Raw genomic sequence first — 57017 nt, 5'->3', positions numbered from 1 at the left:
GAATGTGGCGGGCCAGTGCCTCGATCGCCGCCTCGCGTTCCACCGCGCTCGCCTCGCTGACGACGACCAGGGTAGAAAAACCGAGGGAGTCGACGCCGACGAAGCCGGATCGGAACGCCGCCCGCTCCTTGCCGGCCAGCGCGGCAAGATCGGTATCGAAGAACAGGAACGAGCCGGTCACCGCCCACTCGCCGGACTCGGCGGCGTGCGCGAAGACGAAGGTGTCGGAAGGGTCGAGCCGCAGGGTGCGCGGTAGCTTGGCCGCAGTCACAGCCGCACCGTGCCGGTGGCCGGATCGCGCCAGGACGGGGTGACAAGGCTTGGCAGCAACAGCAGGGTCTCGACGCGGCCGTCGGCATGGATGAGCCGGGCATCCCCGTCCGGTTCGATCGTCGCGCGCGCTCCCGGCGGCAGTGCGAGGCGGGCGAGGTAGCGCCCGGTCGAGCGGGCGGCCCCGTCCTCGCTCCAGATCTCGAACGCCTTGGTGAGATGGCGGGCAAAGCTCTCCACGAGCGGCTCGCGCAGGTCCATGGGGAACCCTTCGTCCTCCAGCGAGGTGGACTCGGGCGTGAGGCCGGGATCGCCCGCATCCCGCTTCGAGGCGATCAGCATCGCCGAGAACACGAGCCAATCCGGCGTGTCGGCCTCGCCGCAGCCCTCCGGCCAGTGCAGGGCGCCGCCGCCGAGGCGGGCTCCGTTGAAGGTCAAGGTGTCGGGCCACACGAAGGTCACCGGGATCTCCGGCGGCCCGAAGGTGCCGACCGCGTCGGCCAGAGCCTGCATCCCGACGAAGAAAGCCCGCCGCGCCGTGGCGAGCGGCTCATCCGGTTCCAGCACCACGGCGAACGCGATCACGTCGTCGCGCTCCTCCATGAGAAGCGTGCCAGCGTTCGCCTCGCCGGTTCCGGCCAGCCGGCAGGCCTGTCCGGCCGCGCCGGCCGCGACGAGCCCGGTGAAGGCCGGCGGCAGAACGAGGGGAGCGGGGCGCAGGCCCGGTGGTTCGGTGTCGAGAGGGAAGGTCATGAGCCGTGTCGGGCGCAGGCGCCTGCGCCCGCATGTCCGTTCGTCGTTTTAGAATGATGCGAGTATATGGAAGCCGGGCCCCCGCGCGAAGGGCCCTCCCGCTCTCCCAATCGTCTCAGGTTCCATCGTGTCCGATCGTCTCGTGTTCGCCTGTTCCTGCGAGAAGACGATGCCGCTCGATGTCGCGGCCCTCGAAAAGGGCTGCGGCGGCCGGGTGCGCACCGCCGACCAGCTCTGCGGCCGCGAACTCGACCGCTACCGCGAAGCCCTCGCGACCGGTGTGCCGATCACCGTCTCCTGCACGCTGCAGGCGCCGCTCTTCGAGGAGGTCGCGGCCGAGCTGGAGGCGGAGGAGCGCGTCACCTTCGCCAAGATCCGCGAGACGGCTGGCTGGTCGTCGCAGGCCGACAAGTCAGGGCCGAAGATGGCCGCACTGCTCGCTGCCGCGGCCGAGGCGGTCCCTGTGGCCGGCACGGTGCCGCTGGAGAGCCGGGGCGTCGCCCTGATCTACGGGCGCGACGAGGCCGCGATCGAGGCCGGGCGGCGGTTGGCCGAGCATCTCGACGTCACCGTGCTCCTGAGCCGGCCCGGCGAGGTCGCGCCGCTCCACCGCAACGAGTTTCCGGTGCTCCGCGGCACGGTGCGCGGGGCGACCGGCCATCTCGGCGCGTTCGAGCTTCGCATCGACGACTACGCCCTGCCGGCGCCGTCCTCGCGCACGCATCTCGTGTTCGGCACGGGTCGCGACGGGGCGGTCTCGTCCTGCGACCTGATCCTCGATCTCACCGGCGGTACGCCGCTCTTTCCCGCGCACGAGCTGCGCAGCGGCTACCTGCGCGCCGACCCGCGCGATCCGGCGGCGGTCGAGCGCGCGGTGATGGCGGCCTCCCACCTCGTCGGCGAGTTCGACAAGACCCGCTTCATCGATTTCCGCGGCGAACTCTGCGCCCATTCCCGCTCGCGCATCACCGGCTGCACCCGCTGCCTCGATGTCTGCCCGACCGGGGCGATCGCGCCGGCCGGCGACACGGTGGCGATAGACCCCTATGTCTGCGCCGGCTGCGGAAGCTGCGCCGCGGTCTGTCCCACGGGCGCGGCGAACTACGCCCTGCCGCCCGCCGACGCGCTGATGCGGCGCCTGCGCACTCTGATGCGCGCCTACCGGGCCGCGGGGGGGGCGGATGCGGTGGTGCTGTTCCACGACGGCGACCACGGCGAGCCGCTGATCGATGCACTGGGACGCTACGGCGAGGGCCTGCCGGCCCATGTCTTGCCGGTGCGGGTCAACGAGGTGACACAGTTCGGCCCCGAGGTTGTTGCGGCCCTGTTCGCCTACGGCGCGGCCGGTGTGCGTGTGCTCGTGCGTGCGCGCCCGAAGCACGACCTCGACAGCCTGCACCGCAGCGTGGCGCTCGGCCGGACGCTCGCCGACGTCCTCGGCTACGGCGCCGGCACGGAGGCGCCGACGGTGGCCCTGATCGAGACCGACGACCCCGACGCGCTTGGCATAGCGCTCCGGTCGGCGACGCCCGGCCGCGCCACGGCGACGCCGGCCGGCTTCGTGCCCGTCGGCGGCAAGCGCGAGATGCTGCGCCTCGCCTTCCGCGAGATGCACGCCGCCGCGCCCACGCCGGTGGCCGCCGTGCCGCTGGCGGCCGGAGCGCCGTTCGGCGGACTGAACGTCCGCACGGAGGATTGCACCCTCTGCCTCTCCTGCGTCGGCGCCTGCCCGACCCATGCCCTGTCCGACAGCGCCGAGCGGCCGCTGCTCGCCTTCGAGGAGAGCCTGTGCGTGCAGTGCGGCCTGTGCGCGGCCACCTGCCCGGAGGACGTCATCAGCCTGAAGCCGCAGATCGATTTCGAGGCTTGGAGCCAGCCGCGCCGGATCGTGAAGGAGGAGGAGCCGTTCTGCTGCATCACCTGCGCCAAGCCGTTCGGCACCCGCTCCACCATCGAGCGGGTGATCGGCAAGCTGCGGGAGCGGCACTGGATGTTCTCGGGCGAGGCCGGCGAGCAGCGCATCCGCTCGTTGATGATGTGCGACGATTGCCGCGTCGAGGCGGCGCTCAACCAGGGTTTCGACCCCCACGCCGTTCCGCCGGCCAAGCCGCGCACCACCGAGGATTACCTGCGCGAACGAGAGGCCGCGGAGCGGCTGCAGAGCTGACCACAAAAAACGACCCGCCGTCTCGTTGAGGGCAGGTCGGGTCAGGGGTCGTTTGTCGCAGGAGAACAGTTCGACAAACCTCGGCGCGGTGCCCGGTTCCGCGAGGTGTGCCGGAACACTTGGGGAATCGCCGGAAAATGTAACCGGCGACCGCCCGCTTCACCGCCTCGGTCGCCGTGGTATAGGGCGGCCCCCATCCGCCATTCCCGAGCCCCGATGTCACCGATCGTCTCGATCGCGAACCTGTCGAAGGTCTACGCGTCGGGGTTGCACGCTCTGCGCGAAGTCAACCTCGATATCGCCAAAGGCGAGATCTTCGCGCTTCTGGGGCCGAACGGCGCCGGCAAGTCGACCCTCATCAACATCGTCTGCGGCATCGTCACGCCGGGTAGCGGCCAGATCCGCGTCGGCGGCCACGACATCCTCAGCGACTACCGTGCCGCGCGCCGGATGATTGGGCTCGTGCCGCAGGAGCTCACCACCGACGCCTTCGAGAAGGTGTGGGACACGGTGAGCTTCAGCCGCGGCCTGTTCGGGCTCGCCAGGGACCCGGCCCATATCGAGCGGGTGCTGAGGGACCTCTCCCTCTACGACAAGCGCGAGAGCCGCATCATGCAGCTCTCTGGAGGCATGAAGCGCCGGGTGCTGATCGCCAAGGCGCTCGCCCACGAGCCCCAGGTGCTGTTCCTCGACGAGCCGACGGCGGGCGTCGATGTCGAGCTGCGTCAGGACATGTGGCGCCTCGTGCGCCGTCTGCGCGAGCAGGGCGTCACGGTGATCCTCACCACCCACTATATCGAGGAGGCCGAGGAGATGGCCGACCGGGTGGGCGTGATCCGCAAGGGCGAGATCATCCTCGTTGAGGACAAGGTCGAGCTGATGCGCAAGCTCGGCAAGAAGCAGCTCATCCTGCACCTGCGCGAGCCGGTCGCGGCCTTGCCGGAGAACCTTGCGCGTCACGACCTCCACCTCGGCGAGGGCGGGCGCACGCTCGTCTACACCTACGACACGCGGCGCGAGCGCACCGGCATCACCGGCCTGCTCGGCGAGTTGGCCGATGCCGGCATCGCCTTCACCGATCTCGATACCAGCCAGAGTTCGCTCGAAGACATCTTCGTCGATCTCGTCCGCGAGCGCGCATGAAGGCCGTGTCCATGCTGAACGTCCCGGCGATCCGTGCCATCTACCGCTTCGAGATGGCCCGGTTCTGGCGCACGGCCCTCCAAAGTATCGTCGCGCCGGTGATCTCCACCTCGCTCTATTTCGTGGTCTTCGGCGCCGCGATCGGCTCGCGCATGCAGACGGTGGACGGCGTGCCCTACGGCGCCTTCATCGTGCCGGGGCTGATGATGCTCTCACTCCTGACGCAGAGCGTGTCGAACGCCTCGTTCGGCATCTACTTCCCGCGCTTCGCCGGCACGATCTACGAGATCCTGTCAGCGCCGATCTCGCCCTTGGAGGTCGTGCTCGGCTTTGTCGGTGCGGCGGCGACGAAAGCGATCATCATCGGCCTCACCATTCTCGCCACTGCCGCCCTGTTCGTGCCGTTGCACATCGAGCACCCTTTCTGGATGGTGTTCTTCCTGCTTTTGACGGCGGTCACCTTCAGCCTGTTCGGCTTCGTCATCGGACTGTGGGCGGACGGGTTCGAGAAGCTGCAACTGGTGCCGCTCCTCATCGTCACGCCGCTGACATTCCTTGGTGGCAGCTTCTACTCCATCGACATGCTGCCGCCATTCTGGCGGACGGTCAGCCTATTCAACCCGGTCGTCTACCTCGTCAGCGGCTTCCGCTGGGCCTTCTTCGGCAAGGGCGATGTGGCGGTCGGGATCAGCATCGCGGCGACCTTGGCCTTCCTCGTGCTGTGCCTCGGGCTCGTGACCTACATCTTCCGCACGGGATATCGGCTGAAGAGCTGACGGGACGACAGGGGAGGGCAGGTGGCGCGGGATCCCTACATCGTCAGGACCGAGACTCTTCTGTCGGCCTTCCCCCCGGGACACGAGCCGCCCCGGCTACTCCGCGATTTCGCCGATTGGCTCGACGGGCGGCCCTGGGGCAGCTTCGGCTGCTTCCGGCTGCAGGGGACGCTCACCGACGAGGCGCCGATCGTCGACGGCAGCGCCCTGCGCCGGGAATTCTCGCTGTTCCTCTACCTGCCCGACGGCTCGCTCGTCGGTTTCTGGCACCCGGACGGCGTGCCGACGCCGTCGAGCCCCGTCGTCGGTCTCGGCTCCGAAGGGGATGCGGCGGTCCTCGCGGGCTCACTCGAAGGCTTCCTCGCCAAACTCGCCCGCGACGCCTTCTCGGGTACCGCTTGGAGCGATCTCGCCGCCGAGGAAGACGAAGACGAGAAAGAAGACGAGGAGGACTTGGCGCGGGCCGCGGATGGCGACGCGCGCGATGCCTTTGCGAAATGGCTCGCGGGGCGAATCGGACCGGAGCGCCTGGACGCTCTGGCCGGCGAGATCTGCGATTCGACGGCGTTCGCGGCGCGGATGGATGCCTGGATGCACGAGCGTGAGGCCTACTGGGCCGGGCATTCGATCCTGACCGAGATCGGGCGCGCCTTGGCCGCCCACCGCCCGCCTGGCAAGACGCCCTGGGACAGGACGCAGCTCAGGGCCGCCATCGTTGGGACGCTGTGCGAGGTGCAGGTCTACCGCGCCGGGCCGCAGCCGGTCCCAGAGATTGCACAGGTGGAGCCGCTGCTACGTGCCCTGCGGGACGAGCAGCACCGAGCCGATCCCGATCTCGGCCTCTGGTTCGAGGCGCATCTGGCGCTCGATGCGAAGGGCTGCATCCTGCCCTGCTTCGATTATCAGACCCGCCCGATCCTCGGCGGCGCGCCGGCGCCCGTCGAGCAGGCACGGTCGGATCTCTCACGGGCACCGCGCCCGGCGCGATGGGTGCCGGACTGGCTCGCCGATCCGCGCGCGTGAACCTCCCCCGCTCGGATCAGAGCGGCCGCACGGCGTCGAGCGTCAACTGCCGCGCTGCCGCCCCGCATCCGAGCACGCGAAGCGCGACCGGTCGGCCGACCGTCAGGATCGTTTCGAGAGCGTGCTTGACCGAAGAGTTGGTGGCCGCGTCGAGGTTGCGGTAGCCGTCCTCGACGTTGATGAACGTCCGCTGGCCGGTTTTCTCCTCGACGATGACGCTTTGGAGATAGAGGCCGTCGCGGCCGAACTCCCGCTTCACGACACGGCCCGTCATCTTGGCCGGGAGGCAGCCTTCGTCCGTGGACAGGTTGCTCAGGCCGACGACTTTTCCCGCGGCATGGCTGAGTTTGGGTGCTGCCAGGGCGACGCCTCCGAGCACAAGCAGCAGAATCGCGAGGGCAATCAGGACGGTGGCGAACGCATCCGCCACGACCGAGCGGAGAACGCCGTCCGCGGCACTGTGTGACGTTTGACCCGGCATGGCACAATCCCCAAGCGTGCCAGCACCTTATGAGCGAGGCGGAGGCCGGGAACAGTCCGTCAAACGATCTACCACCGATAGGTCATAAGGATCGACCGGTAGCGAGGTCACGGCCGTCGCGCGAAGCCGCTTGAGCCGAGCGCAAGCCTGAGCTCGCGGAGGCGGGGCCAGAGACGGAGGCCAGCAAGAAACCGGGATCATCGCCTTTCGGGCGATGGCCCTGCGGCTACGGCCGCTGTGCGAGGAACTCCAGCACGCCCGTGCGGTGCTGCCGATCGCCGACGGCGGTCGAATGGTCGCGGTTCGGCAGTTCCAGCGCGCGGGCGTTCGGCATCAGCTTCGCCAGTTCCGGCCCGGAGCCCGCCACGGTGTCGAGGGTGCCGACGGTAACCAGGGTCGGGGTGTCGATCGCCGAGAGTTCGGCCCGCGACAGGGTCTGGCGCGAGCAGCGGATGCAGGCGGCGAGCGCCCGCAGGTCGCTCTTGGTCTGCTCCGCGAAGGTGCGGAAGGTCGCTGCGGTCGGGTTCGGCGCGGGCGTGCCGGGGGGCGCTTCCAGCGCCTCGGCGATGCCCTGCGGCAGCCCGTGCCCGTCCACGAGATGGAAGCCCATGCCGCCGAGAAGCAGCGAGCGGACCTCGTCGGGATAATCGAGCGCCATGTGCGCGCCGATGCGCGCGCCCATGGAATAGCCCATCACGTCCGCCCGTTCGATACCGAGGTGGCGCAGCAGCCGCACCGCGTCGCCCGCCATCCGGTCGGAGGTGTAGGCGGTGGGTTCGTAGAGCTTCTCGCTCTGGCCGTGGCCGCGATTGTCATGGGCGATGACCCGGTAGCCGGCCTCGGTCAGATACCGGACCCAGAGCGTATTGACCCAGTTCACCGCATGATTCGAGGCGAAGCCATGAATCAGCAGGATCGGGTCGCCGCCGCCAGGCGCCCCGTCCTTGGCCGGCACGTCGATATAGGCGATCTGCACGCCGTCGGAATCGAAGCTCTGCATCCGCGTGTCTTCGGGCGCCGCGGCGCCGATGTCAAAGGCCGCGTGAAGGCTCCTTGCGACATCCCGCAGGATTTGGCGCCGTGCCACCCGGTCTCGCCGGACACCGCCCGACTTGCCGCCGCCACAACGGGCTGGCATCACCCCGGCACGATGACCGACTCCTCGCCCTACGGCACCTACGCCCCCACCGGCCTTGTCGCGCGGATCGCCGAGCGCACCCAGCGGCTCCCCGAGCAGTCCTGGCGCGCCCGCCGCCTGGCGATGTTCCTGCGGCGCCTCGCGATCTCGATGCTGCGTGGGCGCCCGCTCGACGTCGAGCGCTACGGTGCGCGGATGCGGTTGCACCCCTACAACAACAACTGCGAGAAGAAGGTGCTTTTCACCCCGCAGTTCTTCGACCCACAGGAGCGTGCGCTGCTCAAGCAGCGCCTGAGTGACGACGCGGTGTTCCTCGACATCGGCGCCAATATCGGCGCCTACGCGCTGTTCGTGGCGGCCTTCACGGGCCCGCGCGCCCGCATCCTCGCGGTGGAGCCGCAGCCCGATGTGTTCGACCGGCTGACCTTCAACATCGGCCAGAACCCGTTCGGCACGGTCAAAGCCATCGCCTGCGCGGTCGCCGACAAGGGCGGCGAGCTGACCCTGTTCATCGATCCGCGCAACCGCGGCGAATCGAGCGTGAAGATCGTCGGCACCCACAAGAACGCGACCGTGCGCGTGCCCGCCGTCACGCTGGTGGATCTCTGCCGCTCGGAGCGGATCGAGCGCATCGACGCGATCAAGCTCGACGTCGAAGGCGCGGAGGATCTGATCCTGGAGCCGTTCCTGCGCGACGCGCCGGCCTCGCTGCTGCCGTCGCTGCTCATCATCGAGAACGGCGCCGACCAGTGGCAGATCGACCTGCCGAGCCTGCTCCACAAATACGGCTACCGCCAGATCGCCCGCACCCGCCTGAACCTCATGTTCGAGCGGGCGGATTCTTCGCGCCCGGCGTGAGGATCGGCACGGGCGCCTCAATCGCAACGCTCTCCGGCCCGATCGCGCAGGTATAGGCATAGGCCTCGACGCCCGCCGCCAGCGCCGCTCGAAGCGCGCGGTCGAAAGCCGGATCGATGTCGCGGGCGACGTCGAAGGCTGCCGCCCGCATCTGGATCACTACGATCAGCATCGCCCGGCCGCCCGAGGCGACGACGCCGGCCAATTCCTCCATGTGGCGGGCCGAGCGAGCGGCCTTGCAATCGGGAAATTCGGCGAGCCCCGCCTGCCGCATCAGGTGGCAGTTCTTTACCTCGACATGGCAGGGCGGCAGGCCACCGCCGCTCGCGAGGAAATCGACGCGGCTCGCCTTGCCGTAGGCGACCTCCGGCCGGAGCGTCTCGTAGCCCGCCAGCGGCGCGAGCCGACCCTCGCGAAACGCCTCCGCGACGAGAGCGTTCGGCCGTGCCGTGTTGATACCGACCCATTGCGGCCCGCCGGGCAGCTCCGCCTCCACCAGCTCCCACGAGAACCCGAGCTTTCGCGCCGGATTGGTCGAGGGAGAGAGCAGCACGCGGAACCCTTCCGCGTTGAGCCCGAGCATCGCGCCGGGATTGGCACAATGCGCCGTCACCTGCGTGCCGTCTGCGAGCGTCACGTCGGCGAGGAAGCGCTTGTAACGCCGCACGAGGCGCCCTTCGAGCAAGGGAGTGGGGAAACGCATCGTAACCTGGAGAAGCGGAAGGAGTTTTCGCTTTCGCGCATCCGCGCCCTAGCTTCCACCCGTTTCCCCGCCCCCGAGGCTCCATGTCCCAGAGTTCCGACCCCCAGACTTCCCACACACAAGGTTCCGAGGTGACGGCCGCCATCCTCATCATCGGCGACGAGATCCTCTCGGGACGCACCAAGGACAAGAACATCGGCACCATCGCCGACATGCTGACCGAGATCGGCGTGGACCTGCGCGAGGTGCGCATCGTGCCGGACGTGAAGGCGGAGATCGTGGCCGCGGTGAACGCCCTGCGGGCGCGCTACACCTATCTCTTTACTTCGGGCGGCATCGGCCCGACCCACGACGACATCACCGCCGACAGCGTGGCGGCAGCCTTCGGCGTCAGTATCGATGTCGATCCGCGCGCCCGCGCCATGCTGCTGGAGCGGCACCGGCCGGAGGATCTCAACGAGGCCCGCCTGCGCATGGCCCGCATCCCCGACGGGGCCGACCTGATCGCCAACCCGGTCTCGAAGGCACCGGGCTTTCGCATCGGCAACGTCTTCGTCATGGCCGGCGTGCCGCAGATCATGGCGGCGATGCTCGACGAGATCCGCCCGACGCTGACGGGCAACGCGCCGGTCCTCTCCGAGACGATCGAGGCGGGCGCGATCCCCGAGGGCAACTTCGCCGGCGGCCTTTCCGAGATCGCCGCAGCGCATGGAAGCCTATCGATCGGTTCCTATCCCTCGATGACGCCGGACGGGTTTCGCAACCGCATCGTCGTGCGCGGTCGCGACGCGGCGGCGGTCGCGGCGGCGCGGGCGGCGATCGAGAAATTGCTGGAGGAACTCCAGGGTTAAGCAGTTCTTTGCCGGTATCGCCCTCGGTCTCCTGAAATAAATTTCTGGACGCTGGGAGCGGGCAAGCGCTGCCATACGTTTGCCTGCGACGAGATGACCGCCGAGGGCTGCATGTCCCACGATTCCCGCAGGCCCGGCGAAGACAAGTCGCAGAAGGCGCAGACCCGAGAGAGGGACGACGCCCAAGTCGAGAAGGCTCATCGCCCGGACGCGCTGATCCTGCACGAGATCATCCGGCGTGAGGGCGAAGAGGAGATGCGGCGCACCGCGCTGGCGCTCTCGCTCTCGGGGTTCTCTGCCGGGCTCACCATGGGATTTTCGCTCATCGTCCCCGGCGTCCTGAAGGGCCATCTGCCGCACGAGCCCTGGGCCGACCTCGTCGTGAGTATGGGCTACTCGATCGGCTTTCTCATCGTCGTGCTCGGGCGCCAGCAACTCTTCACCGAAAACACCGTGACGCCGATCCTGCCGCTCCTCACCGAACGCACCTTCGGCGCCTTCCTGCGGGTGGTTCGTTTGTGGAGCATCGTGCTCGTGGCCAACATCCTGGCGACCATCGTTATCGCCTCGGTGCTGGCCCACACCGATGCCTTTAAGCCGGAGGTGCGGGAGGCCTTCGCCGAGATTAGCCGCCACACCATCAAGGACCCGTTCTGGACCACCGTGATCAAGGCAGTGTTCGCGGGCTGGCTGATCGCGCTGATGGTGTGGATCCTGCCGGCCACGGGGTCGGCGGCGCCTTTCATCATCATCCTGATGACGTGGCTCGTTTCGATGTGTGGGCTTGCCCACATCGTCGCCGGCTCGGTCGATGCCTACTACCTCGTCGCCACCGGCGAGATCGATTTCGCAAAGTATGTGACCGGCTTCTTCGTGCCGACCCTGCTCGGCAACGTGGTCGGCGGGGTGACTCTGGTCTCGGTGCTCAACTTCGGGCAGGTCGCGCCGGATATGGAGGGACAGGATCGCGTCGGCGTCTGAGGGCCTATCTTTCCGGCTCCGCGATCATTGGGCCGACGACCGCTTGCCGACCGACAGTGTTCCATCGTCCATGAAGGAGAAAACGACGCCGTGCTCGCGCAGGGCCGCGACCGCGCACTGACGGGCCCGGCCGGACACGTTGACATCCTCTTCCTCGAGTCGGCGGATGGTGGAGAAGGAAAGCTTGGCGGCGGCGGCGAGCTGCTGCATCGACCAGCCGAGCAGGGCGCGCGCCGCCCGCAAGTGCGGGCCCTGAATGAAGTGCTCAAGGCTGTCGCGCAGGGCGCCGGGCACCGCTCCGCCGAAGTGGAGCGGCGCGACGTAGTTCATCCAGCCCTCAATGCCGCCGTCACCACTTCGAATCGGCACCATGACCATGCGGTAGGGCACGGTCTCGCCGCTCGCCAGGATCAGGCGCGGCTGGACGTTGACGACCTGCCGAGTGAGATACAGTTCGCGGCCATGGTCGCGCCATCGCGTGCGCTCCTCCTTCAGGACCGGGAGTGTCGGCTCATCGAGAAGGGCCTGTTTCGACTTGCCGACGAGTTCGAGCCATTCGGGCGAGAAGTCGGTATAGGGGTAGACGGGCGTGATGGAGGTGAAGCTCCCCGTCTGCTCGAACACGGTTCGCCGGCGCCGCCGCTCCGCGGCCTGCGCCCGTGCCAGCATCTCACGGTCGCTCACGTCGATCAGCACGCCCATCGCCTGGATCGGGCGCCCATCCGGTGCCAGGATCACCTCGCCGCGGCTCATCACGGTGCGCAGCGTCCCGTCCGGGCGAATGACGCGGAAGGTCTGCTGCGTCATCTGCCCGGTCTGCAGCAGGTCGGCCGTCGAGGTGACGTTGTCCCGGTCCTCGGGGTGAACGAGAGCCAGCATCAGGCCGTACTCCGCCCGTGCCGTTCCAGGTTCGAGCCCGAGGATCCGGAACAGACCCGGCGACCAGACATGCTCGTCGCCCGCGAAGGTCCAGGACCAAGTGCCCGTCAGGCCGAAGCCTTCGACCATCCGCAGGATGTTGTCAGGTTGAAGCGTCCGCGCGATGTCGATCATGTTTCGCTGCAGAGAGGCAACGCGGCCAGGAGCGAGTAGTCTTACGATTTTTCGTTTGCATTGTTTGCAGGGTGAAGTTCTGAGATTGTGATTTCCAGAAATTTTGGCGTCGGCTTTGGATCGTTTGTAACCCGATTGGGAATGGGAAGGGTTCATCGCTCGAAAAGCGTGGGTTCTGTCCATCCTCTGGAGAGATCGCCCTGCGGAGTGTGTGATACGGCTTCCGGTCGATCGCCCCGGCCTGCGTCTCACGCCGTCATCGCGCGTCTCCAGCCGACGCAATTCCAGGGCGCGACCTTTCCGGATCATGCGGAGTCCTCGATTGCCACGGCTTCGCCTTGCAAGGACTGAATGGATCAACTCGAAGCCGTATCGGAGGCGCCAGCACGACGGCTCGGACATTGAGTTGAGACGAGCCGAGGTCTGCGAGGCGATCGCCGGCCGGTGAGGCTCGCTTAAGATCGATCGTTTCAGATGATCGCCGAGCAATAGACCACCGCTATCACCGCGTTCGGACCTTCGCAGAGGTCGGCCGATTGCAGCTCGCCCCTATCGCAGCATGAACCGATCGGCCTTCGGTGGTTCGCGTCCGGTCTCGCCGAGTGCGTCGAGGATTGCCGCGTCGGCGGCGTGCAGCAGGGCATCGAGGGGCAGGTCGTTGGCGTCGGTGCCGAACGGCTCCTCCAACTCGTCGCCGAGCGCGTCGAGGCCGAAGAAGGCGTAGGCCACGAGCGCGGCGATGATCGGCGTCGACCAGCCGAGCGAACCGGCGAGCCCGAACGGCAGCAGCAGGCAGTAGAGCCAGGCGGTGCGGTAGAGCAGCAGCGTGTAGGCGAAGGGCAGGGGCGTGCCGTGGATGCGCTCACAGGTGGCCTGGATCGCGGACAGGTTGGCGATCTTGTGTTCGAGGCTGGCGAACAGGATGTCGCTCAGGGCGCCGGTCTTTGTCGCCAGGGCAAGATCGCGCGTCAGACCCGTGAGCGCCGCGTCGGCCCCGCTCGGCCGCCGCTCGAGCCCGGCGAGATCCTCCGGCGGCAGCCAGGGCGCGAGCGCCTGCGTTTCGTCGAGTCCGCGCAGGCGGGCGTGGAGCGCGTGGGCGAAGCCGGCGGCCCGTCGCAGGGAGCGGCGGCGCAGGGCCTCGTGCTCGGGCTCCGGCAGCAGGGCCGGCAGGAGCCGCGCGAGGCCGCGCATCTCGACGATCAGGCCGCCCCAGGCCCGACGGGCCTCCCACCAGCGGTCGTAGCAGGCACCATTGCGAAAACTCAGGAAGATCGAGAGCGCAAGGCCGACCAGGGTGAAGGGACCGATGCCCGCGGTGACGGGAAACCACTCGGCGTGCCGCTGCTCGATCGCGACGACGAGGAAGGAGAGCGCGGCGATCACGATCACCTGCGGCGCGACCTTGGGTAGGATCGAGCCGCGCAGGGCGAACAGGATCGTCAGCAGGCCGGGACGAGGACGGACGATCATGGCAACGGCGTCAGCGGGCGCAGGTCTCGACCAACCGGCGCATGAAGGCCTCGCCGCGGGCGAGTTCGTCGAGGGTGATGAACTCGTCCGGCTGGTGCGCCTGATCGATCGAGCCGGGGCCGCACACCACCGTCGGGAGAACCGCGCGCTGGAAGCGCCCGGCCTCGGTGGCGTAGGGCACGGTGATGGTGGCGTTGCGACCGGCAAGCCGCAGGGCCAGCCGCTCGGCTTCCGATCCTGGATCGGGCGCGAGCCCCGGCACCGACACCTCCTCAACCGTCTCGATGTGCCCGTAATCGCCGTATCGGTTGAGACGTTCCCGCATGACCCGCTCGCAGGCTGCGGCGAACAGGGTGGGGATCTCGGCCATGTCGAGATCGGGCAGGCCGCGAAATTCCCACAGGAAAGTGCAGAGCTTCGGCAGGATGTTGCGCGCGGTCCCGCCCTCGATCACGCCGACATGGACCGTGGTGTTCGGCGGATCGAACCGGCCGGAGGCGTCTCCGCGGACGACCATGGCGTCGGCGATGCGGTTCAACTCGGCAATCAGGTCGGCAGCAGCCATCACCGCGTTGGCGCCGAGCCCCGGCTTGGCCGAATGCGCGGCGTGGCCGTGCACGGTGGTGTTGTAGGTCACGACGCTCTTATGCGCGTCGGCGACCTGCATCCCGGTCGGCTCGCCGACGATCACCGCACCCGGCCGGGGCAAGTCGGCGCCGAAGCGGGCGATGGTGTCGCTCACCCCCAGGCAGGTGGTCTCCTCGTCGTAGGAGAGCAGGATGTGAATCGGTCGTGTCAGCTCGGCTTCCAACGCCGCGGGCACCAGGGCCAGCGCCAGGGCGTCGAACCCCTTCATATCGACGGCGCCCCGGCCGTAGGCGCGGCCTTCGGCGACGCGCAAGGCGAACGGATCGGAGGTCCAGGCCTGTCCCGTCACCGGAACCACGTCGGTATGGCCGGAGAGCACGATGCCGCCGTCCCGCATCGGTCCGAGGGTGGCGAACAGGGCGGCCTTGTCGCCGGTCGCGTTCGGCACCCGGACATGGGGCACGCCCCAGCCGTCGAGATAGCCGGCCACGAAATCGATCAGCGCGAGGTTCGATTTCGAACTCTCGGTGTCGAACGCGACGAGCCGCTCCAGAAGCTCCAGCGGCGAGAATCGGGTGCCGCGTGACGGCGCCGTCAATGGACGACGCGGCGCATGTGCGGCGAGTCCAGCGAGAAGGCCGGGATCTCCGCCTCGAAGCTCTCGCCGCCCATCGTCGACATCGTGTAGCTGCCGGCCATCAGGCCGTCGGGCGTGGTGAGCGGGCAGCCGCTGGTGTAGCTGAACGACTCGCCCGGCTCGAGCACAGGCTGCTTGCCGACGACGCCCGCCCCGCGCACCTCCTGACAGGCGCCGCGCCCGTCGATGATCCGCCAATGGCGCGAGCGGAGCTGGACCTGCTCGCTGCCATTGTTCACGATCTCGACCGTGTAGGCGAAGAAGTAGCGGCTCTCTCCCGGCGAGGACTCCTCCTCGACGAAGCGGGGCTCCACCGTCACCGTGATGCCGCGCGTCTCGGCCTTGTACATCGGGTGAAAGCATCTCCGTGGACGGCACGCAGGCCGGATCGCGACATCTGCGACGCGCCGTGGTACGTGGCGCCAGAAACCTCGTCAATCACGGTATCCTACGGTGGGCGGAGGCCGGAGACCACGTGCCGAACGCGTCGCACCGGGGAGAATTCGAGGGAGCCGCGGCACCCGCGCGGGCTGATCGCCCGGCGAGCGCAGTGGGTCCGGCACTCGGCACCGTTCTGACCCTCGCGCTCGCCCTCGTCTTCGCGTGGTGGGACCCGGCGCAGAACCGGTGGCCGGCGCTCGCGCTGGTGGTGGCGCTCGGTCTCGACGCTGTGGCGCGGATCGTGGCCCGGCTGGTTCGTCAGCGCACGGGCGTCGAGACCGAGTTCCGAGGCCTGCGCTCGCCGATGCTGGTGCTCGGCAACGCGATGGGGATCGGCGCTGCGGTGGTAGCCGTCGCGGCGGGCTTTCGCCCCGACCTGTTCCCGCTGCTCGCGAGCGCGCTGGCCGGCCTCGTCGCAATGGGGGCCTGCGCCCGGCTGGCGCTGGCGCGGATGGTGATCGCGATCGAGGCGGCGGAGCGCGCGGCCGCCGAGGCCAAGAAAGCCGAGGCGACCAAAAGAGGCGAGGGGACGGGACGATGAGCGGAGACGTGCCGGCAGCATCCGGCATCCTGCCGGCGCAGGCCATCACGGCGCTGACGGAGGCCGGGGCGATCCGCCCTGCGACCGCCTACGCCACCGACCAGATCCAGCCGGCGAGCCTCGACCTGCGGCTCGGCACGCGCGCCTACCGCGTGCGCACGAGTTTTCTGCCCGGCGGCGGGCGGACGGTGGCGGCCTGCGTCGAGGCCTTCGCGCTGCACGAGATCGACCTGACCCAGGGCGCCGTGCTGGAGACGGGCTGCGTCTACATCGCCGAATTGCAGGAGGCCCTGGCGCTGCCTCGCGACCTCAGCGCCAGCGCCAACCCGAAGAGCTCGACCGGGCGCATCGATGTGTTCACCCGCGTCATCACCGATCGCGCCAGCGCCTTCGATCAGATCGAGGCGGGCTATGCCGGCCAGCTCTACGCCGAGATCTCGCCGCGTACCTTCCCCGTCCGGGTGCGCACCGGCTCGCGTCTCTCGCAGATCCGCTTTCGCCGGGGCGATCCGCGCCTGCGGGAGGCCGAACTCGCCGCGCTCCATGCCAGCGACCCGTTGATCGATGCGGCGACGCCCTCACTCCAGGGTGGCGTGCCGGTCTCGGTCGATCTCGCAGGCTTCGACGGGCTGATCGGCTACCGGGCCAAGCGCCATACCGGCCTGATCGACGTGGACCGCCCGCGCGGCCACCGCACCCGCGACTTCTGGGAGCCGCTGCCGGCCGACGGCAGCCGCACGCTAATCCTCGATCCCGGACAGTTCTACATTCTGGCGTCAAAAGAGGCGGTGCGGGTGCCGGCCGATCATGCGGCGGAGATGGTGCCGTTCGATCCCCTCGTCGGCGAGTTCCGCGTTCATTATGCCGGCTTCTTCGATCCCGGCTTCGGTCTCAGCGAGGCGGGCGGCGCCGGTGCCCGCGCCGTCTTGGAGGTGCGTTCCCGTGACGTGCCGTTCCTTCTGGAGGACGGTCAGATCGTCGGGCGCCTCGTCTACGAGCGCATGCTGGAGCGGCCCGCGACCCTCTACGGTGCGGGGGCGGGCTCGAACTACCAGGCGCAGGGCCTCAAGCTCTCGAAGCACTTCGCCAACGAGCCCGAGCCGCCGCCAGCGGGTTGAGCCGGCTTTCGTTCGTACGGCGCGGTCCCGCGGGTTTGAGCCACATCAAAGCCGATGGCGGTGCCACATCCTAGCCCTGCGACCGAGAAGGGGTGGGACGGGCCGCCCCTGTGAAGCGGGGTCGGCGCGGATGCGGGAGGAGTTGAAGGCACTCTACGGAGACGAGCGGCTTCCCCGCTACACGAGCTATCCGGCCAGCCCGCATTTTACCGGCGCCGTCGACTCGGCGACTTATGCCGGGTGGTTGCAGGCGCTTCCGGCGGACAAGACCGCCTCGCTCTATCTGCACGTGCCGTTCTGCCGCTCGATGTGCTGGTATTGCGGGTGCCACACGCACATCACCCGCCACGACGCGCCGATTGCCGATTACCTCGCGACACTGCGGCGCGAGGTAGATTGGGTGGCCGGGCATCTCCACCATCGGCCGCTGGTGCGTCACGTCCATTTCGGCGGCGGCACACCGACCCTCATGGCGCCGGACGCGTTCCGCGCTCTCGTCGCGTTCCTGCGTGACCGGTTCCCCTTCGCTGCCGATGCGGAGATCGCCGTCGAGATCGATCCGCGCACCCTGGCGCCCGCGATGATGGGCGCGCTCGGTGCAGCCGGCGTCACGCGGGCGAGCCTCGGCGTTCAGAGCTTCGACCCGATCGTGCAGGAGGCCATCGGACGCCGCCAGGACCTTCCCGTGACGGAAGCCGCCGTCACCGGGCTGAGAGCGGCCGGGATCCGCGGGATCAATCTCGACCTGATCTACGGCCTGCCGCATCAGAGCGTCGAATCCTGCATCGAGACGGTGCGGCAATGCTTGGCACTCCGGCCCGACCGCCTCGCGGTGTTCGGCTATGCCCATGTGCCGAGCTTCAAGAAGCATCAACGCCGGATCGACGAGGCCATGCTGCCGGACGGCGCCGCCCGGCGGGCCCAGGCGGAGGTGATCGCCGAGACGCTGTCGCGGGCCGGTTACCGGAGGATCGGCCTCGATCACTATGCCCGTCCGGATGACGCGATGGCGGTCGCTCGCGTCGAGGGCGAATTGCGGCGCAATTTCCAGGGCTACACGACGGATGCCAGCGACGTCCTGATCGGCTTCGGCGCCTCGGCCATCGGGCGGCTGCCGCAGGGCTACGTGCAGAACGACCCGGTGCTTCGCAGCTACGGCGAACGCATCGACCGCGGCGATCTCGCCACGCTCAAGGGCTGCGCGCTGACGCGGGACGACCGGCTGCGGGCGACGCTGATCGAGCGGATCATGTGCGATTTCGCCGTCGATGTCGGGCAGGTCTGCCGCTGGCATGGCCACGACCCCGACGCTCTTCTCGCCTCCCTTCCCCGATTGCGCATTCTCGTGGAGCACGGTGTGGTCAGGCTCGAGGGCCATACGCTGAGCATTCCGGAGGATGCCAAGCCCTTCGTTCGCAACGTCGCGGCGCTCTTCGACGCGCATCTCGGGACATCCGCCGCCCTGCACAGCCGCGCCGCGTGATCGGGCCGCCGAAGACGCCGTCCCGGCCGGTCCCGGAAATGTCGTGCCCTGCAGCGCCCCCTGTCGCTCGCAATGACGGCGGGAGGCGAGACCTGTGGCGATCAAACGGAAACGGTGTACCTTCCGGGCGTCGCGTCACGGCCTATGCCAGCCGGCCGAGCCCCTCAGCTCAGAACGGGCGCTTCGGCGAAGGAATAGGGCGCCGACTCATCGGACGCGATGATTGTGCCTCAGCGGCCCGACCGTCTGATGAACTGCGATTTCCCGGCCGCCTGTCCCGTCTCCGAGATCAGCACATCCAATGACCGGCGGACGATTTCGATCGGCTCCACGCCCTTCTCGATCGCCTCACGCTCGACCTCGGCCCGTTCCATCGGACCCAAGCCTTCGAAGATCGCGCGGGCGACAGCCGGTGACGCGTCCTTGTGGTGCTCGCTCATCCAAGCCTCAAATTGCGAATCGGGATGCAAGGGAAGGCGCGATCAATCTCAATCCATCACGCCGCAAGCAAGCACCTCGTCGGCACCATGCTGATTGACTTGTGATGAAGAGAATGGGTGGCGGAGACGGAGGGATTCGAACCCTCGATACCCTTATTAGGGGTATGCTCATTTAGCAAACGAGTGCCTTCAGCCTCTCGGCCACGTCTCCCCGCCGCTTGGCTGTAGAAGCTCCGGGGCGGCGGGTCAACCCGGTCGGCGCGGGGTTGTGACGCGGCGCTCGTAATGCTTGGCCACGCGTAGATGGCGGGAGATCGCGTAGTTCATCGCCGTGAGGAAACCGTAGGCGCCGCGGACGAAGTGGCGGCGCCCGAGATAGGCCTTCAGGAAGTTGCCCGGCAGCTCCACGTAGAGGCGCCAAGCCGGAATCGTAACGCCGCGCGCATCGAGATCGTCGGCCTGCTGGTCGGAGTAGCGGTTGAGCTTGTCGAGCTGGTCGCCGAGCGAGCGCACCGAGAAATGGTGGATGCGTCCCTTGATCTGCCCGACGGTGACGCCCGGGCCCAACACCACCCGGTCATGAACCGGCGAGGTGGAGTAGGTGCTCAAGTCCCGACGGTAGAGCCGCACCGGGGTCAGCACGTAGGCCCAGGGGTGAGGACGCGTCTCGCCGGGGAAGATCTCGGCGATGGCGATGCTCCAGGCAGCGTGCGTCGGCTCCCCGTTGGCGAAAACGGCCCGGATCCGCTCGGCGAGGTCGGGCGGCACCACCTCGTCGGCATCGAGGTTGAGCACCCAGTCGTGCCGGCACTGCCCTTCGGCGAAGCGCTTCTGCCGGCCGTAGCCCGGCCAGTCGTTGTGCATCACCCGGGCGCCGAGCGAGGCCGCGAGCGCCTGTGTCCCGTCGGTCGAGCCGGAATCGACCACGACGATGTCGTCAGCGAGGTCCCGCACCGCCGCGAGGGTGGCGCCGATGCGGTCGGCCTCGTTCTTGACGATGATGAAGACGGAAATCGGGAGCGGGGCCATGGGTCTCGTCGCGCGCGGCACCCCCGCTCTACCGGCCGGATTCCACGCGAACAAGCACGAGGCTCGGTCCTCGCCATGTCGCGCCTCCCTTCAGCGAATTGGCCCCCACTTCGCCGGAAAGCCCTCTATCCGGCGGCCTCCGCAAGGCGCTTGCGCTGGACCTTGCCGTTGGCGGTGCGCGGCAATGCGTCGAGGAAGCGGATGGCGCGGGGCGCCTTGTAGGCGGCCAGGCGCTCGCCGCACCACGCTATCATGGCCTCTTCGTCGGGCTCGGCGCCGGGGCGGAGAACCACGAAGGCGGCGATCACCCGCAGGTCGGGGCGCACGGCCAGCTCCGTCACGCCGACTTCGGCGATGTCGGGATGGCCGGCGAGCACGCCCTCCACTTCCACGGGCGAAACGCGGTAGCCCATGGCGTTCATCAGGTCGTCGTTGCGGCCGTGGAACCAGAGGTAGCCGTCCGCATCGAAGCTCGCGAGGTCGCCGCCGGCGAACCACTCACCGCGCAGGACCGCCGCCTCTTCCTCCGGCCGCTGCCAGTAGCCGAGCATCAGGCCCGGATCGGAGCGGTGGATCGCCAGAAGGCCGGTCTCCCCCGCCGGGAGCGGCTCGGGTGGGCCCTCGGCCGGCAGGATCGCGACGCGGCGCCCCGGCTGCGGCCGGCCGGGCGAGCCGGGACGCACGGGGATGGTCGGGCCGCTCGACACGTAGGTCGAGATCTCGCTCATGCCGAGGGCCTCGTAGAGGGGCTTGCCCGTGGCCGTCGTCCAGGCGTCGTGAAGGTCGGAAGAGAGCGCCTCGCCCGCGGTGACGCCGTGGCGCAGGCGCGAGAGATCGTGCGCGGCGAGGTCGGCGTATTTGAGGATCTGGCGGTAGACGCTCGGCACCGCCGCGAAGATCGTCGCGCCCTGCTCGGCGATGAGGCGGGGCCAGATCCCGCGGTCGCGCGGGCCGTTGTAGAGCACCGTCGTCGCGCCGCAGGCCCAAGGGTCGGTGATTCCGACGCCGAGCGTGTAGGTCCAGTTCATGGTGCCGGCATGCAGCATCACGTCGGCTTCGCTGAGGCCGAGCCAGTGGGCATGCATCGGCCGGCGGCCCCAGATGGCGCGGTGGGCGTGGAGAACGCCCTTCGGGCGGCTCGTGGTGCCGGAGGTGTAGACAAGCGTCGCCGGATCGTCTGCGGCGGTGTCGGCATAGTCGGAGAGCGGTTCGCCCGCCTTCATCGCCGCGATCTTTTCCAAGTCGAGCCGGAAGCAGCCCGCGGGACCACCGGCGTCGATTTCGGACAAGCCCTCGCCTGTCACCACGACGGCGACGGCGGCATTCTCCATCAGGAAGGCGGCCTCGTCTGCCGTCAGTTGCGGCGAGGAGGGCAGGGCGACGAGGCCGGCGGCGAGCGCGCCGAAATAGACGAGCACGTAGTCGGTTTCGTTGCCCATGCGGATCATCACCCGGTCGCCGGCCTTCAGCCCGAGTCCGAGCAGACCTGCCGCGATGCCGCGCACGGCGCGATCAGCTTGCGCATAGGTGAGGTGGCTGACGGCGCCGCCGTCGCCGACCATGACGAGGGCGGTCTTGTCGCCGCGCAGCCGGGCATTCTCCGCGAGGCAGTAGCGGGCCGCGTTGAAACGGGGCGGGGAGCGGCGGTCGTCGCTGGTCGGCACGGCGGGAGTGTTCCGTTACTCTTAGTCTTTGCCCTGGTGTCCGATCCCCGCCCCCGGCGGTCAAGCGGTGTCCGGTCGCCCTATCCCCGCAGCGGGCGGATCGTGCCGGAAAGGCCGGTGCTTGCCCCGTCCCGGAGTTCGAGCCAGAGGAAGCGCCCCGGATCGACGGGCCCCGGCAGGGCGAGGCGGCCGGGGGGAACCGGCTTGAAGCCGAAGCGGGCATAGTAGGGCGCGTCGCCCACCAGAACGACGAGGCCGTGTCCGGCGGCGCGGGCAGCGTCGAGACTCGCCTGCATCAGGCGCGTGCCGATGCCGCGATCGGAAAAGCTCGGATCGACGGTGAGCGGACCGAGCACGAGGAGCGATCCGCCCTCGGCCTCGGCCGGGCCGATCCGCACCGAGCCGACGAGATAGGTGCCCACCAGTGCCGTTAGGCAGAGTTCGGGCAGCGGCGCGGCGCCCTCGCGCAGGCGGTAGGCGGTGCGGGCGAATCGGCCGGGGCCGAAGGCGCGGGCGTGCAGGCGCTCGATGGCGAGGGCGTCGTCCGGATGTTCGGGGCGGATGACGAGGGGAAGGGCGGTCACGGCTGGCGTCCGGCGGCGGGTTCGCGCCGATAGCAGCCGGCTCCACAACCGGCAAACCGAGGCCGCGTTAGGCGCCGCGCGACGAGAAGTCGATGCGCGGATCGATCCAGGTGTAGGTGAGGTCGGACAGGAGGTTCACCGCCAGACCGAGCAGGGAGAAGATGTAGAGCGTGGCGAACACCACCGGATAATCGCGGCCGACGATGGAGGAGAAGGACAGGAGTCCGAGCCCGTCGAGCGAGAAGATTGTCTCGATCAGCAGCGAGCCGGTGAAGAAGGCGGTGATGAAGGCGCCGGGAAAGCCCGCGATGACGATCAGCATCGCGTTGCGGAAGACGTGGCCGTAAAGAACGCGCCGCTCGCTCACGCCCTTCATCCGGGCGGTGACCACGTATTGCTTGCGGATCTCGTCGAGAAACGAGTTCTTTGTGAGCAGCGTCGAGGTGGCGAAGGCGCCGAGCACCAGGGCCGAGAGCGGCAGCACGAGGTGCCAGGCATAGTCCAGGGCCTTGCCCCAGAGGCTCAGGGACTCGAAATTCTCGGAGGTGAGGCCGCGCAAGGGGAAGATCTGCAGGAACGAGCCGCCCGCGAACAGGATCACCAGCAGGATGCCGAACAGGAAGCTCGGGATCGCGTAGCCGACGATGACGACGGCCGAGGTCCAGACATCGAAGCGCGAACCGTCGGCGACCGCCTTGCGGATGCCGAGCGGGATCGAGATTGCGTAGGAGATCAGCGTCATCCACAGGCCGAGCGAGATCGAGACCGGGAGCTTCTCCTTGATCAGGTCCAGCACCGAGACGTCGCGAAAATAGCTGCGGCCGAAATCGAAGCGGAGGTAGTCCCACAGCATCTTGCCGAAGCGCTCGTAGGCCGGCTTGTCGAAGCCGAACTGCGCTTCGAGCTTTTTGATGAAGGCCGGATCGAGCCCTTGCGCGCCGCGATACTTCGACGTGTCGCCGCCGCCCCCGCTCCGGGCCGCTCCGCCACCGAGGTCACCCTGCCCGCCGGTGATGCGCGAGAGCGAGCCCTCCTGCTGGCCCTGGAGCTGCGCCAGCACCCGTTCCACCGGGCCGCCGGGGGCAAACTGGATGATGGCGAAGGTGATGAGCATGATCCCGAAGATCGTCGGGATCATCAGCGCGATGCGGCGCAGGATATAGGCGAGCATGGACAGTCCTCAGCCCCGGCCGATCCGCCGCGCCTTCTGTTCGTCGTACCACCACAGGGCCGGCACGCCGAGCCCATAGGTCGGCAGCTTCGCCGGGCGGCCGAACATGTCCCACAGGGCAAGGCGATACTCTGGCGAGTACCACATCGAAATCCAGTAGCGGCCGGTCCGCAGCACCCGGTCGAGGGCGCGGCAGGCCACGGTGAGGCTCGCGCGCGAATCCGCATTGGCGATGCTGTCGAGCAGGGCGTCGATCACCGGATCGCTGATGCCGGCCAGATTGTTGGAGCCAGGAATCGCCGCGGCACGTGAGCCGTAGGCCTCGCGCAGCTCCGGGCCTGGAGTTGCGTCACCCGAGGCGGCGCGGGCCGTGATATCGAAGTCGAAGTCGCGCACCCGCGCTTGGTACTGCGCGGCGTCTACCACCCGCTGGCGGGCCTTGATGCCGATCAGCCCGAGATTGCGGATGAAGGGCTGCACGATCGGCTCCCACACGGAGTCGGAATCGAGGAACTCGAACTCGATCGGCTTGCCGCCCGGCAGCCGCAAGGCCCCACCCTCACGGGTGCAGCCGGCCTCCTTGAGCAGAGCCACCGCGCGGGCGAGCAGCGCCCGGTCCTGGCCGGATCCGTCCGGAACCGGGGGCATCCAGGCCTCGCCGAAGACCTCGGCCGGCACCTGCCCGCTGAACGGTTCGAGCAGCGCCAGCTCCTCCGGGGAGGGCTTGCCCGTGGCCATCAGGTCGGTCTTCTGGAAGAAGGAGACGGTGCGTTCGTAGGCGCCGAACATTGCCGTACGGTTTGTCCAGGGGAAGTCGAAGCACAGGCCGATCGCCTCGCGCACGCGGGGATCCTTGAACACCTCGCGGCGGGTGTTGAAGAACCAGCCTTGGATGGCGGCGGGCGAGGTGTCGGGCAGGGTCTCGCGCTTGACGCGGCCCTCGCGCGCGGCCGGGAAATCGTAGCCGGTCGCCCAGATCCGCGAGGTGAATTCCTGGCGATAGGTGTAGGCGCCGCCCTTGAACGCTTCGAAGGCGACCTGCCGATCGCGGAAATACTCGTAGCGGATCTGGTCGAAATTGTTCTGCCCGACCATGACGGGCAGATCCGCCGCCCAGTAATCGCTCACGCGCTCCAGCTCGATGAAGCGGCCGATATCGATGCGCCCAACCTGATAGGCGCCGGAGCCGAGCAGCGGCTGAAGCGTCTGAGCCTCGAAGTCGCGCCCCTCAAAGAATTTGGCCGAGAAGATCGGAAGACCGGCGACGATCAGCGGCAGATCGCGGCTGCGGCCGGAGGCGAAGCGGACCACCAGGGTCTCGTTGCCTTCCGCCGTCGCCTCGGCGACGTCGCGAATGACCTGCGCAATCGTCGGGTGGCCCTTCTCCTTGAGGATGGTGAGGGAGAAGGCGGCGTCCCGCGCGGTCAGCGGCGAGCCGTCGTGGAAGCGCGCCTGGGGACGCAGGGCGAAGCGGTAGGTCAGGCCATCGGCGCTGGTCTCGACCGAGCGGGCGACGAGCCCGTACAGCGCGTCCGGCTCGTCGAGCGCGCGCACCATCAGGCTGTCGAAGGTCAGGTTGATGCCGGCCGCGCCAGTGCCGCGGAAGACGTAGGGATTGAGCGTGTCGAAGGTGTCGAACGCCTGATTGCCGAAGGTCTGGACGATCTGGGTCGAGAAGCGCCCGCCGCGCGGGGCCATCGGGTTCACGTAGTCGAAGTTCGAGAAATCGGGCGCGTATTTCAGCTCGCCGAAGCTCGACAATCCATGGATCTCGCCGTGCGCCTTGCCGGGAACGGGGCGGCTCCCTTCAGCGCGGGGCGAGCGCGGCAGGGTGCTCGCAAGAGCGAGCGCCCCCGTCCCGAGGACGATGCTCCGACGGGTCGCGTCCGCGCTCACCGCGGGGCACCCGTCTTGGCGGCGAGCGCCTCGTCGTACCACCACGTGGTCGGGAAGCCCGAGGAGCCGTATTTCGGCAGCACGGCCGGACGGCCGAAGCGGTTCCAGCGCAGTGTCCGCGTCACGGCAGACGACCATTGCGGCACCACGAAGTTGTGGGCCAGCAGCGTCCGGTCGAGGGCATGCGTCGCGGCGACCAGGGTCTCGCGGTCCTGGGCGAAGATCACCTTCTCGATCAGCGCGTCGATGCCGGCATCCTTGATCCCGGCGATGTTGCGCGAGCCCGGCTTGTCGGCGGCGGCCGAGCCCCAGAATTCACGCTGCTCGTTGCCGGGTGAGAGCGATTCCGGCCAGTTCGAGGTGGTGATGTCGAAGTCGAAGCTGCGCAGGCGGTTCTGGTACTGCGCCTGATCGATCACCCGGATCGAGGACTCGATGCCGATCAGTTTGAGCTGTGCGGCGTAGGGCAGGATCACCCGCTCGAACACGTTCTGGAATTCGAGGAACTCGACGGTCAGCGGCTCGCCGGTGGCCTTCGCCACCATCTTGCCGCCCTTTAGCTCGTAGCCGGCCTCGCGCAACAGGCCGACCGCCTTGCGAAGATTGCCGCGCACGGCCTCCGGCGTATCGTTGACGGGGTTGGTGTAGGTCTCGGTGAAGACGCTGCCCGGAAGCTTGTCCTTGACGCTTTCCAGGATCACCTTCTCAAGTCCGTCGGGCAGGCCGGACGAGGCCAGTTCCGAGCCGTAGAAGTAGGAATCGATCCGGCTGTAGAGGCCGTAGAAGAGCTGCCGGTTCATCTCCTCGAAGTTCAGGGCGAGGTTGAAGGCGCGGCGCACCCGCTCGTCCTTGAACTTGTCCCGGCGCAGGTTGAACACGAAGGCCTGCATGATGCCGGTGCCGCGGCCGGGGAACTCCTCCTTGATCAGGCGCCCTTCTTTCACCGCGGGGAAGTCATCGTAGGCGGTGGCCCAGTTGCGGGCGATGTTTTCGCTGCGGAAGTCGTAGAGGTCGCCCTTCAACGCCTCCAGCAGCACCGATCCATCGCGGAAATACTCGAAGCGGACCGTGCCGAAATTGTTGCGGCCGCGATTCACCGGCAGGTCTTTGCCCCAGTAATCGGCCACGCGCTCGTAGACGGCGGAGCGGCCGGCATCGATCTTGGCGAGCCGGTAGGAGCCAGAACCCAGCGGAATTTCGAGCGTCGTCTCGGTGGCGTTGCGCGGCTTGCCGTTCTTGTCGGTGCCGGTCCACCAATGCTTGGGCAGTACCTGCATCTGGCCGAGCACCTGCGGCAGCTCGCGATTGCCGGCCTCGCTGAAGCGGAAGACGACCTCGCGCTCAGCGCCCGGCTCGGCCTTGGCCACGGTGTGGTAGTAGGCGGCGTAGAACGGGCTGTTGGCCTTCAGCGTGTCGAAGGACCAGATCACGTCCTCGACGGTCACCGGCTTGCCGTCGTGCCAGCGCGCATTCGCCCGTAGGCGGTACGTCACCGACTGGCCGTCCTCGGCGATCCGCACGCCCTCGGCCAGCAGGCCGTAGGAGGAGAACGGCTCGTCACCGGAATCCTCCATCAGCGTGTCGTAGATCTGGGTGATCCCGCCTTCGAGATCACCCTTCAAGCCGTTGACGATGAAATTGAGGTTGTCGAAGCCGCCCTGGGCTCCGAGCCGGACCAGGCCGCCGACCGGTGCCTTCGGATCGGCATAGTCGAAATGCTGGAAGTCCGGGCCGTATTTCGGCTCGCCGAGCAGGGTCAGCGCGTGGCGCCAACTGCCCGGTGCCTCCTGCGCCGAGACCTTCGAGGCGGATTCGGCGGGCTCCTGGGCCGAGGCGGGGCCTCGCAGCCCGAGGAGAACGAGCGCTCCGGCGAGGAAGCTGCGGCGAGCGATCACGGCGTTTTCTGTCACGTTGGCGCGGTCTCCCGGTCCCGTGAGAGGACGGTCGGGCGCCGTTCTAGGACGAGGCCGGGGCCGGCGCCAACCCGCCGTGAGCGCGCAGAGGCGGTCGCCGGGGAATGGGACATGAAAAAGGCCGGGCTTTCGCGGCCCGGCCTTGGGAAGATGGATCTGTCCCCGTCGCCTTACGGCTTGGGCGTGTCGGGATCGGCCTTGGCCGGCGGCTCGGTGGCCGGCGTGCTCTCTGAGCCGGGCGCGGCCTTGGTCGGGATATCGCCCGAGGGCTTGGCCTCCGGGGCCTGCGTCGGGGCAACCTCGTTGCGCTGCGGCTGGACCCCCGGTGCCGGGACCGGACGGGCGGTGTCCTTGCCGTCACCGGATTGGGTGTCGCCCTTCGGCGCGTTGGTCTGCGGCGCCTTCTCCTTGTCGCCCGTGGCGCTCTCGACCGGCCGCTCCCCGGCCTTCTTGTCCTCGGCCTTGCCCTCTGCAGGCTTGGCGGCTTCCGCCTTCTTCTCACCCTCCGGCGCGGCCTCGGCCTTCTTCGCGGCGGCCGGCAGCGGCTTCGGGCTGTCTGAGAGCGTGCGCAGATAGGCGATGACGTTGGCGCGCTCGGCCGGCGAGCTGATGCCGGCAAACGCCATCTTGGTGCCCTTCGCGTACCCCTTCGGGCTCTCGAGGAAGTGGTCGAGATCCTCGTAGGTCCAGGTGCCGCCCTTCTCCTTCAGGCTGGCGGAATAATCGAAGCCGGCGGCATGCGCCTTCTCGCGCTCGACGATGTCCCACAGATCGGGACCGACCTTGTTGGGGCCGCCCTTCTCGAAGCTGTGGCAGGCTTGGCAGGCCTTGGTGCCGCCCTTGCCCTTGTCGGCGTCGGCGCTGGCGAGCCGCACGGCGATGGGCTCGGCCTTCGGCGCCTCGGCTGCGGCGCCGCCGCTCGTCGGCTCCGGCTCGGGCAGGGGATAGCCGGCGTTTCCGGCAGGCTTGGGATGATAGATCAGCTCCGCCACGAAGCCCGACCCGACCGCGAACAGGAGAGCACCCAGGACAGCGCCCGCAACCTTGTTCAGCTCGAAGGAATCCATGCTCGACAGCTCCGGCGCACGGGATCAGGACCCGGCGGATGAGGGCCCGACGGGCTGACGCCGGACTTTGGAGAATTTCAAGGGTGATTAGCCGCTCGGGCCCGATCTTGACAATGGGCCATACGCGCTGCGCGCTGTCGCATACCGTTATTGTCACCGGCTCCCTGCGGGCGGGCCCTCGCCGTTGCAGCGCTGCCGCACCCTGAGCGGCGGCCGGCGCAGCCACGAAGCGGGTCAAAGGCCCTCACGAGCCGGCCATGACAAGCCGGACGGCCGCTGCTAGAGCCGCCCCGTCCCGTCTGCCAACGCGCGTCTCATAGTCCGAGGCTATGTCCGATCCTCTGATCCTGATTCCGGCCCGCCTCGCCGCGACCCGGCTGCCGTCGAAGCCGCTCGCCGACATCGCAGGCGCGCCGATGATCGTCCATGTCTGGCGCCGCGCGGTGGAGGCGGGGATCGGACCCGTGGTGGTCGCCACCGACACCGACGCGATCGCCGAGGCGATCGAGGGGCAGGGCGGACTGGCGGTGATGACGCGGGCCGATCACCCCTCCGGCTCCGACCGCCTCGTGGAGGCGCTGGAGATCGTCGATCCCGACGGTAACCACGACGTCGTCGTCAACGTCCAGGGCGACCTGCCGACCATCGACCCGGCGATCATCGCCGCTTCGGTGACGCCGCTCGCCGACCCGCAGGTCGATATCGCCACCCTCTGCGCAATCATCCACCGGGCGGAAGAGATGGACGACCCGAACGTGGTCAAGATCATCGGCCACACCGTCGGGCCCAACCGCCTGCGCGCACTCGCCTTCACCCGCGCGCGCGCGCCCTGGGGGGAGGGTCCGCTGTTCCACCATATCGGTCTCTACGCATATCGCCGGAAGGCGCTGGCGCGGTTCAACGCCCTGCCGCAGGGCGAGCTGGAGCGGCGCGAGAAGCTGGAGCAGTTGCGCGCGCTGGAGGCCGGCATGCGCATCGATGCGATGATCGTCGAGGATCTGCCGCTCGGCGTCGACACCCCCGCCGACCTGGAGCGTGCCCGCACGCTGCTCGCCGTCCGCCGCCTCAATTGAACCGGCTGAAAAACCGATGACCGACCGTACGATTGCCTATCAGGGCGAGCCTGGGGCCAACTCGCACATCATCTGCTCGCAGGCTTATCCCGGCTGGACTGCGCTGCCCTGCGCCACCTTCGAGGACGCCTTCGCGGCGGTGAACGAGGGCAAGGCTAGGCTCGCGATGATCCCGATCGAGAATTCGATCGCCGGCCGGGTGGCCGACATCCACCACCTGATCCCGACCTCGCGGCTGCACATCATCGCCGAGCACTTCCTGCCGATCCACTTTCAGCTCATGGTTCTGCCGGGCGTCACGACGGAGAGCCTCACCAGCGTCCACAGCCACGTCCACGCGCTCGGCCAGTGTCGCCGGATCATCCGGCGCCTGGGCCTCAAGGCGGTGGTGGCCGGCGATACCGCGGGTGCTGCCCGCGAGGTCGCGGATGCCCAGGACCCGACCCGCGCGGCGCTCGCTCCGGCCATGGCGGCGGAGGTCTACGGCCTCGACATCTTGGAGCGCGACGTCGAGGACGAGGCGCACAACACCACGCGCTTCGTGGTGTTCTCGCCCGAGCCCGTCGAGATCGAGCCGGGCAACGGTCCCACCGTGACGAGCTTCATCTTCCGGGTCCGCAACATTCCGGCCGCGCTCTACAAGGCGCTCGGCGGCTTCGCGACCAACGGCGTCAACATGTCGAAGCTCGAGAGCTACATGGTCGAGGGGCAATTCACCGCGACCCAGTTCTACGCCGAGGTCGACGGCCACCCCGAGGATGACGGCCTGCGCCGGGCGCTGGACGAGCTGCGCTACTTCTCGAAGGAATTGCGCATCATCGGCACCTATCCGGCCCACCCGTTCCGCGAGACGACGCGGCAGGCGGCGGAATAGCCGGCGACCACGAAAAAGGCCGACGCAGAAGCGCCGGCCTTTTTTCATGTCCGATCCGACGAAGGCCTCACGCCGCGTCGGCCGGCTTGTCCTTGCTCGCCTCGGGCTTCGGGCCGCCCTTGGAGACGCCGACGAGCGCCGGGCGCAGGGTCCGATCACCGATGACGTAGCCGGTCTGTACCACCTGGACCACGGTGCCGTTCGGAACCTCGGTGTTCGGCACCTCGAACATCGCCTGGTGCCGGTTCGGGTCGAAGCGCTGGCCCTGCGGATCGACCACCTTCACGCCGTGACGCTCCAGCGTCTTGGCGAGATCGCGCTCGGTCAGTTCGATGCCCTCGACCAGGGCCTTGAAGGGGCCGTCCGCGCTCGCACGGGCCTCGGCCGGCACGCTCTCGAGGGCGCGGCGGATGTTGTCGGCCGTGTTGAGCATGTCGCGGGCAAAGTTCGTCACCGCGTAGGCGCGGGCATCGGCGACCTCGCGCTCCGTGCGGCGGCGCAGGTTCTCCATCTCGGCCAGCGTCCGCAGCAGGCGGTCCTTGAACTCGTCGCGCTCGGCGATCGCGGCCGCGAGGCCCTCCGCATCCGCGCCCGCGGTAGTCGGCTGCGGCGGGACCTCCGCCTCCGTGCCGTTGTGCCGCTCCTGCTTCTCCATGTCGTCAGCCATCATCGTGCGATCGATCGGGTCTCGAAGTGTTCCGGGATGGGGCTGATATCATTCGGGCATACCGCGAAATCAAGCGAGGGCAGCGCCATCCGCGCCTACAACTCCCGCGGCGGCGGCGAATCGACCAGCGCGTCGAGCCCCTCGGCCCGCAGGGCGGCGACGTCGCTGGCGAACACCTCCATCACCGCAGCACGGATCATCGCGAGCCGGTCGGGCTGCACCACGCGGGTGCCGGTCAGGTCGGTCACGTAGAAGACGTCGACCGCCCGCTCGCCGAAGGTCGCCACATGCGCCGAGGTGATGTTGAGGCTCAGGCGGTTGAGCGCCGTCGTCAGTTCGTAGAGCAGGCCGGGACGATCGAGGCCGGTGATCTCCACCACCGTCTCGCGGCTCGACAGGGCGTTGTCGATCGACACGTCCGGCGGCACGAGGAAGGTCTTGGGCGGCTGCTTCGGGTGCTTGTCGGCGACGAGTTCGGCGATCTTGATCTCGCCCTTGAGCGCCCGCTCGATCGCGGTGGCGATGCGGCCGGCGCGGCGCAACTCGTCCTCGTCCCGCTCGAAGGCGCGGGAGATGAAGATCGAATCGAGCGCGAAGCCGTCGGTCGTCGTGAAGATCTGCGCATCGACGATGTTGCCGCCCGCCGTCGCGCAAGCACCGGTGATGATGGCGAGCAGGCGCGGATGGTCGGGCGAGTAGACCGTCAGCTCGGTCACGCCGCGCACCGGATCGGTCTCGTAGGTGGTGGCACTGGTGCGGCCCTCCTCCATCACCGTGCGCAGGAAGCGGGCGTTCTTGTAGTGGCGGGTCGAGTCCACCTTGAGCCAGTAGGCTTGGTTGTGGCGTGCGGCGTAGGCATCGAAGGTGTCGGTGTGCCAGTCCGAAAGTTGCTCGCGCAGGGCCATCTGGATCAGCCGAACCCGGTCGGTGCGGGCGATCTCGGAATGGCCGCCGGACAGCAACACCTCGGTCTCGTCGTAGAGGGTGCGCAGCAGCGTGCCCTTCCACGCCGTCCACACGCCGGGCCCGACCGCCTTGATGTCGGCCACGGTCAGGATCGCCAGCAGCTTCAGCCGCTCCAGACTCTGCACCTCGCTGGCGAACTTCTCGATCGTCCGGTGGTCGGAGAGATCGCGGCTCTGCGCCGTCATCGACATCAGCAGGTGGTGCTCGACGAGCCAGGACACCGTCTCGGTCTCGGCCTGGCTGAGGCCGAACCGCGGCCCGAGCTTGCGCGCGATGGCGGCGCCGGCGATCGAGTGGTCCTCCGGCCGGCCCTTGGCGATGTCGTGCAGCAGGATCGCGACGTAGAGGGCGCAGCGGTTGTGAATCGTGTCGATCAGGCGCGAGGCCAGCGGGTGCTCCTCGCGCACCCGACCGGAATCGATCGCCGCGAGCACGCCGATCGAGCGCAGCAGATGCTCGTCCACCGTGTAGTGATGATACATGTTGAACTGCATCATCGCGACGATGCGGCCGAATTCCGGGATGAAGCGGCCGAGCACGCCGGCCTCGTTCATCGAGCGTAGGATCGTCTCCGGGGCGTTCTTCGAGGTAAGGATGTCGAGGAAGAGGCGGTTGGCCTCCGCATCGATGCGCACCGCGTGGGTGATGAGCTTGAGTGAACGGTTGGCCAGTCGCGCCGCGTCCGGATGAATCGGCAGGTTGTGCCGGTCGGCGAGCCAGAACAGGCGGATCAGGTTGACCGGATCGCGCTCGAACGTGTCCTCGCCGCGAATGTTGACCCGGCCGTTGTCGATCCAGAAATCCTCCGCCTCGATTGAGGTGGCGCGGAAGCGGTCGCGGAAACGGCCGATCCAGCGGTCGAGCACCGGTGTTCGCTTGGCGTGGCGCGCTTCGAGTTCCGCGCAGACGATGGCGGTGAGGTCGCCGACATCCTTGGCGATGAGGAAGTAGGCCTTCATGAAGCGCTCGACGCCGGACAGGCCGCCGCGGGCGCCGAAGCCGAGCCGCTCGGCGATCTTCGGCTGAAGCCCGAAGGACAGCCGCTCCTCCGCGCGTCCGGTGACGAAGTGGATGTGGCAGCGCACCCGCCACAGAAATTCCTCGCAGCGCTCGAACAGCTTGTACTCGTCGGGCGTGAACAGCCCGGCATGGACAAGCTCCACCTGATCGCGCACCCGGTAGGTGTATTTGGCGATCCAGAACAAGGTGTTGAGGTCCCGCAGGCCCCCCTTGCCGTCCTTGACGTTGGGCTCGACGAGGTAGCGCGAGGCACCCGCCTTGGCGACGCGGGCGTCGCGCTCGCGTAGCTTGGCATCGACGAATTCCGAGGCCGAGCCGATCACGAGTTCCGTGTCGAAGCGCGTGACCATCTCCTCGAAGAGATGGCGCGAGCCGAACAGGAAGCGGGATTCGAGCAGAGCGGTGCGGATCGTCATGTCCGCGCGGCCCTCGCGCAGGCACTCCTCCACCGAGCGCGTCGCGTGGCCGACTTTCAGCTTCAGGTCCCACAGCACGTAGAGCATCGCCTCGACGACGCTCTCGGACCACGCGGTCTGCTTGTAGGGCAGCAGGAACAGGAGATCGATGTCCGAACCCGGTGCCATGGTTCCGCGGCCGTAGCCGCCGGTGGCGACGATCGCGAGTTGCTCGCCCGTGGACGGGTTGTCGTTCGGGTAGAGGCGCCAGACCACGGCATCGTAGATCGCCCGCACCACCGCGTCGGTGAGCCGGCTCAGCCGTTGTGCACAGGCAAGTCCGTCCCGCTCCTTCATCAGGAGGCGCTCGGCCTCCCGGTGCCCGGTCTCGATCACCTTGCGCAATTCGGGCACAAGCAGCCCACGCAGCTTGGTGGGCTCGCGCGCGTCGCGGTCGAGTGAGGCGACGATCTTTTCGAGGACGGGAACGGGGTCGAACATGGCCGTCCCGTTAGCATGTAAAGCCGGTGGCGGCATCGGGCGGTTGCCCGCAACCCAGCCGTTCTGTTCGGCGAATTTTTTGTTTGACGAAAAGAACGTGACTGTTTTAGCCATCGAGTGGATCCAGGCGACAAGCCGGGCCGACGAGGGAGACAGCCATATGATCCGACGCCGCCATGTCCTGTCCGCATTCGCCGGCGTGCTCGGCCTTCTCGCGGCCGGATCCGAGTTGCGCGCCGCCGATGTCTCGGAAATCCGGCTCGATTGGGCGACCTACAATCCGGTCAGCCTCGTCCTGAAGGAGAAGGGCTTTCTCGAAGAGGCGCTGAAACCTCGCGGCATCAAGGTGCGGTGGGTCCAGTCGCTCGGCTCCAACAAGGCGCTGGAATTTCTGAACGGCAGCGCCATCGATTTCGGATCGTCGGCCGGCGCGGCGGCACTGCTGGCGCGGATCAACGGCAACCCGGTCAAGGTCGTCTACGCCTATTCCCGACCGGAATGGACCGCTCTCGTCACCCGCAAGGAGACCGGGATCGCGAAGCCCGCCGACCTCAAGGGCAAGCGCATTGCCGTCACCCGCGGCACCGATCCGCACATCTTCCTCATCCGCGCGCTGCAGAGCGCCGGGCTCACCGAGAAGGACGCCAAGCTCGTCCTGCTGCAGCACGCCGACGGACGCACCGCACTCGATCGCGGCGACGTCGATGCCTGGGCCGGACTCGACCCGATGATGGCCGCCGCCGAGATCGAGAGCGGCGCCGTGCTGTTCCACCGCGATCCGAGCGCCAACACCTGGGGCGTGCTCGACGTGCGCGAGGATTTCGCCAAGGCCCATCCCGACCTCGTGCGGGTCGTCATCGCGGCCTACGAACAGGCTCGCGCCTACGCGATCGCCCATCCCGATGCGCTGAAGAGCGCGCTCGTTTCCGCCACCAAGCTGCCCGAGGCGGTCATCGCCAAGCAGATCGAGCGCACGGATCTCAGCCAGCCTGCCGTCGGTCCGGCCCAGGCCGAGAGCATCCGCGCCGCCGGCCTCGCCCTGCAGCAGGCCGGCGTGATCCCCGCTTCCACCGACGTGGCGGCGGCGGTCGACGGGCTGATCGACCCGCAGTTCAACCCAGCCCCGGCCCGCTGAGCCTGCCCGTGCCGGACGCCGCGCACCTCGTCGCCTTCGCCGTTGTCGCCCTCGGCATGGTGCCGGCGGAGCTTGCGCTGCGTGGCGCTGAACGCCCGATCCGGTAGGACGGGGGCGAAACCACGATGCAGACACGGCGCGGCCCCTTCGCATGAGCCTCACCACCGTTCTCTCCGAAGAGCCCGAAGCGACGGCCGCCCCCGCGCGTCGAGCCGCCCTTCTCGGCGGCGGCGCGCGGCTTGCGCTCGGCCTGCTGCTGCCCTTCGCCCTCGCGCTCGGCTGGGAGATCGCGGTTACGACCGGGCTCGCCTCCGGGCGCCTGCTGCCGCCGCCGAGCCGGGTCGGTGCCGCGCTCTGGACGCTCGCCGCATCCGGCGAACTCTGGACTCATGTCGAGGCGACCCTGATCCGCGTCGGCCTCGGCTTCGCTTTTGGGGCGGGCGCCGGCATCCTCGCCGGCGCGCTCACCGCGACGCTGCCCGTCCTGCGCTGGCTGGTCGATCCGAGCCTTCAAGCCCTGCGTGCGGTGCCCTCGCTCGCCTGGGTGCCGCTGTTCATTCTGTGGTTCGGCATCTTGGAGACGCCGAAGGTCGCCCTGATCGCGGTCGGCGTGTTCTTCCCCGTCTATATCGGCGTGGCCGGCGCCATCGCCTCGGTCGATCGCAAGCTGGTGGAGGTCGGCCGCATCTTCCGCCTCTCGAAGGCCGGGCTCGCTCGGCGCATCCTCCTGCCCGCCGTGCTGCCGGCGACGCTGACGGCCCTGCGCACCGGGCTCGGCTTGGGTTTCCTGTTCGTGGTGGCCGCCGAACTGATGGGCGCCTCCGAGGGCCTCGGCTACCTGCTCCTCGACGGCCAGCAATTCAGCAAGCCGGACCAGATCCTGGCCGCGATCATCAGCTTCGCCGTCGTCGGCAAGGCCGCCGACGCCGTGCTCGTCGCGCTCACCAGCCCGCTGGTGCGCTGGCAGGACACCGCGCGGGAGACGCTGTGAGCCTTCCATGCTGAGCATACAAACCCTCTCCAAGACTTATGCCGACGGCACTCGCGCGCTGGAGGGCATCGACCTCGATGTGCCGAATGCCGAGATCGTTGCGTTGATCGGTGGCTCGGGCTGCGGCAAGACCACGCTCCTGCGCCTCATCGCAGGGCTCGACCGGCCGAGCACCGGTCGGATCGCCCTGGACGGCGAGCCGATCACCGGGCCGCATCCCGGCGTCGGCCTGGTGTTCCAGGAACCGCGCCTGCTGCCCTGGCTGACGGTGGCCCACAATGTCGGCTTCGGCATCGAACACCTGCCTGGGCGTGAGCGGCGGGAGCGCGTCGCCCACGCCCTGGAGCGGGTCGGTCTCGCCGAGCATGCCGGGCGCTGGCCCCGCGAATTGTCCGGCGGACAGCAGCAACGCGTGTCGATCGCCCGCGCCTTCGTCGCCAGCCCGCGGGTGCTGCTCCTCGACGAGCCCTTCTCGGCGCTCGACGCCTTCACCCGCAAGGATCTCCACCGCCATCTCCTCGCCCTGTGGGAGGAGGTGCGGCCGACGGTGCTGATCGTCACCCATGACGTCGCCGAGGCAGTGGCGCTCGCCGACCGCGCCATCGTCATGCGCCCGCGTCCCGGCCGTCTCGACGAGACGGTGGCCCTGCCGTTGCGCCGGCCGCGCGACTCGGCGGCACCGACGAGCGAGGCGGCGACGCGCGCGATCCTCTCCGCCCTCGACCAATCGCTGCGCCCGCGCGATGCCTCCCGTACACCGGAACTCGCCGGGGGCAGTTCGTTCTGAGGTGTTGCGGTTACGCGAAAACCGCTAAGCCCGGCCGCTCAAGAAAACAGGAGGAAATCCATGGACGCCGACGCCCTGCGCGCTCTCCAGGCCCCGCTCAAGAACAAGTACCGTGAAACGCCCGATTCCGCCGTCATCACCCTGAAGGCCAAGGGTGCGCTGGACGACACCAGCATCGCCTGCAAGGTCGAGACCGGCCGCGCCCTGGCGGTCGCCGGCCTGCATCCCGCCACCGGCGGCTCGGGTGCCGAACTTTGCTCCGGCGACATGCTGCTGGAGGCGCTCGTCGCCTGCGCGGGCGTGACGGTGAAGGCGGTGGCGACCGCGCTGGAAATCCCGCTCAGGGCCGGCACGGTCAGCGCCGAGGGCGATCTCGACTTCCGCGGCACGCTCGGCGTCGACAAGCAGGCGCCGGTGGGCTTCCGCGCCATCCGCCTGACGTTCGACCTCGACACCGACGCGCCCCAGGAGAAGCTGGACCAACTCCTGAAGCTGACCGAGCGCTACTGCGTCGTGTTCCAGACCCTCAATCACAAGCCGGAATTGTCGGTGAACGCCTCGCGCTCCTGAGCCGCGAAGCTTATCTGACGGGCGTCATGCGCCTGCTCATCATCGAGGACGACCGCGAGGCCGCCGCCTATCTGGTCAAAGCGTTCCGGGAAGCCGGGCACGTCGTGGACCATGCCGGCGACGGCCTCGACGGCTACGCGCTCGCTCGCGAGGGCGATTACGACGTGCTGATCGTCGATCGCATGCTGCCGAAGCTCGACGGGCTCTCGCTCGTGCGCTCGCTGCGCGAACAGGCGATCGCCACGCCGGTCCTCATCCTCTCGGCGCTCGGTCAGGTGGATGACCGGGTGAAGGGGCTGCGGGCGGGCGGCGACGACTATCTCCCCAAACCCTACGCCTTCTCCGAGCTTCTCGCCCGCACCGAGGTGCTGGCCCGCCGCCGCACGGCCGCGACCGGTCCCGGCGAGGCCACCGCCTACCGCGTCGGCGATCTCGAACTCGACCGGCTCTCGCACCGAGTGACGCGGGCGGGCCGCGAGATCGTGCTGCAGCCGCGCGAGTTCCGGCTGCTCGAGTACCTCATGCGCCATGCCGGACAGGTCGTGACCCGTACGATGCTGCTGGAGCATGTCTGGGACTATCACTTCGACCCGCAGACCAACGTCATCGACGTTCACGTCTCGCGGCTACGCGCGAAGATCGATCGCGGCTTCGAGCATCCGATGATCCACACGGTCCGCGGCGCCGGCTACGTCATCCGGCCGGACGAGCCGCAACTTCCGTGAGCCCCGCCGCATCGCCGCCACAGGACGGCCTCCTCGCGCGTCTGGGAAAGATCTTCCGCACGACGGCATTCAAGCTGTCACTCGCCTACCTCGTGCTGTTCGCGGTGCTGGCCTCGCTCGGCCTCGGCTACGTCGCCTGGAACGCGCGCCGCGTGCTCGACGATCAGATCGTCTCGACCATCGATGCCGAGATCAACGGCCTGTCGGAGCAGTATACCGCGGGCGGCCTGCGCCGGCTCATCACGGTGGTGGAGCGGCGCGCCAAGGAGCCCGGCGCCTCGCTCTATCTCGTCACCACGCCGGCCGGCGAGCACATCGTCGGCAATGTCAGCCGCGTCTCGCCCGACATCCTCGCTCGGCCCGGCCAGTACGAGGGGTATTACGGCCGTGGCTCGGAGGCGGACCAGGGCGAGCACCGCGCGATCATGCGCGTCTTCAACCTCGCCGGGGGCTTCCGCCTCCTCGTCGGCCGGGACACCGAGGAGCGCGACCGCCTGCGCGCAGCGATCGGCAACACCTTCGGCTCCTCGCTCGCGCTGGTCGTGGTGCTAGGCGTGCTCGGCGGCTGGTTCGTGGCCAGCCGCGTCCTGAAGCGCGTGGACGACATGACCGAGACGACCCGTACCATCATGGCGGGCGATCTCGATGGGCGTCTGCGGGTCTCCGGCACCGGGGACGAGCTCGACCGCCTCGCGCAGAATCTGAACCTGATGCTGGAGCGCATCGGCGAACTGATGCGCGGGATGAAGGAGGTCTCCGACAACATCGCCCACGATCTCAAGACGCCGCTCACGCGCCTGCGCAACCGCGCCGACGAGGCCTTGCGCACGGCCGAGACGCCGGAGGCGCTGCGCACGGCGATCGAGGGCGTGATCGAGGACAGCGACGGGCTGATCCGGGTGTTCAACGCGCTGCTGACCATCGCCCGTTTGGAGGCCGGCAACGCACCCGAGAGCCTGCGCCGGTTTGACGCCGGGGCGGTGGCGCGGGAAGTGGCCGAACTCTACGAGCCCCTGGCCGAGGACAGAGGCCTGAGCCTCATCGTCCGCACGGAACCGGACCTGACCCTCGACGGTAACCGCGAGCTGGTGGGCCAAGCCATCGCCAACCTCCTCGACAACGCCATCAAGTACGGCGCGCAGTCACCCGAGGCCGGTCCGCAGGCGATCTCGGTGAGTGCCGTACGGGCCGACGGCGCCGTGCGGATCACCGTCGCGGATCGCGGCCCCGGCATCCCGGAAGGGGAGCGCGGGCGGGTGCTCGACCGCTTCGTGCGACTCGACGCGGCCCGCACGCGCCCCGGCTTCGGCCTGGGGCTGAGCCTCGTCAACGCCGTCTCTCGGCTTCACGGCGGAAGCCTCGAGCTTGCCGACAACGCGCCGGGCCTCGCCGTCACGCTGAACCTGCCGGCGACCACGACGTAGCGGTGTCGGTCAGTTCAGGAAGTTGCGCACGCCATCGGGGTCGGCGAGCGTCATTTGCGGGCTGCCGGGGAGAGCGAACACCACCAGCAGAACCGCGAGCGTGACCGTGGCGAGGCCCAGCACCGCCCCCAGCCGCTGCGGGTCGAACCGGCGGCTCGCGATCAGCGCGCAGCCGAGCGTGAAGACGGCGGCTTCGGCGAAGGGAACGAAACTGGTGCTGCTCATCGATTCACTTTCGTCCTCGGTCGCCGTGTCGTCCGCCGGAGGTACCTCGAGAGTATGTCGCTTCGGCCCGGCTGGGTTCAACCGGAGACGGCGCGGACCCGCGCCCCAAAGCTCTTAAGACAGGACGGCCGAGTCGCGGAAAAATTCCCTCGACACGATGAGCGTACGCCCGGAAGCACCTTGGCAGCCTGCTTTCGTCAGCGCGGTCATCGATGGGGGCGAAAGGTTGCGCCCGATCGGGCGTAGCGGTTCTCGGCGTAACCTGAACTTAACATTGGTTATCAATGCTGGGTTGTGGTTCGTTCGAAGTCGTAGCATGGCGCCGTGTCGATGGCAGGGGAAGGCATCCGGTCTCAGCCGTCCGAATCGGGTTCCGCTCGAAGCTTGATGCTGCCCGTGGCCCTCCTGCTGGCGAGCCTGATCGGCTCGGCGTGGCTCGGAGCGCCGATGGGGGAACCGGACCGGCCGGTTGCCGCCCTGTTTCCGCTGTGGTGGGAGCCGGGCCGCAGCCTCGGCGCGGCGGTAGCAGCGGGTGGCGCCGTGCTGGGCCTCGGTCGCCTGCCGGGGCTCGTCGTCACTCAATCGTCCGCGCCCGATTTCGCCGAGCGCCTGCGGTCGGCCGGTGCCCTCCTCCTGTTCGACCCACGGGGCTCTGGCCTCTGCACCCCTCCCGTAACGCCGCGATTCCCAAAGCCGGCCCCCCGAGATTCAGCACCATGACCTAATCCCGCCCGCGTGATCTCGACAGCCTCCGCCGCGCCGCGAGCCGCGGCCTCATCGCCCTGCTTTGGTTGCACGTGCCGTTCAACGTCGCCGTGGCCGCCGCCCTCGGAAACCCGATCGCGGCTCAGGGGCTGATGGCGTTCGGCCTTGCTGCGGCGGCGACCGTTACGTGGCGGTTGAATGGCGACGGACTCGCCACGCGCCTCACCGTGGCGGTGGCGATGGTCGGCATGGTGGCGCTGTTGCTTGCTGCGGCATCCGGCCATTCCTGGCAGCTCGACCTGCACATGTACTTCTTCGCTGCCTTGGCGGTGCTGTCGGCCTATTGCGACTGGCGCGTGCTGCTCACCGCGGCTGCGGTGACGGCCCTGCACCATCTCGGCCTGAACCTGCTCCTGCCGGCCGCGGTCTATCCGGACGGCGCCGATTTCGGCCGGGTGGTGCTCCACGCGGTGATCGTCGTGCTGGAGACCGCCGTCCTCGTCTGGCTCAGCGTGCAGCTCGCATCCCTGTTCTCGGTCTCGGCGCGCTCCCTCGCCGCAGCCGATGCCGCACGTGCCGCCGAGGCGGACGCTCATCATCGCCAGAGCGTGGCCGAATCCGAGGCCCGGGCCGAGCGTCACCGCACCGCCGGCGAGCTCGCCGAGCGTTTCGAGAGCAGCGTGAACCGGCTCGTCCGGGAAGCCGCCGAATCCGCCAAGCGGGTGCGGCACGCCTCGCAGGATCTCTCGGCCGCGGCGGGCGACGCCGCCCGCCGCACGGCGGATTTATCCACCGCCTCGCAGGACACCGCTGCCGACGTGCAGGGCGTCGCGGCTGCGGCCGGTACGCTCTCGGCCACCGTGCTCGAGATCGGGAGCCACATGACGCGCGCTGCCGAGGTGGCCGTCCGGGCGACGCGAGAAGCGGAGCAGACCGACGAGACCGTGCGCGCATTGGCCGAGGCGGCGCAGCGCATCAACCAGATCGTGCTTTTCATCGGCACCATTGCCGAGCAGACCAACCTGCTCGCGCTCAACGCGACCATCGAAGCCTCGCGCGCCGGCGCGGCCGGGCGGGGGTTCGGCGTGGTGGCCGGCGAGGTGAAGGCGCTTGCTGCCCGCACCGCCCGCGCGACGCAGGAGATCGAAGCTCAGATTCTCGCGATCCAAAGCCAGACGGGGCAGGCGGTCGCGGCGATCGGCCGGATCGGCGGGACGATCGAGGAACTCGGGACCATCACCCGCTCGGTCGCCGCTGCGGTGGAAGGGCAGGGGGCGGCGGCCAGCGCGATCGCCGGCAACGCCGAGCGGGCGGCCCGGCGAACGGGCGCGGTCTCGGACAATCTCGACGGCCTTGCTCATTCCGCCGACCTGACCGGCTCGGCTGCGGCGGCCGGTCTCGACGCCTCCGCGCGTCTGGCCGGGGAATGCGACGCCCTCGCCGAGACCGTTCGCGATTTCGTCGGAACGCTCCGGGCAGCCTGAAATCCGAGGGCGCCCTCACGCCCGTTCCTTGCCGTGCCGTCCTGAAAGTCCCTTGGCAGATCCCGATTTGCGCGTTTGATGGGCAGAGCCGCGGCGCGACGGCGATGCGGACGCTTCGGAGCGAAGAAGGGACGGCATGGGCAGGCGAAACGACGGGCAGGTTGCCCGCGACGACGGCACGGCGCCCCTGATCGCGCGACTGAAGCAGGCGCCGCCGCTATCCGATCCCGAGGCGGCGCGGGCGCGGTTCGAAGAGATTGCCGACGCGCTTCCTCCCGCCCTGCGAGAGGGGACGGTGCGGGACCTTCTCACGGCGCTCGCGGACCACTCGACCTTCCTCTGGTCCCTAGCCTCGCGCGATCCCGCCCGGCTCGCCCGACTGTTTGACGAGGCGCCTGAGGCCGCCGATGCCCGCATCATCGCCGCCCAGCGCGCCGCCGGACGGGCGGGGGAGGGGGCGGCGCCCGATCTCGTCGCGGTCGGCAGGACGCTGCGCCGTAACCGCGCCGAGCACGCGCTCCTCGTGGCGCTCGCCGATATCGGCGGGGTCTGGCCGCTGGAGCGCGTGACCGCCGCGCTCTCCGATTTCGCCGACGCTTCGGTCTCGGCGGCGATCGATGCCATGCTGCTCCAGGCCGCCGCCTCAGGCCGCTTCCTGCCGAAGGACCGGGACGAGCCGCAGGCGGGTTCGGGTCTCGTCGTGCTGGGTCTCGGCAAGCTCGGCGGGCGGGAGCTGAACTATTCGAGCGACATCGACCTGATCGTCTTCTTTGATCCCGAGGCCGTGCCCCTGAAGGAGGGGCTGGAGCCGACGCCGTTCTTCACCAAACTGGCGCAGGGCGCCGCCAAGCTGCTGCAGGAGCGCACCCGCGACGGCTATGTCCACCGGGTCGATTACCGCCTGCGCCCCGATCCCGGCTCGACGCCGACCGCGATGAGCCTCGCCTCGGCCTATGTCTATTACGAGACCACGGGGCAGAACTGGGAGCGGGCGGCCTTCATCAAGGCCCGCGCCATCGCCGGCGACATCGCCGTGGGCGAACGCTTCCTGGCCGATCTTACGCCCTTCGTCTGGCGCAAGTATTTCGACTTCGCCGCGATCGCCGACGTGCACGCCATGAAGCGGCAGATCCACGCCGTGCGCGGGCACGAGGCGCTGGCGGTGGCTGGCCACGACATCAAGCTCGGCCGCGGCGGCATCCGCGAGATCGAGTTCTTCGTCCAGACCCAGCAGCTCGTCTTCGGTGGCCGCCGCCCGATGCTGCGCGGGCGCTCGACGGTGCCGATGCTGGCCAGCCTTCACGAGGACGGCTGGATCTCGGCGCAGGCGCGGGACGAGCTGGCCCAGGCCTACGCCTTCCTGCGCACGATCGAGCACCGCCTGCAGATGGTGCGTGACGAGCAGACCCAGCGCCTGCCGACCGACCGGGCCGAGCTGGAGGATTTTGCGCGCTTTGCCGGATATCCGGATCTCGCCGGCTTCGAGGCGGCCCTTCTCGCCCACGCCCGCCGGGTGCAGGCGCATTACGCCCTGCTGTTCGAGGCCGGGCCCGATCTCTCCTCAGAGGTGGGCGACCTCGTCTTCAGCGGATCCGCCGACGATCCGGCGACGCTGGCCACCCTGCGAAGCCTGGGCTTCCGCGATCCGGAGCGCGTCACCGATACCGTGCGCGGCTGGCATTTCGGCCGCCGCGCGGCGGTGCGCAGCCCCCGCGCCCGCGAGGTGCTGACCGAACTGGTCCCCGCCCTCATCAAGGCGCTCTCCGGCACGCCTGATCCGGACGCGGCGCTCGCCAATCTCGACCGCGCCTTCGGCCGCATGCCGGCGGCGGTGGAGCTTCTGACCATCCTGCGCGAGCACGAGCGCCTGCGGCTGCTCTTCGCCGATTTGCTCGGCAGCGCCCCGCGGCTGGCGGGTACCGTCGCGTTCTCGCCGCACGTGCTCGACGCGGTGATCGACCCCGACTTCGTCGACCCGACCGTCGACGCGGCAGCCATCGCCGCGCATTACCGCGCGCTGCTCGGCCGGCCCGACAGCCACGAAGTCTTCCTCGACCGAAGCCGCGACGCGGCGCGCCAGCTTCGCTTCCTCACCGGCGCCCGGATGCTCTCCGGCATCCTGACTCCGCAGGCGGCGGGCTGCGCCTTCTCGGCGATCGCGGATGCCGCCGTCGCGACCGCCCTGGAGGCCGTCGCGAACGCCTTCTTCGCCGATCACGGGGCGATTCCGGGAGGCCGCATAGTCGTACTCGGCTACGGCCGGCTCGGCTCGCGTCAGCTCACGGCGGAATCCGACCTCGACCTCGTCGTACTCTACGATTTCGACCCGGAGAACCGCACCAATACCGGCCCGAAACCGCTCGACGCGGCGGTGGCCTATAACCGGCTGACCCAGCGCCTCGTGGCGGCACTCACCGCCCCGACCCGGCGCGGCCTGCTCTACGAGGTGGATCTGCGCCTGCGCCCCGGCGGCGGCCAGGGTGCGACGGCGGCGCAGTTCCGCAGCTTCCGCGCCTACCAGCGCGAGGAGGCCGAGCTGTGGGAGCACATGGCCCTGACCCGCGCCCGCGTCATCGCCGGTGACGAGAGCCTTGCCGCAGAGGCTCAATCCGTGATCCGCGACGCGCTGATGCAGCCCCGCGATCCCGCCGCGGTGAACCGCTCCGTGCGGAGCATGCGCGCCACGGTGGAGGACGAGAAGGGCGACCACGGCCCCCTCGACCTCAAGCTCAGTCCCGGCGGTCTGCTCGATCTCGATTTCCTGGCGCAGGCTCTCGTCCTCGGCCATGCCCACGCGCATCCCGAGCTGATCGGTCACGATGCCCCGGACGTCATCGCGCGGGCGGCGCAAGCCGGTCTTATCGCCGCCGACGAGGCGGAACGGCTCGACGGCGCCTACCGGCTCCTCGACGACGTGCAGCACTGGCAGCGCCTGATGGTCGAGGGCGACCCGACACAGGCCTCCGACGTAGCGCTCGCCCGCCTCGCCCGCGCCGCCAGCCTGCCGGATGCGAGGGCGCTCACCGCCCGGCTCGACGAGGAGCGGCGGACGGTGCGGACGATCTTCGACCGTCATCTCGGGCAGCCGGATGCAGGGTGAGCCGATCCGCGCCTTGCGGGATCGGTTCCCAGCCCCTTAATCTGAGGGGCATGAGCGTCGTCGCGATCGATTTCGAGACCGCCAACGAGCGGCGCGACAGCGCCTGCGCGGTCGGGCTTGCCTGGATCGAGGGCGACCGTGTGGTGCGGCGGGAGACGCGGCTGATCCGCCCGCCGCAGATGCGGTTCTCCCCCGGCAACATTCGCATCCACGGCATCCTGCCGGCGGATGTGCGCGATGCGCCGACGTTTCCCGAAGTCTTCGCCGAGTTCCGGCCAGACCTCTCGGGCCGGCTGATGCTGGCCCACAATGCCGGTTTCGACATGGGCGTTCTCGCCGCCTCGCTCGCGGCCTGGGGCGAGGCGGTGCCGGACATGGCCGGGCACTGCACCCTGCAGATCGCCCGGCGCATCTTCCCCGATCCCGGCGGGCACGGGCTGGCCAAGGTGGCGGGACGCCTCGGCATCCGCTTCGAGCATCACGATGCCGGCGAGGATGCCTATGCCTGCGCCGAGATCGCGCTCGCGGCCCTGCGTGAGACCGGCGCGGCGGACATCGCCGACCTTGCTCGCGGCCTCGGGCTGACGCCGATCCGGGCGGTGGCCGGGCCGCGGCGCGATTTCAGCCGCTCCACCTCCGCCCATGCCCTGCGGGCCTCCGGCATCGTCGATCTGCGGCCTAAAGGCGACCTGCGTTTCGCCATGCGCGGCAGTACCGGCAGCCGCTACGTGCTGGAGTTCGAGGAGCGGACGGACGGGCCCTATTTGCGCTGCTCCTGCCCGGCCGGCACGCATCGCCGCCGCTGCCGCCACGTCGATGCGTTGGTCGAGGGCGACGTCACCGATCTCACCTCGAACAATTTCGAGGATGTCGAGCGCCTGCGACAGGTGCTGGACGGCAAGAGCGTCGGGCCGGTGCGGACGAAGGGCGCGGCAGCTGCCTGACCCGGTTTTCGGCTGATCGCTTCGGCGCCACCTGTCCGTCATCATGGGCGCCCATCGTTAGACCCACTATCGATGACGGGCCTGAACGCCCTGTTTGGCCGTTGAATCACCTGTGGATCTCGCGTTCCGCTATGTGAACCCGGTATGATGGAGAATGCGGGCGTCAATGACGTCGACCAGACGACGCAGAAGGTACCGAAGCGGTACGACCTTTTAGTGTCCCGGACTTGTGACACCGATCATTGTGAGCGCGAGGCGTGCGTGGAATGCATCGCGTGATGCGTCCCAGCGAGTGCCGACGCAGACGACTTGCTGTCGCGGTGCGCCGAATACGCTACCGATACGAAACGCTCGACGCGCGCCCCGCGGCCTCCGTTGCAAGAGGTGTCGCCATGGATCACGAGACGATGCGTCGGACGACCGCCGAGTTCTTCGGCACATTCTGGCTGACCTTCGGCGGGTGCGGCGCGGCCGTCCTCTCGGCGGCCTATCCCGAACTCGGGATCGGCTTCCTGGGCGTTGCCTTCGCCTTCGGCTTCACCGTGCTGACGATGGCCTACGCCGTCGGCCATATCTCGGGCGGCCACTTCAACCCGGCCGTCACGATCGGGCTCTGGGCGGCGCGCCGCTGCGCCAGCCGGCACGTCCTGCCCTACATCCTCGCTCAGGTCATCGGCGCCATGGTCGCGGCTTTCACCCTCTACACCATCGCCTCCGGAAAGGCGGGTTGGGTGCCGAACGGGTTCGCTTCCAACGGTTACGGTGAGCTCAGTCCAGGCAAGTACGGCCTTGCCGCCTGTCTGATCACCGAGATCCTGACGACGTTCATCTTCATCTTCATCATCGCCGGCACAACATCGAAGGGTGCCGCCGCGGGCTTTGCCGGCATTCCCATCGGCTTTGCCCTCGTGCTCATCCACCTGATCTCGATTCCGGTGACGAACACGTCGGTCAATCCGGCCCGGAGCACGGGGCCGGCCCTGTTCGCCGGTGCAGAGTACGTCGCGCAACTCTGGATGTTCTGGGTGGCCCCGATTGCCGGAGCGATTGCCGCCGGGATCGTCGCGCGATGGCTCTACGAACCGGCCGACATGGTCGACACGGCGATCGTGGAGCGAGGCGCCGAGATCTGAAGGCTAAGCACGAGCGACGACGAGGCCCGTCGAGACCTCGTCGTCGTTGCCGTGCGGGGCTCTCGCCCCTCTTACAAACGCTCTTCCTCGAACGCCCGCACCCATTCCGCGCAGATGCCGGAACGGACGATGTCGTCGAGGGTGAACTCGACGATCGGGATCGCCATCATCCGACTCTTCACGAGGTGGATCACGGTACGAAGGCCGGAGGTCTCGCGCAGGTCAGTCTGCGAGACGTCGCCGTTGATGATGACCTGGCAATCGTCGCCGATGCGGGTCAGGAACATCTTGATCTCGGCCGTGGTGGTGTTCTGCGCCTCGTCGAGGATCACGAGGCAGTTCTTGAAGGTGCGCCCGCGCATCACCTCGAACGGCACCACCTCGATGTCGCCGGCCTTCACCGCGATGTCGAAGGCGGCCGCGCCCATCCGCTCCTTCATGGTCTCGGTCAGCGGAGCGACCCAGGGGGCGATCTTCTCTTCCAGAGTGCCGGGAAAGAAGCCGAGCGAGCGTCCCGAGGGGACGTTGGGGCGGGTGATCACGACTTTCGCGATCCGGCGCTGACGAAGAAGATCGGCGGCGCGGGTGCCGGCGATGAAAGTCTTGCCCGTGCCGGCCGGACCCAAAACGATGACTTGTGAAGATGACGCGAGGGCGTCGAGATACTGACCTTGCTTATCCGTCAGGGGTTGTATCGGTGCGGGGTTACGTTCCTCGTCGAAGCGTGTCCGATGCATCCGGATCGGTCGGTCCTCAACCAGTTCAAGCCGTGCGCGTCGTCTCTTCATGGATCAACACTCCACCTTGACTCGTGCGTGACTCTCGCAAACTCGACTTTTTCAACCAATCTCGACTATTCGATTCCTTTTTCGATTCGGCGAAGACAATTCCGATCTTCGTTCATCTTTACGCTAGTGCAAAGCCAAACTCCGTGAGTCGGTTCCACGGCGCGACGCGAAGGCTGTGGAACGCGTCTTTACGGCAACGCTTCGCCCGCCCTGCGAGGGTTGCAAGTGCGCGCGACGGGGGCGTGACGGTTTTCAGAAGAAGCGATGACCCTGGCGCCTCTCGGCGCTGCCGGCGGATCGGGGCGATCCTGACAGGGTCCATCGCGGGCGTCGCCCTCCCGGGGCGGCGGCGCAGCCGGCGGAGGCCGCCGGCGGGACGCTTCAACCGGGCTGGAGGAAGCTGTCGAGCACCATCTTCCGGCCGGCCTTGTCGAAGTCAACGGTGAGCTTGTTACCGTCGATGCCGGCGACCGTGCCGGGGCCGAACTTGGTGTGGAAGACCCGTTGGCCATGCTCGAAAGAGGACGGCGCACCCGTCGATTTGGCGATCAGCTCGCCTTCGATCTCCCGCGGCCCGCCCGAGCGGCCGCCGCGTCCCTGCCCGAGTCCCCCGCCGAATCCGCCGGAGGTGTTGGCCTGCGCCCGCTGCCAGCCCGGCGTGCCGTAGGAGGAGCCGAACGGGGCCGGGTTGCGGTCGAAGCGGGAGGCGCCGGCCGAGAAATGCGCGGGCGCCTCCACCACGTCCACGGCCTGGGGCGGCAACTCGTCGATGAAGCGCGAGGGGATGGTCGAGGTCCATAGCCCGTGGATGCGCCGGTTGACGGCAAACGACAGCTTGGCGCGCTTGCGGGCGCGGGTGATCCCGACATGGGCAAGCCGCCGCTCTTCCTCCAGCCCGGCCCGCCCACTCTCGTCGATGGCGCGCTGGTTCGGGAACAGGCCGTCCTCCCAGCCGGGCAGGAACACCGTGTCGAACTCCAACCCCTTGGCGGCGTGCAGCGTCATCAGCGAGACGCGGTCGGCCCCTTCGGCCTCGGAGGCTTCCATCACGAGCGAGACGTGTTCGAGGAAGGCGGCCATGTCCGGGAATTCCTCCATTGAACGGACGAATTCCTTGAGGTTTTCAAGCCGCCCCGCGGCGTCGGCCGAACGGTCCTTCTGCCACATCTCGGTGTAGCCGGATTCCTCCAAGATGGTCTGGGCGACCTCGGGATGCGGCTTGGTCTCGACCAGACGGATCCAGCGCGAAAAGCTCTCGACGAGGCCGCGCAGCATCGAGCGGGCGCGGGGCTTCAACTCGTCGGTTTCGATCAGCTTCCTCGCCGCGGCGAGCAGAGGAATCCGGTCGGCGCGGGCATAGGCGTGAAGGGTCTGCAGCGTCGCGTCGCCGAGGCCGCGCTTGGGCGTGTTGAAGATGCGCTCGAAGGCGAGGTCGTCGGCGCCGTTCATCGTCACGCGCAGATAGGCCAGCGCATCGCGGATCTCGGCGCGTTCGTAGAAGCGCGGGCCGCCGACGACCCGGTAGGGCAGGCCGACCTGCACGAAGCGGTCCTCGATCTCGCGCATCTGCGCCGAGATCCGCACCAGCACGGCGATCTCGGAGAGTGGGTGCCCCTTGCGCTGGAGCGACTCGATCGACTCGGCGACCTGTCGTGCCTCTTCTTCCGAATCCCACGCGCCGGTCACGGTGACCGGCTCGCCCTTTTCATCCTCTGTCCGCAGCGTCTTGCCGAGCCGGCCTTCGTTCTTGGCGATGAGGCCGGAGGCGGCGGCGAGGATGTGGCCGGTCGAGCGGTAATTGCGCTCCAGCCGCACCACGGTTGCGCCGGGGAAGTCGTGCTCGAAGCGCAGGATGTTGTCGACCTCGGCGCCGCGCCAGCCGTAGATCGACTGGTCGTCGTCGCCGACGCAGGCGACGTTTTTTCGGAGTTGCGCGAGCAGGCGCAGCCAGAGGTATTGCGCCACGTTGGTGTCCTGATACTCATCGACCAGGATATATTTGAAACGGTCCTGGTAATTCCTCAGGATGTCCGGGTTCTCGCGCCAGAGCTTCAGGCACAGCAGCAGCAGGTCGCCGAAATCGACCGCGTTGAGGGTGGCGAGGCGAGCCTGATAGGCGGCGTAGAGCTGCCCGCCCTTGCCGAAGGCGAAGGCCTGCGCCTCGCCCGGCGGCACCTGCTCGGGCGCAAGGCCGCGGTTCTTCCAGCCGTCGATGGTATGGGCGAGCGAGCGGGCCGGCCAGCGCTTCTCGTCGATGTTCTGGTCGGCGATGACCTGCTTCATCAGGCGGAGCTGGTCGTCGGTGCCGAGGATCGTGAAGTCGGATTTGAGGCCGACGAGTTCGGCGTGGCGGCGCAGGATCTTGGTGCCAATGGCGTGGAAGGTGCCGAGCCAGGGCATGCCTTCGCCTGCCGGGCCGATCAACCCGCCGATGCGGTGCTTCATCTCGCGGGCGGCCTTATTGGTGAAGGTCACCGACAGGATGTCGTAGGGCCGCGCCTTGCCCGTCGCGATCAGGTGGGCGATGCGCGTCGTCAGCACCCGCGTCTTGCCGGTGCCCGCGCCCGCGAGCACGAGCACCGGGCCTTCCGTCGCCTCCACGGCGCGGCGCTGCTCCGGGTTGAGGCCGGAGAGGTAGGAGGCGCCCTCGGGCCGCAGGGCGGCCATGGCGCGGGCGGCGATGGAGGTCGGGGCCGACGGCGCATCGTCGTCGGACGGGCGCGGCCGGATCGCGTCTGGCTCTTGCATCATGCGCGCATCCCTGGACCAAAAGGCGAACGCCGTCGAGACCCGATCCGGAACCGGCGGGTCCCCTCATGCGTCACTCGGGAAACCCGAAACTGACACCGATGAAGGATACGAGGCCATGCGCGCCCCGTCGCTCGCCCTCCTGACCCTGCTCGCCGCCCTCACGCCGGCTCTTGCGCAGAGCCCCGGAAACCGCGGCGCCACCAGCCGGCAGAACGAGGGGTTCGAGTACCGCAACCAGAACCGCAACTTCGAACAACGCCAGACCTTGGAGAACAGCGCGATCCGCAACCAGATCCAGCGGGCGCCGCTCAACGTTCCGCCCCCGGCCGGACCCGCCTACGGCATCCGGCGCTGACCGCGGGCGCAAGCTTAAGCGTGAGGTGCGGGCGGGCCGTGGCCTGTGCTATGGCCGCAGGAGCTTGGTTTCGCGCGCTTCGACCGGCTTATGCCCATCGAACGCACGTGAACCGCGAACGAAGCCCTGCGGCCCGCAGGCCAGGCGGAAGCGATAACGGTGCGTGATTTCCTGACCGCGCTCGCGGGCGCCGTCGTGCTGGTTCTCGTCGCGGCCCTGGCCGTGCCGCCCTTCATCGACTGGTCGGGCCATCGCGCGCTGATCGACCGCACGCTGAGCGAGTCTCTCGGTGCCGGTGCCCGCAGCGAGGGCACGATCGACCTGCGCCTGCTGCCGTCGCCGCATCTGCGGCTCGCCCGGCTGCGGCTCGGTACGGAGGATGGGCCGGCGCTCGACGCGCAGAGCGTCGATGCGGAGATCGCCCTGGCGCCACTGCTCAAGGGCGAGGTGCGCTTCGTCCAGACCACGATCGAGCGGGCACGGGTCACCCTGCCGGTCTCCGACGAGGCGCTGCTGCTGCCGCGCGAGCCGCAGACCCTGCGCCGCGATATCGCGATCGACGACCTGCGCATCCGTCGCCTCAGCGTGGCCACCGCGCGCACGGGCGAGGCGGCGCAGGAGCAGTTCACGGCGGAGAACCTTCGCCTGCGGGCTCCGGCCCTGGCCGGCCCCTGGCTGGCCGAGGGGACGGCGAAGGGCAGTCCCTTCCATCTCGCGACCAGCACCGCCGGCCGCGACGGCAGCGTCTCGCTGAAGCTCACGGGCGGCGGGGACACCATGCCTCGCCTCGAACTCGACGCCCGCATCGCTTTCGCCGCCGAGGACGCGCCGGGCGGCGACTCCACCCATCGCGGCCTCGTACCGGAGGCGGAGGGCACGGCGCGGCTGACCGTCGGGCCGCCGGTCCAGCCGGCCGGCGCGGTGGTACCGCTGACCTTGGTGGCCAAATTCGAGTCGCGCGGTCCCGTGGCGCAGGCCAAGACGGTGGAGATCGAACTCGATCCCGGCGGCAAGGCGGCGCGGCTCTCGGGCAGCGGCCGCCTCGACCTGCGCGAGGCCCGGCTTGGCCTGACGCTGCGGACCCGCCGCCTCGATCTCGACGGGCTGATGCTCTCCGGCGGAGGGCGCGAGCTCATCGCGCAGGGGCTGTCCTCGGGCGCTCTGACCCCGCCGATGCTTCTCGATCTCGACATCGCCGCCGAGAGCGTCGCGCTGGGCCTCGATGACTGGGCGCATGTCGCCTTTCGCGGCACCTTCGACCGCACCGGCGGCCTCGTGTTGCGGCGCTTCGAGGGGACGGCGCCGGGAGCGGCGAGCGTTGCGGCGACGGGCGAGGCCGAACTGTCCGGTTCGCCCCGTTTCAACGGCCATATCGACGTCTCCGCGCGCAACTCGGAGGGGCTCGGGCGCTATCTCGGTCGGCTCGGCACGGAGGAGAGCGTCGCCGCGATCCTTGACGGGCGCATGTTCGAACTCGGCACCGACCTTTCGGCGGCCGGCGGCGACCTCTCGCTGCGCAATCTGCGGCTGGCCCTGGGCGAGGCCAGCGTCACCGGCAATGCCCGCTACGTCCGGGCCGATGCGAACGGGCGCGGACGCTTCGACGCGCAGCTCTCCGCCAGCGGCATCGACATCGCCGAATTGCCGCCGCTGGGCGACCTGATGTCCGGCCTGCACCGGCACGATCTCGGCCTGACCCTGCAGGCGCGGGACGTGCGCTACGGACCCTCCGGCGCCCATTCCGGCAACGGCACCATCGCGGTGAGTCTGCAATCGGACGGCGCCAGCCTCGTCGTCGACACCCTCGACATCGCCGACCTTGCCGGCGCGAGCGCTCAGCTCGCCGGGCGGATCGCGCCGGACGGCTCTGGCCGGATCGAGGGCCGTGTCACCGCGGGCAAGGCCGCGCCGCTGCTCGCCCTGCTGGAGCGTGGCGTCCTGCCCGAGGTCCGCTTCGTGCCGGCGAGCGTCCGCCAGAGCGGGCTGGCCCTCGACCTGACCCTGAAGCGGGAATCGGGCGAGGCGGACGCACTGCGGGCCCGCGCCAAGGGTAAGGCCGCCGAGGGCGATCTCGACCTCGCGCTCCTGACGCGCTCCGGCCGGATCGACCGCCTCGACGCGACGCTGACGACGCCAAAGACCGGCCGCTGGTTCGGCCGTGACGACATCGCCGCACTGCGCCGGCCCGGTCGCCTGCGGCTCAGCGGAGCCCGCCCGGCCGGTGGAAACGGGCCGGACGGTGTGCCGCTCGCACTCGAGGTCGAAGGAGATCTTGCTGGCCTCGTCCTCTCGACCGCGCGTCCGATCCTGCTTGCTGGCCTCGACCGTCCCCCGACGGCCGGCGCTTTGCGGCTGCAGGCGCCCGACCTCACGCCCTTCCTCGCCCTCGCTGGCGCCGCCGCGCCGGCAGAAGCGGCGCTTCCCGCCGCCCTTAGCCTCGACCTGTCGCGTCGGAACGCGGCGCTGCACGTTGATGTCACGGGGCAGGTGGCGGGGAGCGATCTGACCGCCGCCCTCGCTCACGCCCCGGACGGCGCGCTCACCGGCACCGCGACCCTCGCCCGCCTGTCCCTGCCGGCCCTGGCTGCGGCGACGGTGCTTCCCACCGAGGCTGGTGGTCGCTTCGCCCCGGTGCCCGCCCAGCCGCGGGTCGATCTCGGCCTCAGGATCGCCCAGCTCGATCTCGGCCGGGGCCTGATCGCCGACGGGGCGAGCCTGACCCTGGTGCGCGAGGGCGATGCGCTGAGCCTGCGCGACCTCTCGGCCGCACTCGCCCGCGGGCGGCTGAGCGGCAGCATCACGCTCGCCCGACCAACGGATGCCGCGGTGGTGTCGGGCGAGGGCAGCCTCGACGGCGCCGATCTCAGCCGTTTGATCGGGGGCGGATCGATCGGCGGCCGGCTCTCGGCAACCCTGCGCTTCGGCGTCACGGGAGCGAGCCTCGCGGCCCTGGGCAACGACCTCTCAGGCAATGGCGAGATCCGCCTTGCCGACCTCGTGCTCCCCGGTGCCGATGCGGGCGCTCTCGATCGGGCGCTCGGTAAGGCCCTGGCCGAGGACGATCCGCTCCGCGAGGGACGGCTCCAGGCTCTCGTGTCGGATGAGCTTGCGGCCGGCCCCCTCAAGGCGAAAGGGCCGGTCTCCGCCGCCGTCACCCTGTCGGGCGGCGCCCTGCGCACGGCTCCGTTCGCGGTCGATCTCGGCCCAGCGCGCTGGAGCGGCACGCTTCAGGTCGATCTGCGCAACCGAAGCCTCGACGCCCGCGGCGCTCTCACGGCGGCGGCCGGGCCGAACGGATGGTCCGGCGCCGCGCCCGCGATTCAACTCGGATACAGCGGTCCGCTCGCGGCGCCTGAGCGGCGGCTCGACGTGGCACCCCTGACCACAGGGCTCGCCGCCCTCGTGCTTCAGCGCGAACTGGAGAAGATCGAGCTGTTCGACGCCGACCAGAGCGAGCGTCAGCGCCGCCGCGCCCGCATCGAGATGGACCGCGCCCGCTCGGCGGCCGAGGAGGCGGCGCGCCAAGCCCGGATCAAGGCGCAGCAGGCGGCGGAGGAGGCGGCGCGCCAAGCCCGTCAGCGGGCCGAGGAGGAAGCCGCCCGCCGCGCCCGCATGGAAGCCGAACCGCCACCACTCGCGCCGGACCCGCAGCCGCTCAATATCAGCCCGCCCACTGCCCGGCCCTGACGGACGGCGAGGGCAGGAGAAACATCTCCGCCCGCATCGAAAAGCGGTCACGTTTCACGGGCGTCGCAGGGCAAGAAATCGGCCTATCGGACGACAGAGAGAGTGCTACTCTCTCCAAGCGATCCCACGGCTTCCATGTCCCCTCCTCGTTTTGACGCCCCCTACGCTCCGGACGACGCGGCGCTCGCCGAAATCCTGCTGCGCGAAGCGCCGCTGCCGGCCGGCACGGAGGCGGCGGTCGATCGGCTCGCCGCGGACCTGATCGGAGCGATCCGCGCGGATGCCGGCCACGGCGCTGTCGAGGCGCTGCTGCGGGAATACGCCCTGACGACCCGCGAGGGGCTGGCTCTGATGAGCCTCGCCGAGGCTTTGTTGCGGGTGCCCGATGCGGCCACCGCCGACCGATTGATCGCCGACAAGCTGCGCGAGGGCGATTTCGTCCACCACGCTGTGCGCTCAGATAGCGGGCTCGCCCACGCCGCCGCCTGGGCGCTCGGCCTCGGTGCCCGCCTCGTCGGCCCGCAGGACACGCCCGAGGCGACCCTCGGGAGCATGGTCCGTCGCCTCGGCCGACCGGCCGTGCGCGCGGCGGCGCACCGGGCGATGCGGGTGATGGGCGGGCAGTTCGTGCTGGCCGAGGAGATCGACGCCGCGCTCAAGCGCGCCGGCTCCGGCAGTGCCCGGCGCTCGCGCTACTCCTTCGACATGTTGGGGGAAGGCGCCCGCACCGCCGAGGACGCCGAGAGCTACCGCCAAGCCTATGCCCGTGCCATCGCGCGGATCGGCCGAGAGGCCGGCAACGCGCCCCTGCCGGCACGGCCGGGTATCTCGGTCAAGCTGTCGGCGCTGCATCCGCGCTACGCGCCTACGCAGGCGGCGCGGGTGATGGCCGAGCTGGTGCCGGTGGTGCGCGACCTCGCCCGCGCGGCCCGCGCCCACGACCTCAACCTCACCCTCGACGCCGAGGAGGCGGAGCGGCTCAAAATCTCCCTTGACGTCTTCGCCGCGGTGCTGGCCGACCCGGCGCTCGCCGGTTGGGATGGGTTCGGGCTGGCGATCCAAGCCTATTCGAAGCGCTGCCTTCCGCTGATCGACCACGTCGCCGCGCTCGCCGAGCGGCACGACCGCCGGCTGATGGTGCGCCTCGTCAAGGGCGCCTACTGGGACACCGAGGTGAAGCTCGCCCAGACGCAAGGGGCGGCCGATTATCCCGTCTTCACCCGCAAGGCGATGACGGACCTGAACTATCTGGCCGCCGCCCGGCGGCTGCTGGCCCACCGCCCGCGGCTCTACCCGCAATTCGCGACCCACAACGCGCTGACGGTGGCGAGCGTGCTCGGCCTCGCCGGGCTGGCCGACGCTCCCGTCAAGGAGGAGGCCGGTTTCGAGTTCCAGCGCCTGCACGGCATGGGTGAGGCGCTCTACCAGCGGCTCGCCGAGCGGGCCCCCGGCATCGGCCAGCGCGTCTACGCGCCGGTCGGTGGCCACCGCGAGCTGCTCGCCTATCTCGTTCGCCGGCTCTTGGAGAACGGGGCGAACTCCTCCTTCGTCGCCCGCGCCGCCGATCCGGCGGTGCCGGTAGCCGAACTGCTCGCCCGGCCGCAGAACCTGGTGGAGACGCCCTCCCAGGCCCGGCATCCCGGCATCCCGCTGCCGCGCGACCTGTTCGGGTGCGAGCGCCGCAATTCACCGGGGCTCGCCTTCGGCGACGGCGCCGCGCTGCGACGGCTGACCGATGCCGTCGCATCGGCGTCCGGCCCCGCCGAGGCCGCGCCGATCATCGACGGAGCCCCCCGAGCCGGTCGCGCCCGGCCGGTGGTCACTCCGATCGACGCGAGCGTGATCGGCCGCGTCATCGAGGCGGATGCTGCTGTCGCGTCGCTCGCCATGGAGGCGGCGGCGAACGGCTTTCCCGGCTGGATGCGGACGTGTGCTGCGGAGCGCGCGGGTTGCCTGGAGCGCGCCGCGGAGGCCTTCCTGCGGGAGAAGGGTCGATTGCTGCACCTGCTGCAGGTCGAGGCCGGTAAGACCCTCGACGACGCCCTGGCGGAGTGGCGCGAGGCGATCGACTTTCTGCGCTACTACGCGGTGCAGGGGCGGCTGCTGTTCGCCGGACCGGAAAGTCTGCCCGGTCCCGCGGGCGAGGCCAACAGCCTGCGCCTCGTCGGGCGGGGCGTGTTCGTCGCGATTTCGCCCTGGAATTTCCCCCTCGCCATCTTCACGGGGCAGGTCGCTGCGGCTCTGATGGCCGGCAACGCCGTGGTCGCCAAGCCTGCGCCGCAGACGCCGCTGGTGGCCGCCCTCGCCGTGCGTCTGCTGCACGGGGTCGGCATTCCGAGCGGTGCCCTGCACCTCGTGCCGGGCGGTCCCGAGATCGGCGCTGTGCTGATCGGACATCCGGCCCTGTCCGGCGTCGTCTTCACCGGTTCGACCGCCACCGCGCAGCGCATCAATCGGACGCTCGCCGCCCGCGACGGC

At 69.2% G+C, this 57017-nt stretch carries 48 protein-coding genes and 1 tRNA gene (2 of these 49 running past the window's edge); 26 read left to right on the top strand and 23 right to left on the bottom strand.

Annotated features, from left to right (window positions below; translation table 11 throughout):
* Positions 1-271: the 5' end (the start) of a DUF6505 family protein gene (locus tag LPC10_RS02445; RefSeq protein WP_231345314.1), read on the bottom strand. The gene continues 296 nt to the left of window position 1, outside the view; 271 of the gene's 567 nt are visible here — the first part of the coding sequence; the start codon lies at positions 269-271; its stop codon lies off the left edge, out of view.
* Positions 268-1023, bottom strand: a complete 756-nt coding sequence (locus tag LPC10_RS02440) for a biotin/lipoate--protein ligase family protein (RefSeq protein WP_231345313.1) — start codon at positions 1021-1023, stop codon at positions 268-270. The genes LPC10_RS02445 and LPC10_RS02440 overlap by 4 nt, the downstream gene beginning before the upstream one ends.
* A 169-nt stretch (positions 1024-1192) precedes the next feature.
* Here LPC10_RS02440 and LPC10_RS02435 point away from each other — a divergent pair, with 169 nt between their 5' ends.
* The 4 genes from LPC10_RS02435 (at position 1193) to LPC10_RS02420 (ending at position 6132) form a co-directional block, all read left to right on the top strand.
* The gene (locus tag LPC10_RS02435) at positions 1193-3190 is read left to right on the top strand and encodes a 4Fe-4S binding protein (protein WP_231346945.1); all 1998 of its coding nucleotides are present in this window, start codon (positions 1193-1195) and stop codon (positions 3188-3190) included.
* Positions 3191-3406: 216 nt separating this feature from the next.
* Positions 3407-4333 (top strand): ABC transporter ATP-binding protein, encoded by a 927-nt coding sequence (locus tag LPC10_RS02430; protein ID WP_231345312.1) that lies wholly within the window; start codon positions 3407-3409, stop codon positions 4331-4333.
* Positions 4330-5109, top strand: a complete 780-nt coding sequence (locus tag LPC10_RS02425; RefSeq protein WP_231345311.1) for an ABC transporter permease — start codon at positions 4330-4332, stop codon at positions 5107-5109. Before LPC10_RS02430 ends, LPC10_RS02425 begins: the two co-directional genes overlap by 4 nt.
* A gap of 21 nt (positions 5110-5130) precedes the next feature.
* Positions 5131-6132, top strand: a complete 1002-nt coding sequence (locus LPC10_RS02420; protein ID WP_231345310.1) for a hypothetical protein — start codon at positions 5131-5133, stop codon at positions 6130-6132.
* Positions 6133-6148: 16 nt separating this feature from the next.
* Here LPC10_RS02420 and LPC10_RS02415 read toward each other — a convergent pair whose 3' ends face one another.
* Positions 6149-6613, bottom strand: a complete 465-nt coding sequence (locus tag LPC10_RS02415) for a hypothetical protein (protein ID WP_231345309.1) — start codon at positions 6611-6613, stop codon at positions 6149-6151.
* Between the two features lie 226 nt (positions 6614-6839).
* On the bottom strand, positions 6840-7613 hold the full coding sequence (locus LPC10_RS02410; RefSeq protein WP_231345308.1) for an alpha/beta fold hydrolase: 774 nt from the start codon (positions 7611-7613) through the stop codon (positions 6840-6842).
* A 150-nt stretch (positions 7614-7763) separates the two neighbouring features.
* Between LPC10_RS02410 and LPC10_RS02405 the strand changes: the two genes are divergently transcribed.
* On the top strand, positions 7764-8609 hold the full coding sequence (locus LPC10_RS02405; RefSeq protein WP_231346944.1) for an FkbM family methyltransferase: 846 nt from the start codon (positions 7764-7766) through the stop codon (positions 8607-8609).
* Here LPC10_RS02405 and sfsA read toward each other — a convergent pair.
* Positions 8572-9312: a DNA/RNA nuclease SfsA gene (gene sfsA / locus LPC10_RS02400; RefSeq protein WP_231345307.1), complete on the bottom strand. Its 741-nt coding sequence runs from the start codon at positions 9310-9312 to the stop codon at positions 8572-8574. The genes LPC10_RS02405 and sfsA overlap by 38 nt on opposite strands.
* An 83-nt stretch (positions 9313-9395) precedes the next feature.
* Between sfsA and LPC10_RS02395 the strand changes: the two genes are divergently transcribed.
* Together LPC10_RS02395 and LPC10_RS02390 are read left to right on the top strand one after the other, a co-directional pair.
* Positions 9396-10163 carry a molybdopterin-binding protein gene (locus tag LPC10_RS02395; RefSeq protein WP_231345306.1) on the top strand — a complete coding sequence of 256 codons (768 nt, stop codon included), beginning with the start codon at positions 9396-9398 and terminating at the stop codon, positions 10161-10163.
* Positions 10164-10274: 111 nt separating this feature from the next.
* Positions 10275-11144, top strand: a complete 870-nt coding sequence (locus tag LPC10_RS02390; protein ID WP_231345305.1) for a formate/nitrite transporter family protein — start codon at positions 10275-10277, stop codon at positions 11142-11144.
* 24 nt (positions 11145-11168) lie between these two features.
* On the opposite strand, the gene LPC10_RS02385 is transcribed toward LPC10_RS02390, so the two are convergent.
* The 4 genes from LPC10_RS02385 to apaG form a co-directional block, all read right to left on the bottom strand.
* A complete protein-coding gene (locus tag LPC10_RS02385; protein ID WP_231345304.1) occupies positions 11169-12197 on the bottom strand; it encodes a PAS domain-containing protein in 1029 nt (342 codons plus the stop codon).
* Positions 12198-12746: 549 nt separating this feature from the next.
* Positions 12747-13667, bottom strand: coding sequence for a bestrophin family protein (locus tag LPC10_RS02380; RefSeq protein WP_231345303.1), 921 nt, complete (start codon positions 13665-13667; stop codon positions 12747-12749).
* Between the two features lie 10 nt (positions 13668-13677).
* Entirely contained in the window at positions 13678-14853 is a 1176-nt protein-coding gene (argE, locus tag LPC10_RS02375) for an acetylornithine deacetylase (RefSeq protein WP_231345302.1), read from the bottom strand.
* Positions 14850-15242: a Co2+/Mg2+ efflux protein ApaG gene (gene apaG, locus LPC10_RS02370; protein ID WP_108938506.1), complete on the bottom strand. Its 393-nt coding sequence runs from the start codon at positions 15240-15242 to the stop codon at positions 14850-14852. The genes argE and apaG overlap by 4 nt, the downstream gene beginning before the upstream one ends.
* Positions 15243-15367: 125 nt before the next feature.
* Here apaG and LPC10_RS02365 point away from each other — a divergent pair, with 125 nt between their 5' ends.
* The 3 genes from LPC10_RS02365 to hemN all read left to right on the top strand — a co-directional run bounded on the left by LPC10_RS02365 (position 15368) and on the right by hemN (position 18475).
* The gene (locus LPC10_RS02365) at positions 15368-15874 is read left to right on the top strand and encodes a hypothetical protein (RefSeq protein WP_231345301.1); all 507 of its coding nucleotides are present in this window, start codon (positions 15368-15370) and stop codon (positions 15872-15874) included.
* Positions 15871-16992, top strand: coding sequence for a 2'-deoxycytidine 5'-triphosphate deaminase (locus LPC10_RS02360; RefSeq protein WP_231345300.1), 1122 nt, complete (start codon positions 15871-15873; stop codon positions 16990-16992). Before LPC10_RS02365 ends, LPC10_RS02360 begins: the two co-directional genes overlap by 4 nt.
* A 130-nt stretch (positions 16993-17122) precedes the next feature.
* On the top strand, positions 17123-18475 hold the full coding sequence (gene hemN / locus LPC10_RS02355) for an oxygen-independent coproporphyrinogen III oxidase (protein ID WP_231345299.1): 1353 nt from the start codon (positions 17123-17125) through the stop codon (positions 18473-18475).
* A gap of 230 nt (positions 18476-18705) precedes the next feature.
* On the opposite strand, the gene LPC10_RS02350 is transcribed toward hemN, so the two are convergent.
* The 9 genes from LPC10_RS02350 to LPC10_RS02310 all read right to left on the bottom strand — a co-directional run bounded on the left by LPC10_RS02350 (position 18706) and on the right by LPC10_RS02310 (position 28239).
* Positions 18706-18945 carry a hypothetical protein gene (locus LPC10_RS02350; RefSeq protein WP_231345298.1) on the bottom strand — a complete coding sequence of 80 codons (240 nt, stop codon included), beginning with the start codon at positions 18943-18945 and terminating at the stop codon, positions 18706-18708.
* An 88-nt stretch (positions 18946-19033) separates the two neighbouring features.
* Positions 19034-19126, bottom strand: a tRNA-Ser gene (locus LPC10_RS02345).
* 35 nt (positions 19127-19161) lie between these two features.
* The gene (locus tag LPC10_RS02340) at positions 19162-19944 is read right to left on the bottom strand and encodes a glycosyltransferase family 2 protein (RefSeq protein ID WP_231345297.1); all 783 of its coding nucleotides are present in this window, start codon (positions 19942-19944) and stop codon (positions 19162-19164) included.
* Between the two features lie 125 nt (positions 19945-20069).
* The gene (locus LPC10_RS02335; RefSeq protein ID WP_231345296.1) at positions 20070-21608 is read right to left on the bottom strand and encodes an acyl-CoA synthetase; all 1539 of its coding nucleotides are present in this window, start codon (positions 21606-21608) and stop codon (positions 20070-20072) included.
* A gap of 80 nt (positions 21609-21688) precedes the next feature.
* Positions 21689-22192 carry a GNAT family N-acetyltransferase gene (locus tag LPC10_RS02330; RefSeq protein WP_231345295.1) on the bottom strand — a complete coding sequence of 168 codons (504 nt, stop codon included), beginning with the start codon at positions 22190-22192 and terminating at the stop codon, positions 21689-21691.
* A gap of 67 nt (positions 22193-22259) precedes the next feature.
* Positions 22260-23363: a microcin C ABC transporter permease YejB gene (locus tag LPC10_RS02325; RefSeq protein ID WP_231345294.1), complete on the bottom strand. Its 1104-nt coding sequence runs from the start codon at positions 23361-23363 to the stop codon at positions 22260-22262.
* A gap of 9 nt (positions 23364-23372) precedes the next feature.
* Positions 23373-25259: an extracellular solute-binding protein gene (locus LPC10_RS02320; RefSeq protein WP_231345293.1), complete on the bottom strand. Its 1887-nt coding sequence runs from the start codon at positions 25257-25259 to the stop codon at positions 23373-23375.
* Positions 25256-27169 (bottom strand): extracellular solute-binding protein, encoded by a 1914-nt coding sequence (locus LPC10_RS02315; protein WP_231345292.1) that lies wholly within the window; start codon positions 27167-27169, stop codon positions 25256-25258. The genes LPC10_RS02320 and LPC10_RS02315 overlap by 4 nt, the downstream gene beginning before the upstream one ends.
* A gap of 173 nt (positions 27170-27342) precedes the next feature.
* Complete coding sequence (locus LPC10_RS02310) at positions 27343-28239, bottom strand: cytochrome c family protein (protein WP_231345291.1); 897 nt, start codon at positions 28237-28239, stop codon at positions 27343-27345.
* 329 nt (positions 28240-28568) lie between these two features.
* On the opposite strand from LPC10_RS02310, the gene LPC10_RS02305 reads away from it, so the two are divergent.
* Both LPC10_RS02305 and LPC10_RS02300 read left to right on the top strand, forming a co-directional pair.
* Positions 28569-29312 carry a 3-deoxy-manno-octulosonate cytidylyltransferase gene (locus LPC10_RS02305; RefSeq protein ID WP_231345290.1) on the top strand — a complete coding sequence of 248 codons (744 nt, stop codon included), beginning with the start codon at positions 28569-28571 and terminating at the stop codon, positions 29310-29312.
* A 16-nt stretch (positions 29313-29328) separates the two neighbouring features.
* Positions 29329-30186, top strand: a complete 858-nt coding sequence (locus LPC10_RS02300) for a prephenate dehydratase (protein ID WP_231345289.1) — start codon at positions 29329-29331, stop codon at positions 30184-30186.
* A 67-nt stretch (positions 30187-30253) separates the two neighbouring features.
* On the opposite strand, the gene grpE is transcribed toward LPC10_RS02300, so the two are convergent.
* Both grpE and LPC10_RS02290 read right to left on the bottom strand, forming a co-directional pair.
* Positions 30254-30856 (bottom strand): nucleotide exchange factor GrpE, encoded by a 603-nt coding sequence (grpE, locus tag LPC10_RS02295; protein ID WP_231345288.1) that lies wholly within the window; start codon positions 30854-30856, stop codon positions 30254-30256.
* Positions 30857-30948: 92 nt separating this feature from the next.
* Complete coding sequence (locus tag LPC10_RS02290; protein ID WP_231345287.1) at positions 30949-33735, bottom strand: [protein-PII] uridylyltransferase; 2787 nt, start codon at positions 33733-33735, stop codon at positions 30949-30951.
* Between the two features lie 160 nt (positions 33736-33895).
* Between LPC10_RS02290 and LPC10_RS02285 the strand changes: the two genes are divergently transcribed.
* The 6 genes from LPC10_RS02285 to LPC10_RS02260 all read left to right on the top strand — a co-directional run bounded on the left by LPC10_RS02285 (position 33896) and on the right by LPC10_RS02260 (position 39367).
* Positions 33896-34870 carry an aliphatic sulfonate ABC transporter substrate-binding protein gene (locus LPC10_RS02285; RefSeq protein ID WP_231346943.1) on the top strand — a complete coding sequence of 325 codons (975 nt, stop codon included), beginning with the start codon at positions 33896-33898 and terminating at the stop codon, positions 34868-34870.
* Between the two features lie 151 nt (positions 34871-35021).
* On the top strand, positions 35022-35861 hold the full coding sequence (locus tag LPC10_RS02280; protein ID WP_231345286.1) for an ABC transporter permease: 840 nt from the start codon (positions 35022-35024) through the stop codon (positions 35859-35861).
* Between the two features lie 7 nt (positions 35862-35868).
* Positions 35869-36648, top strand: a complete 780-nt coding sequence (locus tag LPC10_RS02275) for an ABC transporter ATP-binding protein (protein ID WP_231345285.1) — start codon at positions 35869-35871, stop codon at positions 36646-36648.
* A gap of 60 nt (positions 36649-36708) precedes the next feature.
* Positions 36709-37218 (top strand): OsmC family protein, encoded by a 510-nt coding sequence (locus LPC10_RS02270; RefSeq protein ID WP_231345284.1) that lies wholly within the window; start codon positions 36709-36711, stop codon positions 37216-37218.
* A gap of 26 nt (positions 37219-37244) precedes the next feature.
* Positions 37245-37943 (top strand): response regulator transcription factor, encoded by a 699-nt coding sequence (locus LPC10_RS02265; RefSeq protein WP_231345283.1) that lies wholly within the window; start codon positions 37245-37247, stop codon positions 37941-37943.
* Complete coding sequence (locus LPC10_RS02260; RefSeq protein ID WP_231345282.1) at positions 37940-39367, top strand: ATP-binding protein; 1428 nt, start codon at positions 37940-37942, stop codon at positions 39365-39367. The genes LPC10_RS02265 and LPC10_RS02260 overlap by 4 nt, the downstream gene beginning before the upstream one ends.
* Before the next feature lie 9 nt (positions 39368-39376).
* On the opposite strand, the gene LPC10_RS02255 is transcribed toward LPC10_RS02260, so the two are convergent.
* Positions 39377-39592 (bottom strand): hypothetical protein, encoded by a 216-nt coding sequence (locus LPC10_RS02255; RefSeq protein WP_231345281.1) that lies wholly within the window; start codon positions 39590-39592, stop codon positions 39377-39379.
* Positions 39593-39979: 387 nt separating this feature from the next.
* Here LPC10_RS02255 and LPC10_RS02250 point away from each other — a divergent pair, with 387 nt between their 5' ends.
* The 5 genes from LPC10_RS02250 (at position 39980) to aqpZ (ending at position 46958) form a co-directional block, all read left to right on the top strand.
* Entirely contained in the window at positions 39980-40312 is a 333-nt protein-coding gene (locus tag LPC10_RS02250) for a hypothetical protein (protein ID WP_231345280.1), read from the top strand.
* Positions 40313-40389: 77 nt separating this feature from the next.
* The gene (locus LPC10_RS02245; RefSeq protein ID WP_231345279.1) at positions 40390-41781 is read left to right on the top strand and encodes a methyl-accepting chemotaxis protein; all 1392 of its coding nucleotides are present in this window, start codon (positions 40390-40392) and stop codon (positions 41779-41781) included.
* A gap of 136 nt (positions 41782-41917) precedes the next feature.
* Positions 41918-44881, top strand: a complete 2964-nt coding sequence (locus LPC10_RS02240; RefSeq protein ID WP_231345278.1) for a bifunctional [glutamine synthetase] adenylyltransferase/[glutamine synthetase]-adenylyl-L-tyrosine phosphorylase — start codon at positions 41918-41920, stop codon at positions 44879-44881.
* A gap of 50 nt (positions 44882-44931) precedes the next feature.
* Positions 44932-45825 (top strand): 3'-5' exonuclease, encoded by an 894-nt coding sequence (locus LPC10_RS02235; protein WP_231345277.1) that lies wholly within the window; start codon positions 44932-44934, stop codon positions 45823-45825.
* 392 nt (positions 45826-46217) lie between these two features.
* Positions 46218-46958, top strand: a complete 741-nt coding sequence (gene aqpZ / locus LPC10_RS02230; protein ID WP_231345276.1) for an aquaporin Z — start codon at positions 46218-46220, stop codon at positions 46956-46958.
* Positions 46959-47029: 71 nt separating this feature from the next.
* On the opposite strand, the gene LPC10_RS02225 is transcribed toward aqpZ, so the two are convergent.
* Both LPC10_RS02225 and LPC10_RS02220 read right to left on the bottom strand, forming a co-directional pair.
* The gene (locus tag LPC10_RS02225) at positions 47030-47746 is read right to left on the bottom strand and encodes a PhoH family protein (protein ID WP_108938480.1); all 717 of its coding nucleotides are present in this window, start codon (positions 47744-47746) and stop codon (positions 47030-47032) included.
* Between the two features lie 381 nt (positions 47747-48127).
* Positions 48128-50497 carry an ATP-dependent helicase gene (locus LPC10_RS02220; RefSeq protein WP_231345275.1) on the bottom strand — a complete coding sequence of 790 codons (2370 nt, stop codon included), beginning with the start codon at positions 50495-50497 and terminating at the stop codon, positions 48128-48130.
* Positions 50498-50612: 115 nt separating this feature from the next.
* Between LPC10_RS02220 and LPC10_RS02215 the strand changes: the two genes are divergently transcribed.
* The 3 genes from LPC10_RS02215 to putA form a co-directional block, all read left to right on the top strand.
* Positions 50613-50852 carry a hypothetical protein gene (locus LPC10_RS02215; protein WP_108938478.1) on the top strand — a complete coding sequence of 80 codons (240 nt, stop codon included), beginning with the start codon at positions 50613-50615 and terminating at the stop codon, positions 50850-50852.
* 159 nt (positions 50853-51011) lie between these two features.
* Positions 51012-54539, top strand: a complete 3528-nt coding sequence (locus tag LPC10_RS02210; protein ID WP_231345274.1) for an AsmA family protein — start codon at positions 51012-51014, stop codon at positions 54537-54539.
* Between the two features lie 135 nt (positions 54540-54674).
* Positions 54675-57017: the 5' portion of a bifunctional proline dehydrogenase/L-glutamate gamma-semialdehyde dehydrogenase PutA gene (gene putA / locus LPC10_RS02205; RefSeq protein WP_231345273.1), read on the top strand. The gene runs 750 nt beyond the window's last position; 2343 of the gene's 3093 nt are visible here — the first part of the coding sequence; it begins with the start codon at positions 54675-54677; its stop codon lies off the right edge, out of view.

The sequence above is a fragment of the Methylorubrum sp. B1-46 genome, from assembly GCF_021117295.1.
In the GTDB taxonomy this organism is placed as follows: domain Bacteria; phylum Pseudomonadota; class Alphaproteobacteria; order Rhizobiales; family Beijerinckiaceae; genus Methylobacterium.
This window is presented reverse-complemented; position numbering and strand designations above follow the sequence as displayed.

What these genes read in the sequence shown, in the direction of transcription:
- LPC10_RS02395 (WP_231345306.1), top strand. Translation starts at nt 9,396, where the DNA reads ATGTCCCAGAGTTCCGACCCCCAGACTTCCCACACACAAGGTTCCGAG.
- LPC10_RS02215 (WP_108938478.1), top strand. Translation starts at nt 50,613, where the DNA reads ATGCGCGCCCCGTCGCTCGCCCTCCTGACCCTGCTCGCCGCCCTCACG.
- LPC10_RS02305 (WP_231345290.1), top strand. Translation starts at nt 28,569, where the DNA reads ATGTCCGATCCTCTGATCCTGATTCCGGCCCGCCTCGCCGCGACCCGG.
- LPC10_RS02250 (WP_231345280.1), top strand. Translation starts at nt 39,980, where the DNA reads ATGCTGCCCGTGGCCCTCCTGCTGGCGAGCCTGATCGGCTCGGCGTGG.
- LPC10_RS02275 (WP_231345285.1), top strand. Translation starts at nt 35,869, where the DNA reads ATGCTGAGCATACAAACCCTCTCCAAGACTTATGCCGACGGCACTCGC.
- LPC10_RS02425 (WP_231345311.1), top strand. Translation starts at nt 4,330, where the DNA reads ATGAAGGCCGTGTCCATGCTGAACGTCCCGGCGATCCGTGCCATCTAC.
- LPC10_RS02290 (WP_231345287.1), bottom strand. Translation starts at nt 33,735, where the DNA reads ATGTTCGACCCCGTTCCCGTCCTCGAAAAGATCGTCGCCTCACTCGAC.
- LPC10_RS02310 (WP_231345291.1), bottom strand. Translation starts at nt 28,239, where the DNA reads ATGGATTCCTTCGAGCTGAACAAGGTTGCGGGCGCTGTCCTGGGTGCT.
- LPC10_RS02325 (WP_231345294.1), bottom strand. Translation starts at nt 23,363, where the DNA reads ATGCTCGCCTATATCCTGCGCCGCATCGCGCTGATGATCCCGACGATC.
- grpE (WP_231345288.1), bottom strand. Translation starts at nt 30,856, where the DNA reads ATGATGGCTGACGACATGGAGAAGCAGGAGCGGCACAACGGCACGGAG.
- LPC10_RS02415 (WP_231345309.1), bottom strand. Translation starts at nt 6,613, where the DNA reads ATGCCGGGTCAAACGTCACACAGTGCCGCGGACGGCGTTCTCCGCTCG.
- LPC10_RS02380 (WP_231345303.1), bottom strand. Translation starts at nt 13,667, where the DNA reads ATGATCGTCCGTCCTCGTCCCGGCCTGCTGACGATCCTGTTCGCCCTG.
- hemN (WP_231345299.1), top strand. Translation starts at nt 17,123, where the DNA reads ATGCGGGAGGAGTTGAAGGCACTCTACGGAGACGAGCGGCTTCCCCGC.
- LPC10_RS02430 (WP_231345312.1), top strand. Translation starts at nt 3,407, where the DNA reads ATGTCACCGATCGTCTCGATCGCGAACCTGTCGAAGGTCTACGCGTCG.
- LPC10_RS02265 (WP_231345283.1), top strand. Translation starts at nt 37,245, where the DNA reads ATGCGCCTGCTCATCATCGAGGACGACCGCGAGGCCGCCGCCTATCTG.
- LPC10_RS02435 (WP_231346945.1), top strand. Translation starts at nt 1,193, where the DNA reads ATGCCGCTCGATGTCGCGGCCCTCGAAAAGGGCTGCGGCGGCCGGGTG.
- LPC10_RS02255 (WP_231345281.1), bottom strand. Translation starts at nt 39,592, where the DNA reads ATGAGCAGCACCAGTTTCGTTCCCTTCGCCGAAGCCGCCGTCTTCACG.
- aqpZ (WP_231345276.1), top strand. Translation starts at nt 46,218, where the DNA reads ATGGATCACGAGACGATGCGTCGGACGACCGCCGAGTTCTTCGGCACA.
- sfsA (WP_231345307.1), bottom strand. Translation starts at nt 9,312, where the DNA reads ATGCGTTTCCCCACTCCCTTGCTCGAAGGGCGCCTCGTGCGGCGTTAC.
- LPC10_RS02440 (WP_231345313.1), bottom strand. Translation starts at nt 1,023, where the DNA reads ATGACCTTCCCTCTCGACACCGAACCACCGGGCCTGCGCCCCGCTCCC.
- LPC10_RS02385 (WP_231345304.1), bottom strand. Translation starts at nt 12,197, where the DNA reads ATGATCGACATCGCGCGGACGCTTCAACCTGACAACATCCTGCGGATG.
- LPC10_RS02390 (WP_231345305.1), top strand. Translation starts at nt 10,275, where the DNA reads ATGTCCCACGATTCCCGCAGGCCCGGCGAAGACAAGTCGCAGAAGGCG.
- LPC10_RS02340 (WP_231345297.1), bottom strand. Translation starts at nt 19,944, where the DNA reads ATGGCCCCGCTCCCGATTTCCGTCTTCATCATCGTCAAGAACGAGGCC.
- LPC10_RS02220 (WP_231345275.1), bottom strand. Translation starts at nt 50,497, where the DNA reads ATGATGCAAGAGCCAGACGCGATCCGGCCGCGCCCGTCCGACGACGAT.
- LPC10_RS02235 (WP_231345277.1), top strand. Translation starts at nt 44,932, where the DNA reads ATGAGCGTCGTCGCGATCGATTTCGAGACCGCCAACGAGCGGCGCGAC.
- LPC10_RS02285 (WP_231346943.1), top strand. Translation starts at nt 33,896, where the DNA reads ATGATCCGACGCCGCCATGTCCTGTCCGCATTCGCCGGCGTGCTCGGC.
- LPC10_RS02410 (WP_231345308.1), bottom strand. Translation starts at nt 7,613, where the DNA reads ATGCAGAGCTTCGATTCCGACGGCGTGCAGATCGCCTATATCGACGTG.
- LPC10_RS02270 (WP_231345284.1), top strand. Translation starts at nt 36,709, where the DNA reads ATGGACGCCGACGCCCTGCGCGCTCTCCAGGCCCCGCTCAAGAACAAG.
- LPC10_RS02280 (WP_231345286.1), top strand. Translation starts at nt 35,022, where the DNA reads ATGAGCCTCACCACCGTTCTCTCCGAAGAGCCCGAAGCGACGGCCGCC.
- LPC10_RS02300 (WP_231345289.1), top strand. Translation starts at nt 29,329, where the DNA reads ATGACCGACCGTACGATTGCCTATCAGGGCGAGCCTGGGGCCAACTCG.
- LPC10_RS02225 (WP_108938480.1), bottom strand. Translation starts at nt 47,746, where the DNA reads ATGAAGAGACGACGCGCACGGCTTGAACTGGTTGAGGACCGACCGATC.
- LPC10_RS02240 (WP_231345278.1), top strand. Translation starts at nt 41,918, where the DNA reads ATGGGCAGGCGAAACGACGGGCAGGTTGCCCGCGACGACGGCACGGCG.
- apaG (WP_108938506.1), bottom strand. Translation starts at nt 15,242, where the DNA reads ATGTACAAGGCCGAGACGCGCGGCATCACGGTGACGGTGGAGCCCCGC.
- LPC10_RS02405 (WP_231346944.1), top strand. Translation starts at nt 7,764, where the DNA reads ATGACCGACTCCTCGCCCTACGGCACCTACGCCCCCACCGGCCTTGTC.
- LPC10_RS02360 (WP_231345300.1), top strand. Translation starts at nt 15,871, where the DNA reads ATGAGCGGAGACGTGCCGGCAGCATCCGGCATCCTGCCGGCGCAGGCC.